This is a genomic window from Pseudomonas sp. AC239, assembly GCF_979258545.1.
On record NZ_OZ409864.1, the window covers coordinates 914,345 to 970,745 of the forward strand.

Sequence of the window (56,401 nt, forward strand, 5' to 3'; positions counted from 1 at the left end):
AAAACCGCTCTGGCGATTTATTGGCAAGCACTGCGACTGCTGCTCAAGCGCGCGCCGATCTTCCCTCACCAGGCTGCCGACGGCAGCTTTAAAACCGCCACTGTGCCTCCGAAGGAGCCGCACCATGAAATCCTCTAGCCTGGCGCTCGGTCGCTTCAGCACCAACGGTTTGACCGGCTCGCTGCTGCGCCGTGGCGTGTTGCGCCAATTGGCCCAGCTTAAACACGGACAATTGATGGTCGTCGAGGATGGCGAACAAATGCTTTTCGGCACCCCGGGCAGTGCTCTGCTCGGCGAAGTCCATGTACTCGACCCGGCCCTGTGGGGCATGGTCGCCAGCAGCGGCTCGATCGGCGCCGGCGAAGCATTCATCCACGGCTATTGGAGTTCGCCGGACCTGACTGCTGTGGTGCGCGTGTTCGTCAGCAATCTCGATGTACTCGATGCCATGGAGGGTGGCTTGGCGCGTCTGGGCCGGCCCTTCGTACAAGGGCTGCACTGGCTCAATCGCAACACGCGCAAGGGTTCGCAGAAAAACATCGCCGCGCACTACGACCTCGGCAATGAACTGTTCGAACAGTTTCTCGACCCGACCATGATGTATTCCGCCGCCCAGTTCCTTTCGCCGAGCGACACTCTGGAACAGGCGCAACTGAACAAACTCGAACGCATCTGCCAGAAACTCGCGCTCAAGCCCAGCGATCACCTGCTGGAAATCGGCACCGGTTGGGGCAGCATGGCGCTGTACGCGGCGCAGCATTACGGTTGCCGCGTGACCACCACGACGCTGTCGAAAGAGCAGTTCGCGTTCACTGCCAAACGCATCGAACAATTGGGCTTGCAGGACCGCATCACCTTGCTGCTCAAGGATTACCGCGACCTCAGCGGCGAGTACGACAAACTGGTGTCGATCGAGATGATCGAAGCGGTCGGCCATCGGTTCCTGCCGACCTACTTCAAGCAATGCGCACAGTTGCTCAAAAGCAACGGCCTGATGCTGCTCCAGGCGATCACCATTCGCGAGCAACGTTATGAACAGGCCAAGCGCAGCGTCGACTTTATCCAGCGCTACATCTTCCCCGGCGGCGCCCTGCCCTCGGTGCACAAGATGCTCGATGTGGTCAGCCGCGAAACCGACATGAACCTGCTGCACATGGAAGATTTCGGTCTGCATTACGCCAAGACATTGCGCCTGTGGCACGAGAACTTTCGCCTCGCCCATGGCCGCCTGAGCGAACTGGGCTACGACGATTATTTCCTGCGTTTGTGGGAGTTCTACCTGTGCTACTGCGAGGGCGGTTTTTTGGAGCGCGCCATCGGTACCGCGCAATTGCTACTGGCCAAACCGGCGGCAATGACCGCCCCGCTGCTCGGGCGCTTCGATGCGTGAGCGTGTCGCCAATGCCCTCTTGTTTCAGCTCGGCTGGCTCGCCTGCGTGCTCGGCGGCAACAGTTTGTGGCTGTTACTTGCACTGGCGACGCTGGTGATTCATCTGCGCTGGATCAGCAGTTGGGCGGAGGAAGGCCGTTTGATCTTGTGCGTGGTGATTGTCGGCACGGCGGTGGACAGCGTTTTGCGTCAGCTCGGCGTGTTCCGCTTTGCAGATGCGTCGCCGCTGATTCCGTTGTGGCTGATGCTGCTCTGGGCGCTGCTCGCCACCACATTGCGTCATTGTCTGGCCTGGAGCGCACGGCCATGGTGGCTGGCCAGCGCACTTGGTGCGGTGGGCGGTGCGTTGTCTTACTACGGCGGCGGACGACTGGCCGGCGTGCAATTTCCCTACGGCGAAGTGTCGACGCTGATCGTCATCGGGCTGCTCTGGGCAGGGCTGTTTCCGTTGTTGCATTTGATGGCGCGGCGTCTGGTGCCGTGAGCGTCCGTCAGCGCTTTCACACCCACAGCGATCACTGCCTTACACTGCCGCCATGAAAACCATCCCCCTCACACAAGTCGAAGAACCGGCCGTCACCTGCTCGACCTGCGCGGCATGCTGCTGCCAGCTCGAAGTGATGCTGATCACCGACACCGGCGTGCCTGATCGCTTTATCGATACCGATGAATGGGGCGGTGAAGTAATGCTGCGTCTGGACGACGGCTGGTGCGCCGCGCTGGATCGCGACAGCATGATGTGCACGATCTACGAACGCCGCCCGCTGATCTGCCGCGAGTTCGAAATGGGCGCGCCGGAGTGCATCGAAGAACGCCGGGGTATTGCCACAGCCTACCGCTGATTTCTTTGACAACGCAGAAACAACTGTGGGAGCGAGCCTGCTCGCGAAGCGGTGTGTCAGCCACCATTTGAATTGACTGACACTCAGCTTTCGCGAGCAGGCTCGCTCCCACGTTGGTTCCGCGTAGCGGCGGATTACAGCGGCATTGTGTAATGCAGCGCGTAGCTTTCTACACCATCGTTGTCGCTGGACAGGCCGGCGTTGGAGTAGTGCGTGGCGCGGATGCCGACTTCGTGGCCGCCATTGAAGCGCAGGCCGAAACCGATGCGGTCTTCGAACTGGAAGGAGCCGCCCAGTTTGTTGCTTTCGTATTCGGTGTTGGAGAAGAACGCCGCGCCGATACCCGCTTCAACGTAGGGTTTGACCGACTGACCGGCAAACTCGTAAACGAATACAGGCGAGAACGACAGGCTGTTGTTGCTGGAAGTCTTGTCACCTTCCCAGTACGTGTAGGCACCGCTCCAGTAGCCGGTCAGGCGACCGACGTCGCTCTGCAGCCAGCTCTTGTCCCAGTCGAAATTCATGCCCAGGCGATACGTCATTGTCGAATCGCTGGTACCGCCGACGGCGAATTCAACGCCAGCGGCTTGTGCAGAAATGCTTTGCCCCATCAGTGCGGCCGCAATCGCGGCCAAGCAGAATAGTCGCTTCACTTTGAAACTTCCTTTTCCGGAACGATCGTTTGGTTTTTAGTTGCTGCTGTCGCTATAGAAATCTGCGCGTGGTCAGAAGTTCAGCGTATTTCGAGTTATTTCACATTTTTTTTACAAGTCGAAGTTTTGCACATTCGACGCAGTTTGGCCCAGCAGAGGTAGGATTTTTCTGAAGGATTGCGCATCAGCACTGGTCCAGAATTTCACTGGCACGCTCGGCCCCTGTGACAGCAGATCACGCTCGGCCAGCAGCCGTTGCAGCTGCCGGGCCACGGCCGCTCCGGTATCGATCAGGCTGATATCGTCGGCGATCATCGACCTTAGCAACGGCTTGAGAAAAGGATAATGGGTGCATCCGAGGATGATCGTATCGCAGCCATGAGCCAGTAAAGGCGTGACGTAACCCTGCAATAACGTGCGCAACTCGGGACTGTGCAGGTCGCCACTTTCAATCAGCTCGACCAGCCCCGGGCAGGGCTGAGTGATGACTTTTACGTCAGCCGCAAAGCGATCGAGCAAAGCGGCAAACTTGGCGCTCTGCAACGTACCTGTCGTTGCCAGCACGCCAACCACGCCGCTACGGGTCGCCGCTGCGGCCGGCTTGACCGCCGGTTCCATGCCGACAATCGGCCAGTCGGGAAAATCGCGACGCAAGTCGGCAACACCGGCCACGGTCGCGGTATTACACGCCAGCACCAGAGCCTTGGCGCCCTGCTCGCGGAAAAAACCGGCCATCACACTGCAACGCTGGCGGATGAATTCCGGAGTCTTTTCGCCGTAGGGAATGTGCCCGCAATCGGCGACGTAAAGCAGCGATTCGTTGGGCAGCAAACGCTGGATCTCGCCGAGGACCGACAAGCCGCCGACCCCGGAGTCGAACACGCCGATCGGCGCTTCACGCATGGCGGGCGCCACAGACGCTGCAGCCCGGATCGCGCTTGACCCGCAGTTCACGGAAGCGCGAGCCCAAGGCGTCGATCAGCAACAGCCGCCCCACCAGCGGCTCGCCAAAACCGACCAGCACCTTCAACGCCTCCAGCGCCTGCAAGCTGCCGACCAGACCGACCAGCGGACCGACCACACCCGCTTCGCTGCACGTGAGCTCGGCTTCGCTGCCGTGTCCGTACAGGCAGTGATAGCAAGGGCTCTCGGCACGCCGTGAGTCGAACACCGACAGCTGCCCTTCCAGACGAATGGCCGCGCCGCTGACCAATGGCTTGCGCTCGGCAACACAGGCGGCGTTAACCGCCTCACGCGTAGAGAAATTGTCCGAGCAATCGAGCACCAGATCCACCGCCGCCACCGCTGCGGCGAGAGAATCCTCGTCCAGCGCCTGGCGATGGGCGATCAATTGAATTTCGGGATTGATCGCACCCAGGCGCTTGAGCGCCGAGTCGACCTTGGACATGCCGACACTGTCGGTGTCGTGAATGATCTGTCGTTGCAGGTTGGTCAGGTCGACCGTGTCGAAATCCGCCAAATGCAACTCGCCGACGCCCGCTGCCGCCAGATACAACGCCACCGGCGCGCCGAGACCGCCAAGGCCGACGATCAGCACGCGGCTGGCCTTGAGCTTCAGCTGCCCGTCGATGTCGATGTGTTGCAGCAGAATCTGCCGGCTGTAGCGCAGCAATTCCTGATCATTCAGCACGGCAGGCGCCCCAGACTGATGCGTTGATGGCCGCCCAGATCTGTGCGGCTGTGGACTTCTTCAAAGCCACGAGTGAGCAGCAGATCACGCACGGCTTCGGCCTGATCATAGCCGTGTTCGAGCATCAGCCAGCCGCCGGTTTCAAGATGATCCGGCGCCTGCGCAACAATCAGGCGCAAATCGTCGAGGCCATCTTCACCGGCGACCAGCGCACTGGCCGGTTCGAAACGCACATCGCCCTCGACCAGATGCGGATCGGCGGCGGCAATGTACGGCGGGTTGCTGATGATCAGCTGAAAGCGCTGGCCTTCAAGGGCGCTGAACCAATGGCTGCTCAGCACCGTGGCGTTGTTCAAGTGCAGACGCTGGCGATTGCGTTCGGCCAGGGCCACGGCTTCGAGCACTCGATCGACGGCGGTGACTTTCCACGCCGGGCGTTCGCTGGCCAAAGCCAACGCAATCGCGCCACTGCCGGTGCCGAGATCGAGGACCTTGGCCGGGGTTGCAGGCAGCAACTCAAGGGCTGCCTCCACCAGCAACTCGGTGTCCGGGCGCGGGATCAGCGTGTGCGGCGCGACTTCCAGATCGAGTTTCCAGAAACCCTGCTGGCCGAGAATGTAGGCCACCGGTTCACCGCTACGCCGCCGTTGCAAATATTCGGCAAAGGTCAGCGCAGCCTCGCTCGGCACGATGCGCTCGGGCCAGGTGTGCAGAAAGCTGCGCGACTTGCCCAGTGCGGCGGCGAGGAGCAGTTCAGCGTCCAGGCGTGCAGTGGGCGAGTCCGGCAACTCGGCAGCGCGCAACAGGCTGGCGATGATGGTCATTTATTCACCTATCGCTGCGAGTTGGTCTGCCTGATACTCGGCCAGCAATGGCTCAATCACCGCTTCGACGCCACCGGCGAGAATTTCATCCAGCGAATACAGGGTCAGGTTGACGCGATGGTCGGTGACCCGGCCTTGGGCGTAGTTGTAGGTGCGGATGCGCTCGGATCGATCGCCGGAACCGACCAGCAACTTGCGCTCGCTGGCAATCGCGTTGGCCGCCGCAGCGTTTTGCTGATCATTGAGCTTGGCCGACAACCACGCCATCGCCCGGGCACGGTTCTTGTGCTGGGAACGTTCTTCCTGGCATTCAACGACGGTGCCGGTCGGGATATGGGTGATGCGGATCGCCGAATCGGTGGTGTTGACGTGCTGACCACCAGCGCCGGAGGAGCGGAACGTGTCGACGCGCAGATCCGCCGGGTTGATCTCGATGGCCTCGCGCTCGTCCGGCTCGGGCAATACCGCGACAGTGCAGGCTGAAGTGTGGATACGGCCCTGGGATTCGGTGGCGGGTACACGCTGTACACGGTGCGCGCCGGACTCGAATTTCAGTTTGCCGTAAACGTTGTCGCCTTCGATGCGCGCAATGACTTCTTTATAGCCACCATGTTCGCCTTCGTTTTCCGAGAGGATTTCGACACGCCAGCCACGCCGCTCGGCATAGCGCGAGTACATGCGGAACAGGTCGCCAGAGAAAATCGCCGCCTCGTCGCCACCGGTGCCGGCGCGAATTTCGAGGAAGACGTTGCGCCCGTCATTCGGATCTTTCGGCAGCAGCATGCGCTGCAGGTCGGATTCCAGCGTGACCAGCAACTCCTTGGCTTCGCGAACTTCTTCCACGGCCATTTCGCGCATGTCCGGGTCGTTGTCCTTGAGCAGCGCCTGCGCGCCTTCGAGATCGCTTTGTACGCCGAGCAGCTTTTTATACGCGGCCACTACCGGCTCGAGTTCGGCGTACTCCTTGGAATAGGCGCGGAATTTGGCCTGATCGGCAATGACTTCGCCGTCGCCGAGCAGCGCGGTCAGTTCCTCGAAACGGTCCTGGAGAATGTCCAGCTTGTTGAGCAGTGACGCTTTCATTGCGGTTTTTTATCCGAAAAACTATCCGGTGAGCCCTCAAGGGCGAAGAGTTCCTGGGCCATGGCCAGCGCATCGAGGCGGCCTTCGGCAGACAGCTTTTTCAACTGCACGCTGGGCGCATGCAAGAGTTTGTTGGTGAGGCCACGGGCCAATTGCCCGAGCACCTCTTCGGCGTTGCCGCCGTTGGCCAGCAGACGCAGGGCCTTCTGCAATTCTTCGTCACGCAGGCGTTCACTCTGTTGACGATAGGCCTTGAGCACATCGACCGCCGCCAGTTCGCGCAGGCGCACCATGAAATCATCGGCGCCGACCGAGACCATTTCCTCCGCCGCTTGTGCAGCGCCCTGACGGCTCTTGAGGTTCTCGGCGACCACTTCGTGGAGATCATCGACGCTGTACAGGTAAACGTCGTCGAGTTCGCCGACTTCCGGCTCGATATCGCGCGGTACCGCAATGTCGACCATGAAGATCGGCTTGTGCTTGCGCAGCTTCAGCGCACTTTCCACCGCGCCCTTGCCAAGAATCGGCAACTGGCTGGCGGTCGAACTGATGACGATATCGCTGCGCACCAGCTCCGCCGGAATATCCGAGAGCAGCACCGCGTGAGCGCCGAATTGCTCGGCCAACTGACTGGCGCGCTCCAGCGTGCGGTTGGCGACGACGATGCGCTTGACTCCCAGCTCATGCAAATGGCGCGCGACCAGCGTAATCGTCTCGCCGGCACCGATCAGCAGCGCCTGGCTGCGTTGCAGATCGCTGAAAATCTGTTTCGCCAGGCTCACTGCGGCAAACGCCACCGACACCGGGTTTTCGCCAATCGCAGTATCGGTACGCACCTGCTTCGCGGCATTGAAGGTGGCCTGAAACAGCCGCCCCAGCAACGGCCCGATAGTGCCGGCCTCACGGGCTACGGCGTAGGCCGATTTCATCTGACCGAGAATCTGCGGTTCGCCCAGCACCAGCGAGTCGAGCCCGGAGGCGACGCGCATCATGTGACGAACAGCCGCATCGTCTTCATGCACATAGGCACTGGCGCGCAGCTCATCGAGGCTCAAATGGTGATAATCGGCCAGCCAGCGCAGCACGACGTCCGCCGAGAGCTGATCCTGTTCTATATAAAGCTCACTGCGATTGCAGGTGGAGAGGATCGCGGCTTCGCGGCTGTCGGTCAGTCGGCAGAGCTGCTGCAAGGCCTCAACCAGCTGCTCAGGGGTAAAGGCCACGCGCTCGCGGACGTCTACTGAAGCAGTCTTGTGGTTAATACCGAGTGCAAGGAAGGCCATTCAAGGTCGCTGGTGGTGACGTGAAGCCGGCAATTGTCCTACTTCGAAAGATTCAGAACAACTACCGCTGACTATTGTCCCAATTGTCGGCCCCTATAATGGCCACAATTGAGTCTCGGTTATGTTTGGCCGAAGGCTTGTGTCATGATGATCCGACCGCAGGTTAGTCGTCCTCTTCCTATATGAATAGATCTTCCGCGTTGCTCCTCGCTTTTGTCTTCCTCAGCGGCTGCCAGACCATGGCGCCCGTTGCGCCGAACGGCACCCCGCCGGCCGAAGACACCACGCCCGCGCCTGAAAAGCCCAAGGTTTACAGCTCGTTCAGCGAGGAAACCGTGTTCAGCCTGCTGAGCGCCGAACTCGCCGGCCAGCGCAATCGTTTCGACATTGCTCTGGACAATTACGTGACCCAGGCGATCAACACCCAGGATCCGGGCGTCTCCGAGCGTGCTTTTCGCATCGCCGAGTATCTGGGCGCCGATCAACCGGCCCTCGACACCGCGCTGATCTGGGCCCGCAATGCTCCGGACGACCTCGAAGCGCAACGCGCCGCCGCCGTGCAACTGGCCCGCGCCGGGCGTTACGACGACTCCATGGTCTACATGGAGAAAGTCCTGCAGGGCAAGGGCGACACCCATTTCGACTTCCTCGCGCTGTCGGCCGCCGACACCGATCAGGAAACCCGCAACGGTCTGATGAAAAGCTTCGACCGTTTGCTGCAGCGTCACCCGAACAACAACCAGCTGATTTTCGGCAAGGCTCTGCTGTTGCAGCAGGACGGCGACAATCAAGGTGCGCTGACTCTGCTTGAAGACAATCCGCCGGAAGATGGCGAGATCGCTCCGATCCTGCTGCGCGCGCGCCTGCTTCAGTTACTCAACCGTGGCGACGAAGCGCTGCCGCTGTTGCAGAAAAACATCAGGAAGTACCCGGAAGACAAACGCCTGCGCCTGACCTACGCGCGCATGCTGGTCGAACAGGACCGCATGGACGACGCCAAGGCCGAGTTCTCCACCCTTGTTCAGCAATACCCGGAAGACGATGAACTGCGTTACTCGCTGGCGCTGGTGTGCCTGGAAGCCAAGGCGTGGGATGAGGCCAAGGGTTATCTGGAAGACCTGATCGCTCGCGAAAGCCATGTCGATTCGGCGCACCTGAACCTCGGTCGGATTGCCGAAGAACGCAACGACCCGCAAGGCGCACTCATCGAGTACGCACAGGTCGGCCCGGGCAATGACTATTTGCCGGCACAGCTGCGTCAGGCCGATATCCTGATGAGCAACGGCAAGACCGCTGAAGCGCAGAGCAAGCTGGCGGCCGAGCGTGACGAGCAACCGGATTACGCGATCCAGCTGTATCTGATCGAATCGGAAAGCCTGTCGGCCAACAAACAGGACGACAAGGCCTGGAAGGTTCTGCAACAAGCGCTGCAGAAATATCCGGACGATCTCAACCTGCTTTACACCCGGGCCATGCTCGCGGAAAAACGCAATGACCTGGCGCAGATGGAAAAAGACCTGCGCCTGATCATCAAGCGCGATCCGGACAATGCCATGGCGCTGAATGCGCTGGGCTACACCCTGTCCGATCGCACTACCCGTTACGCTGAAGCGAAAACGTTGATCGAGCAGGCGCACCAGATCAACCCGGAAGACCCGGCAGTTCTCGACAGCCTTGGCTGGGTGAACTACCGCTTGGGCAATCTGGATGATGCGGAGAAATACTTGCGCCAGGCGCTCGAGCGTTTTCCTGATCACGAAGTCGCCGCGCACCTCGGCGAAGTCCTCTGGGCCAAGGGCAATCAACGCGAAGCCAAACAAGTGTGGGGCAAGTTCCTCAAGGATCAGCCCGACAGCACCATTCTGCGCAGCACCATCAAGCGCCTGACCGGATCCGAGACTCTTTAACCCATGTTTTTGCGCCACGTTATTGTTTTCAGCTTCATCGCCCTGCTCGCCGGCTGCTCGGGGTTCGGCACTCGCGAGTCGGTCGAGGGCCACGGCAGCCCGGCCCAGTGGGCGGCTAACAAACAGCAATTGACCGGCCTCGATGGCTGGCAGATCGACGGCAAGATCGGCATCCGCGCGCCGAAGGATTCCGGCAGCGGCACGTTGTTCTGGCTGCAGCGGCAGGACTATTACGACATTCGCCTGTCCGGCCCGCTGGGTCGTGGCGCGGCACGCCTGACCGGGCGTCCGGGCAAGGTGTCGCTGGAAGTTGCCAACCAGGGCCGCTACGAATCGCAATCACCTGAAGCGCTGCTCGAAGAACAGCTCGGCTGGAAATTGCCGGTGTCGAATCTGGCCTGGTGGGTTCGTGGCCTGCCCGCTCCGGAAAGCAAAAGTCGTCTGAACCTGGACGCCGACAGTCGTCTGGCCAGCCTTGAGCAGGACGGCTGGAAAGTCGAATACACCGCCTACACCGAACAGAATGGTTATTGGCTGCCCGAACGCATCAAGCTGCACGGCACCGACCTCGACGTGACGCTGGTGATCAAGACCTGGCAACCGCGCAAGTTGGGGCAATAACGCATGACCGCTGCACGCCTGACCCTGCCCTCGCCGGCCAAACTCAACTTGATGCTGCACATTCTCGGTCGCCGTGAAGACGGTTATCACGAGTTGCAGACGCTGTTTCAGTTCCTTGATTACGGCGATGAAATCACTTTCGCCGTACGCGATGACGGCGCCATCCAACTGCACACCGAGTTCGCCGGCGTGCCCCACGACAGCAACCTGATCGTGCGCGCAGCGAAGATGTTGCAGCAACAGTCCGGCTGCGCGCTCGGCATCGACATCTGGATCGACAAAGTCTTGCCCATGGGCGGCGGCATTGGCGGCGGCAGCTCGAATGCGGCGACGACCCTGCTCGGTCTCAATCATCTTTGGCAACTGGGCTGGGATGAAGATCGCCTCGCCGCACTGGGCTTGTCACTCGGTGCCGATGTGCCGGTTTTCGTCCGCGGCCACGCGGCGTTTGCCGAGGGCGTCGGTGAGAAACTGACCCCGGTCGATCCCGAAGAACCGTGGTATCTGGTGCTCGTGCCGCAAGTCGCTGTTAGTACGGCAGAAATTTTTTCCGATCCTTTGTTGACACGTAACACACCGCCCATTAAAGTGCGCCCCGTTCCCGAGGGAAACAGTCGAAATGACTGCTTGCCGGTGGTAGCAAGGCGTTATCCAGAGGTACGTAACGCATTGGATTTGTTAGGTAAATTTACCGAAGCAAAGCTCACCGGAACTGGAAGTTGTGTGTTTGGGGGCTTCCCAAGCAAAGCTGAAGCTGATAAAGTCTCGGCCCTTCTGACAGAGACCCTTACAGGGTTTGTAGCGAAAGGAAGCAACGTTTCGATGTTGCATCGCAAGCTGCAAAGTCTGCTCTAAAGGAATCAAGTGCCCGGCACTTGAAAGCAACAGATACAGGGGCGTCGCCAAGCGGTAAGGCAGCAGGTTTTGATCCTGCCATGCGTTGGTTCGAATCCAGCCGCCCCTGCCATTTTCTCTACTCATCCAGGTTACCCTCAGCCTCTAGGTACTGCGCGTGTCCAAGATGATGGTCTTTACGGGGAATGCCAACCCCGATCTGGCTCGGCGTGTCGTACGTCAGCTGCATATCCCTCTCGGTGACATCTCTGTCGGCAAGTTTTCCGACGGCGAAATCACAGCCGAGATCAATGAAAACGTTCGCGGTAAAGACGTCTTCATTATTCAGCCGACCTGCGCTCCGACCAACGATAACCTGATGGAACTGGTAGTGATGGCTGACGCCTTCCGCCGCTCCTCGGCTACTCGTATCACTGCTGTTATTCCTTATTTTGGTTATGCCCGTCAGGATCGCCGTCCGCGTTCCGCACGTGTGGCTATCAGCGCGAAAGTCGTTGCTGACATGCTTACCGTAGTCGGCATCGACCGTGTTCTCACGGTTGATCTGCATGCTGACCAGATTCAGGGCTTCTTCGATATTCCGGTAGATAACATCTACGGCTCCCCGGTTCTGGTGGATGACATCGAAGATCAGCGCTTCGAAAACCTGATGATCGTGTCCCCGGACATTGGTGGCGTCGTGCGTGCACGGGCTGTTGCCAAGTCGCTGGGCGTCGATCTCGGGATCATCGACAAACGCCGTGAGAAAGCCAATCACTCTGAAGTGATGCATATCATCGGTGATGTCGAAGGGCGTACCTGTATTCTCGTCGATGACATGGTCGATACCGCCGGCACCCTGTGCCACGCGGCCAAGGCCCTGAAAGAGCATGGCGCAGCCAAGGTCTTTGCCTACTGCACACACCCTGTGCTGTCGGGCCGGGCCATCGAGAATATCGAAAATTCCGTGCTGGACGAGCTGGTGGTCACTAATACCATCCCGCTGTCCGCTGCAGCACAAGCCTGTGCACGTATCCGTCAACTGGATATCGCACCGGTTGTTGCCGAAGCGGTTCGCCGCATCAGCAATGAAGAATCGATCAGCGCGATGTTCCGTTAAGGGCCCAGCCCTTCACGAAATGTCTCGTTGACGAAAAGCGCCCCGCCCCGGCATTCCTGTCGGGGCGGGGCTTTTTTGCCCATACCGTGTTCGGCGCTGGTCGCAAACGCCACTCGGTCATGGCTATTTTGGAGATACAAAATGAACGATTTTACTCTGAATGCTGAAGTGCGTTCCGACCTGGGGAAAGGTGCGAGCCGCCGCCTGCGTCGTCTCGCAAGCCTGGTTCCAGCTGTAGTTTACGGTGGCGACAAAGCCCCTGAATCCATCAGCATGCTGGCCAAAGAAGTTGCCAAACTGCTCGAAAACGAAGCGGCTTACAGCCACATCATCGAGCTGAACGTTGGTGGCACCAAGCAGAACGTCATCATCAAGGCTCTGCAGCGTCACCCGGCCAAAGGCCACGTGATGCACGCTGACTTCGTACGCGTTGTTGCCGGCCAGAAACTGACCGCCATCGTGCCTGTGCACTTTGTTGGCGAAGAAGCTCCAGTCAAGAAAGGCGGCGAAGTTTCGCACGTTGTTGCCGAGATCGAAGTTTCCTGCCTGCCAAAAGATCTGCCTGAGTTCATCGAAGTCGACCTGTCGAAAGCAGAAATCGGCACCATCATTCACCTGTCGGACCTCAAAGCTCCTAAAGGTGTTGAGTTCGTTGCTCTGGCACACGGCGATGACAAGGCTGTTGCCAACGTCCACGCTCCACGTGTAGCTGCAGAACCTACCGAAGAAGGCGCAGCAGAGTAATTCACTCTGTCATGCCGGAGTGAGCAAGTAACATCGCGGACTGGAACGTAGCGAGAAAGCGGGCGAGAACGCGGAGTTTACATCCATGGTAAATGAGCATTTTTCGTCCACTTTCGCCGCTTTCCCTGATCGCGGCGATGTTATCCACCACTCCAAGGAAGGGCCCCTATCGTGACTGCCATCAAACTGATCGTTGGCCTGGGAAATCCAGGCGCTGAATACGAACAGACCCGGCATAACGCAGGGGCCCTTTTTGTTGAGCGCATCGCCCACGCACAGAATGTGACTCTTGCGGCCGATCGCAAATATTTCGGCCTGACCGGGCGCTACTCGCATCAGGGTCAGGAAGTTCGTCTGCTGATTCCCACCACCTACATGAACCGCAGCGGCCAGGCCGTGGCGGCACTCGCCGGTTTCTTCCGCATCAAGCCTGAAGAAATCCTCGTGGCGCATGACGAACTCGACTTGCCTCCGGGCGTTGCCAAGCTCAAGCAGGGCGGCGGCCATGGCGGTCACAACGGGTTGCGCGACATCATTGCGCAACTGGGCAATCAGAATACGTTCTACCGCCTGCGGCTTGGCATCGGCCACCCGGGCGTTGCCAGTATGGTTTCAAATTTCGTCCTGGGTCGTGCGCCACGCGCCGAACAGGAAAAACTCGATGCCAGCATCGACTTTGCCCTCGGCGTGCTGCCGGATATCCTCGCCGGGGAATGGAACCGCGCGATGAAAAACCTGCACAGCCAGAAGGCCTGACTTTTACCCGAGGGGAAACACCATGGGATTCAATTGCGGCATCGTCGGCCTGCCTAACGTCGGCAAGTCCACCCTGTTCAACGCCCTGACCAAATCCGGTATCGCGGCCGAGAACTTCCCCTTCTGCACCATCGAGCCGAACAGCGGCATCGTGCCGATGCCGGATCCGCGCCTGGAAGCTCTGGCAGCCATCGTCAATCCGAAGCGCATCCTGCCGACCACCATGGAATTCGTCGACATCGCCGGCCTCGTCGCCGGCGCCTCGAAAGGTGAAGGCCTGGGCAACAAGTTCCTGGCCAACATCCGCGAAACCGACGCTATCGCTCACGTCGTGCGCTGCTTCGAAGACGACAACGTGATTCACGTTTCCAACAGCGTCGACCCGAAACGCGACATCGAAATCATCGACCTGGAACTGATCTTCGCCGACCTCGACAGCTGCGAGAAGCAACTGCAGAAAGTCGCGCGCAACGCCAAGGGCGGTGACAAGGACGCCGTGGTTCAGAAGGCGCTGCTCGAGCAACTGATCGCGCACTTCACCGAAGCCAAGCCTGCACGCAGCCTGATGAAGAACATGAGCGCTGACGAAAAGGCAGTGATCAAGGGCTTCCACCTGCTGACCACCAAACCGGTCATGTACATCGCCAACGTTGCCGAAGACGGTTTCGACAACAACCCGCACCTGGACGTGGTCAAGGCCATCGCCGAAGAAGAAGGCGCCATGGTCGTTCCGGTGTGCAACAAGATCGAAGCGGAAATCGCCGAGCTCGATGACGGCGAAGAGAAGGACATGTTCCTTGAGGCTCTGGGCCTGGAAGAGCCTGGCCTGAACCGCGTGATCCGCGCCGGCTACGAAATGCTGCACCTGCAGACCTACTTCACCGCCGGTGTCGAAGAAGTCCGCGCCTGGACCGTCAAGGTCGGTGCCACCGCACCACAGGCCGCTGGCGTGATCCACACCGACTTCGAAAAAGGCTTCATCCGTGCCGAAGTCATCGCCTACAACGACTTCATCCAGTACAAGGGCGAAGCCGGCGCCAAGGAAGCCGGCAAATGGCGCCTGGAAGGCAAGGATTACATCGTCAAGGACGGCGACGTGATGCACTTCCGTTTCAACGTCTAAGCAACAGCCGGGCAAGAAAAAGCCGCGTTTGATACGCGGCTTTTTTGTGCCTGAAATTCAGTGACTGCGTACATTTCCCTGGGGGAGCGAGCCTGCTCGCGAATGCGGCGTGTCAGCTAAGCATTCGTCAACTGACCCACCCATTCGCGAGCAGGCTCGCTCCCACAGTTCGATTCGTCTGATCACGCCTTTTTAGTACGCGGCAGGAAGATCGCCAACACACCAAACAACGGCAGAAACGAGCACAGGAAATACACGTACTCAATCCCGTGCACATCCGCCAGATGCCCGAGCAGCGCTGCGCCAATCCCGCCGAAACCAAACATCAGACCGAAGAAAATCCCGGCAATCATCCCGACATTACCCGGCACCAGTTCCTGCGCGTACACCACGATCGCCGAGAATGCCGACGCCAGAATGAAGCCGATCACCACGCTGAGAATGCTGGTCCAGAACAGATCGACATGCGGCAGGATCAAGGTGAATGGCGCCACCCCCAGGATGGAAAACCAGATGACTGCCTTGCGCCCGATCTTGTCGCCAATCGGCCCGCCGAAGAACGTCCCCGCCGCCACTGCGCCCAGGAAAAGGAACAGATGCAATTGCGAACTGGCCACCGACAGGTCGAACTTCTCGATCAGGTAGAAGGTGAAGTAGCTGGTAAAACTGGCCATGTAGAAATACTTGGAGAACACCAGCAGCCCCAGCACCACCAGCGCACTGGTCACCCTGCCCTTCGACAAGCCGTGCGTCGCCGCCTGGCCGGCCTTGAGCTTGAACAGGTTGAGGTGATTGGCGTACCAGCGGCTGATGCGGTACAGCACAAACAGCGCAAACACTGCGAACAGACCGAACCACGCCACATTGCCCTGGCCGAAGGGAATGATGATCGCCGCCGCCAGCAACGGGCCGAACGCGGAGCCGGCATTGCCGCCCACCTGAAAGGTCGACTGCGCCAGACCAAACCGGCCGCCCGAGGCCAGCCGCGCAACACGCGAGGCTTCCGGGTGAAAGGTCGACGAGCCGATACCAATCAGCGCCGCCGCCAGCAGAATCAATGGGAAGCTGCCGACCACCGACATCATCAGAATGCCGATCAAGGTACACACCGTGCCCGCCGGCAACAGCCACGGTTTGGGGTGGCGATCAGTGTGGTAACCGACCCACGGCTGCAACAGCGACGCGGTCAACTGGAAGGTCAAGGTGATCAGGCCGACCTGGGTGAAGGTCAGGCCATAGTTGGCCTTGAGCATCGGGTAGATCGACGGCAGAACCGACTGGATCAGGTCATTGATCAGATGCGCCAGCGCCACCGCGCCGATGATGCGCATCACCAAGGGGCTGCTTTGCGGAGCAGCGGTCGCCGAGGCAGCGGCGGTCTGAACGTTGCTGATAGCCATGGAAAATTCCGGACAGCAGATGGGGGCCCGCAGGCAGGTGCGTCAATGTGCCATTTTTCGGTGCGCTCGCGCTATCCCCTTAGGCAGCTAACTAACTGACTGGTCGTCGAGCAAACGGTGATAGCGCAACGCCATGGTCTGAATCTTGCCTTGCTTCTGCCCTTGAACACGATCGCCTTACAAAGGCGCTCGACAATGGGAAGTTTCGCTACAGAGCCGGCCTACAGAGCGGGCATGGGTGAACTTTCGAGGCCTTTTAGAGGGCACAGGTCGCAGCCGCAAGGTTCGCGATGCACGCCAATGGTGCGTGGTGTCCAGAGGAGTCATGAGGCATGCAGGCTTTCCTTTCACCGGGGATCAAATTGCTGGGGCGGTTTGGCTTCGCAGGTAAATTCCAATTGTTGTTTCTGCTGTTCATTCTGCCGCTGGCCGGCAGCCTGTTGATGATCGGCCATGACTATCGCGAGAAGCTCAATCTGATCTCCGGCGAACGTGCCGGTGTGCGTCAATTGCTCGCGCTGGATGCGCTGGACAACCTGCTCGCCGCGCAACGCGACCGCGCCGCCCGCTGGCGCGCCACCGAGACCAATCGTCAGCCGACACCGGCCACCCTCGCCGCCATGGCTGCCTTCGATGGCGTGCAACCGGCGGTGCTGCAAGCCACCACCGAGCTGGGCAATGCCCTGAACCAGCAAGGCGCCGACGGCGCAATCCTCGAGCGCTATCAGGCGCTGCAAACCGCACTCAATGGCCTTGATTCGAAAAGCCTTAGCAGTGTCGGCTGGTGGCCGGACGGTTATGACCGCTTCACCAATGCCCTGGGCGCGCTGCAAGCGTTGCGCGAGCAGATCGTCATGGACAATCGCCTGACCCTCGCGCCGTGGCTGGAAACCTACCTGCTGACGCAAATATCCACACAACATGCGCCGGACCTGATCGAGCGGGTCGGGCGTCTCGCCGCAGTCGGCCAGGCTTCGGTCGTTTCCGGGCAGTTCACCCTGCAGAGCCGCCTGCAGTTGCGCGACCTGCGCAGTCGCATCGGGGACGCCCGCGAGCAACTGGTGAAAACCGCCGGCCTGCTGGAGGCGCGTCTGCCAGCCGAGCTGCAAGCCTGGGCTGGCCAGTATCACGACAGCCTGAAACACCTCGACAGCGGCCTGAAAGTCCTCGACGACGGTGTGTTTGGCGGCAGCATCAACCTCAAGCCAGAGGACTTCGAACGCAGCCTCGACGCGCTGCTCACCGACCTCGCTTCCCTGCGCCAGCAATCCCTGGTCGCGCTGGATCAGCGGCTTGATGCGTATTACAGCTCGGCGATCCGCCAGTTCATTGTTGTCGCCGCAATCTTCGGTTGCCTGCTGTTGGCCGCGTTGTACCTGTTCGTCTGCCTGCAAGCCTCGATCCGCCGCAGTGCCAGCGGCATCACCTTGCTCGCTGAGGCCTTGCGCGACGGCAACCTGAGCCTGCAAGTGCCGGTGGTGGGGCGCGATGAGCTGGCAGCGATCAGCACCGCGCTCAACGTCGCCGTGGTGCAGCTGCGCAGCAGCATGCTCGGCGTCGACCACGAGACCTCGCAGTTGAGCAACGCGGTGCGCAGCCTCAACCAACACTCCAGCGGCGCGCTCGGTGAAGTTGAGGCGCAGCAGTTGCAGATCAGCCAGATCGCCGCTGCCGCCACGCAATTGGCCGCGACCTCGCAAGGCGTCGCGCAGAGTTGCGAACAGGCTTCCGGCAGCGCCCAGCAAACCCGGCGCATCGCCGCCGACAGCAGCCGCGACAGCCAGCGCACCACGGCCAGCATTCAGCAGCTCAATCAGCGCCTGAACGACACCGCCGCGGCGCTGGGCCGGGTCAGCGAGCAAGGCCAGCAGATTCAACTGGTCGTGGACACCATTCGCGGCGTCGCCGAGCAGACCAACCTGCTCGCACTCAACGCCGCCATCGAAGCCGCCCGCGCCGGCGAACAGGGTCGCGGCTTTGCCGTGGTCGCCGACGAGGTGCGCAGCCTCTCGCAACGCACGCAATCGTCCACCGCGCAGATCGCCGGCACCGTCGACAGCCTGCGCGCTACGGTCAACGAAGCGGTGAGCCTGATGGAAGCCGCGTGCGGGCAGGCGCAGTCGGATGCCGAAGCGGTCACCGGCCTCGGGGAACGTCTGGGTGAAATCGCCAGCGCCGTGCAGAGCGTAACCGACACCCTCGCGCAGATCGCCACGGCGGTTGAAGAGCAGGCGAGCACCGCCGATGAAGTCAGCGGCAATATCCAACAGGTCGATCAGGCCGCCGTGCGTTTGCTTGAAGGTGCACGGGCGGTGAACCTCGCGGCGGATACCTTGAGCCAGGGCAGCGAAGCCTTGAGCGCCAATACCGCCCGATTCCGCCTGCGATGACGCCCTCCCCGGCCCCGATTTTCGGGGCTGGAGGATAAGCGGTTGAAAACAGGAAGAAATATTTTAGATTTACGCTTGACGCTTTTCCATTTCAGGGGAATAATGCGCGCCACTTGGCTACATAGCTCAGTTGGTTAGAGCATAGCATTCATAATGCTGGGGTCCGGGGTTCAAGTCCCTGTGTAGCCACCAAGTACTAAAAACGGCTTACCGAAAGGTAGGCCGTTTTTTTATGCCTGCAATAATCTTCCCTCCGGTTCCCCACCAACAGAAGGTCTATCTTCAGCCCTTTCGATTGATCAGTGGGCTCGCAGCCGCTCATCCGTCAGACGTTCTTACAGTTTGCAATTCGCCTTTTTTCACATAAGCCAAATATCAAATTCAAAATAATGCCTTCCTCACAACCAGGCTTTTAGCCAGGCATTACAGGCCCCACCCGCCATAATATTCTAAATAATCAAAAGCGCTATTTCAGAAAAAACGCCGCTATCCCTTGAGGGTTAGCGGCGTTTTTCCTACGCAACTGGCGTTGCGGCTGTACTTGGACGATTCATCTATTCCGCTGTAATCACCAGACACCCTTTCATCACACGCACTTTGACGTTCTCGTTCACCTCGAATCCTGCCTGCCGTAACCACAGGCCGCGCAGTCTGATCCAGGGTACGGGTTTGGCGGGGCTGTAGGTTTTTTCCTTGGTGTGGACCGGGTAAAAATCTGCGGCGATTTTCAACCGGCGTTCAGTGATGGGGGTTGATGTCGTATGATTGGTTTTAGCCATGGTTCAGCTCCTTCTAAGCTGCTTCGTGGTTAGCGGGCCAGGGTGTTCGCGCACCTTGGTTCCGCGTTCTTTGGGTTACTTCAAACTTCTGTTTCTTCGTTGCTCGTTTTGGTCCCTGCCTGTGCGATCAGCGCGTCAAGCATCTGCGCAATCACCTTCTGTTGGACCTTCGAAAGCTCATTGATGGACTGCAGCCTTCGATACCACGTCGAGGTCAAGCTGCGCCTGGGCGTCTCCGTGTACGAGGGAACCCCGAGCAGGTCTTCAACGGGAACGCGAAGCGCAAATGCCATCTTCACCAGTGTCGTGACCGGCATGCTGCGCGTGCCCTCCTCGTAACCCTGAAAGGTCTGCCGGGAAAGACCTAAAGCCCTTGCAAACCGCGTCTGTGTTATCTCGTGCACCGTGCGTAAATGTGCAATGCGACTGCCCAACGCCATCAGAAAATCACGATCCTCATTGGAAATGCTCATGACAGCGGCCGACTGAAAATAAAATCGAATGGCAACGGACTCATCCTCTTCATCTGATATCCATCCTGGAAAAACTACAGAAACCATCCTCAGGCAACGCCGCGTAGGCTGTCGACCTGAATAATCTGTAAGAGAAATCCGGCGTAGTCAGCGATTCAAAGGAAAAGACTACAGGCGCGACCGACGATAATTTCGCCTGACCCAGGCGCAAAACCGATTGACTGAGATAGCCCTGTAGGAAGCAGGCTTTGCTCACGTAAGAACTGGATTTTTCATCACTTCAAGCACCCGCCCCTCTCTCCCCGAATTGCCCTTCGACCGACAAGCTCCCCTGGCTCGATTCAGCGCCATGCAGGGAGTTGGCATGCCTCCATACAAATACCTTCTCGACGATGACTGGTTTTTAAATCCGTATAGCGGTGGCAGGGCCTGGTTTACTTTGCTTCCACCGAAAGCGCCGGAGCCGGTGTACATCGAGAAGGATGAGTGGCCTGCGCCCAAGCCAGGCGAAGACAAGGTATTTGCCAAGTCCTGCACGCCGGACAACTGGTGTCGCACGGACGCTGGCACTGCCAAGGAGCCAGCCAGCAACTTCGGCAACATCATGGTCGCCGGCGCCATGCTCATGCCATCCGCCAGCACCGCGATCGCGACGGCAATAGGCGCCGACCTGGCTTTGGGGCGTCTGGCCGGCGGCGGGATTTTGCAACAGCGCCTGAACTGGGCCATCCGTGGCGCCGGCGGGCCGGCCAGCGTGTTTGTGCTGGGAATGCTGCCGAACAAAATGGCCGACGGCACGCTTCACACGACTAAGAACTAAGAAAATAGCACCGCCTGAGCTACCGCTTTCGCGAGCAGGCTCGCTCCAACGAGGGCATCGTTTTCGGCCAATCGATTGGCGCGGCCGCTGAGCGGGAGGGCTGTAATCCTCACGCAGTTTGCACCCCGCCGGCCCGCTCGATAAAGTCCCCCAAGACTTCTACCCCACGGACGGAGAGCCCGCGTGTTTCCAGCCCAGCCTTTGAAGCGCTTTCGCCTGCCAGCCCTGACACTGCTTGTCAGCGCTCTGACCCTCACCGCATGCAACGCCCCGCCCTCTTCCTCGTTGCCGCTGGCACCGGAAGCCGCTTCCGGTTACCGCACTGATCTGCAAACCCGACACGCCAATAAACACATGGCCGCTGCTGCCAATCCACTCGCGGCCGAAGCCGGGCGGGAGATGTTGCGTCAGGGTGGTTCGGCGATTGATGCGGCGATTGCGATGCAGGCGGTGTTGACGCTGGTTGAGCCGCAGTCTTCCGGGATCGGTGGCGGGGCGATGATTGTGTTGTGGGATGGCAAGCAGGTGCGCACCTATGACGGCCGCGAAACGGCGCCGGCCGGGGCCACCGAGAAGCTGTTCCTGAAGGCTGACGGTAAACCGATGGCCTTTACGCAAGCGCAGATTGGCGGACGTTCGGTCGGTACGCCCGGGGTATTGCGTGCGCTGGAACTGGCGCATCGACAACACGGTCGCTTGCCGTGGGCGAAGCTGTTTGAGCCGGCGATCAAATTGGCCGAGCAAGGCTTTGCGATTTCCCCGCGTCTACATTCGCTGCTGACTGCCGATCCACTGATACGCCAGTCGCCAGACATGGCCGCGTACTTCCTGAATGACGATGGCAGCGTCAAAGCTGTCGGCACGCGCCTGCAGAACCCGAAGTTGGCCGCCGTGTTCAAACGTATCGCCAGCGAAGGTGCCGATGCGCTGTACAAAGGTCCGATCGCCGAAGAGATCGTCGCCAAGGTTCAACAGCACGCCAACCCCGGCAGCCTGTCGCTGAACGATTTGCAGCGCTATCAGGCCAAGGAACGCGCGCCGCTGTGTACCGACTACAAGCGTTGGCAGGTCTGCGGCATGCCGCCACCGTCGTCAGGCGGGATCGCCGTGGCGCAGATTCTCGGCACGTTGCAGGCGCTGGAGACTCGCGATCCACGCCTGTCGCTGACTCCACTCAAACCAGTGAACACCAATAAGCCGGCCGGCATCGAACCGGCGCCGCAAGCGGTGCACCTGATCGCCGAGGCTGAACGTCTGGCCTATGCCGATCGCGCGCAATACGTGGCCGACACCGACTTCGTCCCGGTGCCGGTCAAAGGTCTGCTCGATCCTGCCTACCTGGCCAGCCGCGCCAGCCTGATCGGCGAGCGCAGCATGGGCAGCGCCAAACCGGGCACACCGCCGGGCGTACAGGTTGCCTACGCACCGGACCGCTCGCCGTTGCGCATCTCGACTTCGCAAGTGGTCGCGGTTGATGATCTCGGCGGCGCCGTGTCGATGACCACCACCATCGAAGCCGCGTTCGGCTCGCACCTGATGGTTCAAGGTTTTCTGCTGAACAACCAGATGACCGACTTCTCGTTCATCCCCGAAGAGAACGGGCAGAATGTCGCGAACCGCGTCGAACCGGGCAAGCGCCCACGTTCATCGATGGCGCCGACACTGATTTTTGATCGCAACAGCGGCGAATTCGTCGCCACGGTCGGCTCCCCCGGCGGCTCGCAAATCATCGAATACGTGGCGAAAACCACCATCGGCCTGCTCGACTGGAACCTCGATGCACAAAGTGCGATCAACCTGCCCAATTTCGGCAGCCGCAACGGCCCCACCGAATTGGAACAGGGACAGTTCAGCCCGGCGCTGATTCAGGCACTCAAGGACAAGGGCCACACGCTCAGCGAAATCGACATGACCAGCGGCACCCAGGCGATCGTGCGGGTGAAGGATGCGCTGGGGAAAGCATCACTGGAAGGCGGCGCGGATCCACGGCGTGAAGGGGAAGCGTTGGGGGATTGAGATTACGACGTAAAAAAGGCTTACTGCAAGGTAAGCCTTTTTATAGAGCATTCAAACATTTCAAATAAAAATTACAACATATTCACAACCTCTTCCAGCCTCTCATTGTATGCGGCAACTTGTAGCTGGTTATCTTCCGACCGATCAACGCGATAAGGCTCTTCACTATCAGGCTGAGAGTAACGATTCCCCGTCTGAATAGACGACATATCAATTCCGTTAAAATCGCAAATTAGCCCCAATCGTTGTAGCGACCATATATATGTTGATGTAATAGTAGCAGGCTGTCCCAGCCGAGTTAATTGCTTTTGAACCTCCCCATCTACATTACTGATCGCTTGTCGGTGCAACTGCTGAGGCCTGGAGTAACGCGGCTCGCCTATGCCGGATCGGGATGTAGTCATATTACTAATGAGCACACCCAACTCAGGAACATCTACATTAGGAATATTTAAGCCTTGATCTCGAAGATCAAACCAAGGTTTAGGATACAGTGCAAGCTCTCGCTGAAGATCATCCTTCAAGCTAACACCCGGGCTGTGCAAAAACTCCAAGCTACGATAAATTGCGTATTGACTTGCTTGAGAGGAAGGCGAATAAGCCATGATCAGCTTATCTGCGGCAAGTAGTCCCAAGTGAGTGGTCACAACGGAGTAATACGGGTCCGTGTCTATAAATATAACCACTCCTGGCATTGTCGATTCTAGGGACTCAACTGCCACCCTTAGAAAGGATCGAGTTAAAATAAATCGTGAATATTGAGCACCAGAAGGAACCACCCCTCCTCGTTTGGGCGGTTGAGGCATACTCTCAATATCTTGAGTTATCCTCTCCAAGTCGAAATCGCCACAAAACAAACTTAAATTATCAGGCAAAGGCAAACTATCAGTACTGCGAATGGTATTAGGGTGAGTCAGAAAATTGGTCGGATCAGGAAAACCTAAGCCAACAGGAACATCCCGAACACACTCACGCAAGTATTGATAGATAGTACGCCTTGGCACACCACCCATTACATCTAGAATTTTAGACTCACCATCACCGCGCCCGCCACCTAGGACCATCCGAGATACGTCACACTGAGGACTTAAATCGACTATCACTACTGGCCTTTGCGGGTTCAACCTCGCAAACTTCGAAGCAAGTTGAAATGACAGAGTAGATTTACCTATCCCACCTTTGTTCGCCCACAACACATAACTGCTCATAATCGCCCCAAACCCTGGCCTCAATAAGACCAAATTATAATCCTGGTTTATTCTTCCATCACAACAAAAAACAGATAAAGCATAACTTAACCGATAAAAAAATCACGATTAATTTGAGCTAATTTTTCATAAAAAATCACCAAACCCATATTCCTAGTAAGCTCCCAGTGTCTTAGCAAACTTCAGCGATTCGCCACCAAATGCACCCCAAACAGCAAATAGCACCCACCTGCCAATCGATCCAGCCACTGGCGTGACCGCTCGTAGACACCGGCAACCCGGCGGCTGGCGAAGAACAGGGCGACGCTGCAATACCAGCTGAACGACAGCGTGGCCATGGTCAGCACGGCCAGCGCCAGCAGCAGCGGTGGTACATGGGCCGGCATGGCAGTGGCGAAGATGGTGGCGACAAAGAGTGCCGATTTCGGGTTAGTCATATTGCCGAGGAAACCGCGAGCGTAGACGCCGGAATAAGTCTGCCGGGGCGCAGCCGGTGTACCGGGGGCAACCGTCGCCTTGCGCATGAATTGCTTCAGCCCCAGATAAATCAGGTAGCAACCGCCGGCAATCTTGAAGCCCAGATAGAGGGTCGGCGCGGCGCTGAACAACGTCTTGATTCCCAAGCCGCCGGCAAGGCCCCACAGCACCGTGCCGGTGGCCACACCCAGCGCAGCCACCACGCCATGTCGGCGCGAGTGACTGGCCGCGAGTTGCGCGATGTTGAAGAAATTTGGCCCGGGCGTGACCACCGCCACTGACCACAACAGCGCCAGCGACAGCAACGGGGCAAGATAACCGGCAACAGAAACGTCCATGAGCGTTGCGCCTGAGCAGTGGAATGAAGCCTCTACATTGCTACATCCGCTGACGGTTTTCCATCAACGTCATTTAAACCGCCAACGTCTTGCCATCCACCCCATCCCCAATCTTCAGGAAATGCCCGCCCGCAACGTGATGCAGCGTGCGCAATCCATCCTGCCCTTCGAAATGCCAGCGGCCGTCGCTGAACACTCGCTCGTCGGCCTGGGCGGCGATGACTTCGGCGAGGAACAGGTCGTATTGCTCGTGATTGCGCGGCTCCGGCAGCAGGCGGCATTCGAGCCAGGCGACACAGCCCTCGAGCAGCGGCGCTTCAACCTGTTCGCCAGCGAAGGTGTCTAGGCCGTACGCCTGAAACTTGTCCTGACCTTGGTTGCGGGTGATTTCCAGGCCGGAGGTGTTGCCGACGGTTTGCACGATATCGGCCTGATTGACGCAAGGCACATTCAGCACAAAAGTGCCGGAGGCTTCGAGCAACTGGCGGGTCCAGGTGGATTTGTCGAGGACGACGGCGACTTTCGGCGGTTCGAAATCCAGCGGCATGGCCCATGCGGCGGCCATGATGTTGCGTTGGCCGTCGTGAGCGGCGCTGACCAGCACGGTCGGCCCGTGGTTGAGCAGGCGGTAGGCTTTGTTCAGAGGCACCGGACGGCGGTGGGAGGCGCTCATGGGATCTGCTCCGGAGGAAAAGGAGCCGATTGTAGCGCTGCCACTGGAGAAACACAGAACCTGTGGGAGCGAGCCTGCTCGCGAAAGCGGTGTATCAGCCAACATTAACGTTAAATGTTGAATCGCCTTCGCGAGCAGGCTCGCTCCCACACTTGGTCAGTGTCGATCAGTGAGAAAGCTGATTGGCAAACTGCCCCACCGCATCCACCACTTTCTGCGCACCGTCCTGAATCTCGACAATCACCGTGCCTGCCTCCGCCGCCAACGCCAGGCCCTGTTCAGCCTGGAGCTTGCCGTCGGTCATCAGCGCCACGGCATTGCGGGCCATTTCCTGATTCTGCCGTACCACGCCAACGATTTCATCGGTCGCCTGGCTGGTGCGCGAGGCCAGCTGCCGGACCTCGTCCGCGACCACGGCAAAACCACGGCCCTGCTCGCCGGCGCGAGCGGCTTCGATGGCGGCGTTGAGCGCCAGCAGGTTGGTCTGTTCGGCAATGCCGCTGATGGTTTTGACGATGGTGCCGATCACCAGCGACTGCTCATTGAGCGCCTCGATACCTTCGCCGGCGGCTTGCATGTGCCGCGACAAATCACGCATCACGTTCACCGCTTCGGTGACCACCGTGGTGCCCCGTTGCGCGGTGCTGTCGGTTTGTTGCGAGGTGCTGTAAGCGATGCTCGCTGCATCGGCAACCGCCTGCTCGCGGTTGACCTGATCGGTGATCACCGTGGCAAATTTCACCACTTTGTACAGTCTGTCGTTGGCATCGACCACCGGGTTATAGGACGCCTCCAGCCACACCGTACGACCATGGCTGTCGATACGCTTGAAGCGGCCGGCGACGAATTCGCCGCTGTTCAAGCGCCGCCAGAAGTTCTGGTACTCGGCGCTGTTGTATTCTTCCGGTGCGCAGAACGTGCGGTGATGTTTGCCTTTGATCTGCGCCAGGCTGTAACCCATGCCGTTGAGGAAGCGATCATTGGCGCTGAGCACATTGCCGTTGAGGTCGAACTCGATCACGGCGGTGGAGCGCACCAGCGCGCCGATCAGGTTCTCATGCTCGCGGGAGGCTTCGATGGTGCGGGTCAGGTCGCTGGCGTAGAAGGAGATGTGTCTGATCCGGCCATCGGACGAGCGCACCGGTTGCACGATGGAACGCAGCCACGCCTCATCGCCATTGCCGCGCAACAGGCGCACGGCGCCGGCGAAGTGCTCGCCACGGCTCATCGAGTTTTTGAAGCGCTGATGGAATTCGTCGGTTTTGACGTGGGCCGGCACAATGTCTTCAATTGCCCGGCCGACCAGGTCCTGGCTCTTGTAGAGCATTTCATCGAGAAAATTCTGGTTGACCGAACGAATCCGCCCGTCGGGCTCAAGCGTCAGCGCGAGCATTTCGCTTTCCAGGCTTTCCTTCACTTGTACAAGGCTGGAGAGTTCTTCACGGAGAGCGGCCAGCTCTTGCTTCAAGCGTTTATTGAACATGGGAAAGCACCGATGGCAGGTAGTAAGCGGATACAACCTAGCCATCGGCCTTGCGCAGCTTTTCTGAAGCGGGCTCAAGACCCGTCAGTCGAAAATAGTCCGGCGCTGTCGGTTCAAGCCGCGCCGGCAGCCTGACACGGGCCGGTGCGCGGCATGCGCGCACCGAAATACGCCGCTGTCAGAATGCCCACCGCGCCCATCACTGCACAGAACATCACGCAGACCCACGGGCTCCACGGCATCAGACCAATCAGCAACAGCGGTGTGATACTTGCCCAGGCGGCGTAGGCAATGTTGTAGGTGAAGGAAATGCCCGACACGCGAATTCGCGCCGGAAAAAGCCCGACCATCACCGAAGGCACCGCCCCCACTACCCCACAAGCCAGGCCGGCGACCGCATAGGCCATGCCGATCCAATGCCCGCCCATGATCAGACAGCCATACAACACGCCAATGCCCAATGGCAGCAACAGGCTGTAGAGCATGACCGTGCGCCAGGCGCCGATGCGATCGACCAGCAGACCGGCGACCACGCAGCCAATGTTGAGAAAGACGATGCCCAAGGCACTGAGGCCGAAGGTGTGGCTGGCGGTCATGCCGAAGGTTTTCTGCATCATTGTCGGGGTGATGACGACGAACACCACCACTGCCGAGGTGAGTACGCAGGTGAGCAACATGGCCGGCAGCATGGCCAGACGATGTTCACGCAGCACCGTGCGCAACGGCAGCTCGACCCGCGCCTCGCGCTGCGCTTGCATGGCCATGAACACCGGGGTTTCGCTGAGCCAGCGGCGCAGATAAACGCCCACTACGCCGAACACGCCGCCGAGCAGAAACGGATAGCGCCAGGCGTAATCGAGAATTTCGGCGGGCGTGAATACCTGTGCGAGGAAGGTCGCGGTAAGTGCACCGATCAAGTAACCGAATGTCAGGCCGGCCTGCAAGAATCCGAGGGCGTAACCGCGATGGCCGGTCGGGGCATGCTCGGCGACGAACACCCAGGCACTCGGCACTTCACCACCCACCGCAGCGCCTTGCAGGATGCGCAGCGCCAGCAACAGCAAGGGCGCGAAATAGCCGATCTGCGCGTAGGTCGGCATGATCCCGATCAGCAGACACGGCAGCGCCATCATCAGGATGCTCAGGCTGAACACCTTTTTGCGCCCGAGACGGTCGGCGAAATGCGCCATCAGAATCCCGCCCAGCGGCCGTGCCAGATAACCGGTGACGAAGATGCCGAAACTCTGCAGCAAGCGCAGCCATTCAGGCATTTCCGGCGGGAAGAACAGCTGGCTCAGGGTCAGCGCGAAGAACACGAAAATGATGAAATCGTAGATTTCCAGCGCCCCGCCGAGCGCCGCAAGGCCGAGGGTCTTGTAGTCGGCACGGCTGAATGGCGCCGGTCGGGCTGGAGAATTGGCAGTCATGACAAAGAACTCAGGCATCGGCAAAAAAACCAAGGCGCTCATGGTCTACGCAAAAGCGCGGATCGACAACCCGTCAGACCATAGTCTCGGTTTGCGAAAACCTGCTCAACAAAAGGGCGGCGCTTGATTTACTGTTAGTGCCTGTCTGCTGGGCCACAGCTTACAAACCACCATCAATCCCTGTGGGAGCGAGCTTGCTCGCGAAGAGGCCGGTATATTCAACATCACTGTTGACTGACCTGACGCCTTCGCGAGCAAGCTCGCTCCCACAAGGGGCGCTGACCATGTTGAGATTGTGGCCAGAGATCAAAATAACCATAAAAAACCCGAGGTACTCCCCGTGGCCGTTGATATCGAAGATAGCCGCTCCGCGCGCTTTGCCCTGCGCTGTTCCAGTTTTGCCGAACGCTGGTTTCCCGACTCCTGGGTATTCGCCGCGTTGGCCGTGATCATCGTTGCGCTGGCCACGTTGGCCATGGGCGCCAAACCCACCGCTGCAGCGATGGCCTTCGGCGACGGCTTCTGGAGCCTGATCCCGTTCACCATGCAGATGGCCTTCGTGGTGATCGGCGGCTACGTCGTCGCCAGCTCTCCGCCCGCAGTCAAACTGATCGACAAACTGGCACGCATCCCGAAGAACGGCCGCTCCGCCGTGGCCTGGGTGGCGTTGATCTCGATGGTCGCATCGCTGCTCAATTGGGGTCTGTCGCTGGTATTCGGCGGACTGCTGGTACGCGCCCTCGCCCGCCGCACCGACCTGAAAATGGATTATCGCGCCGCAGGCGCTGCGGCGTATCTGGGCCTCGGTGCGGTGTGGGCGCTGGGCTTGTCATCGTCGGCCGCCCAGTTGCAGGCCAACCCCGGCAGCCTGCCGCCGTCGATCCTGTCGATCACCGGCGTGATCCCGTTCACCGAAACCATTTTTCTCTGGCAGTCCGGGGTCATGCTGCTGGCACTGATCGTGATTTCGATCATCATCGCCTACGCCACCGCCCCGGGGCCGAACTCGGCACGCGACGCCAAGGCCTGTGGCATCGACCCGGCGTTCAATCTGCCACCGCTGCAACCGCGCACTCGCCCCGGCGAATGGCTGGAACACAGCCCGTTGCTGATCATCTTGCTGGTGCTGCTGGCGGTGGGATGGCTGTTTCACGAGTTCTCGACCAAACCGGCGATCACTGCGATTTCCGGCCTGAACACCTACAACTTCCTGTTCATCATGCTCGGCGCGCTGTTGCACTGGCGCCCGCGCAGCTTCCTCGATGCGGTGGCCCGTGCGGTGCCAACCACCACTGGCGTGTTGATCCAGTTTCCGCTGTACGGCTCGATCGCCGCGCTGATGACCACGGTCAAAGGCGCCGATGCGCAAACCCTCGCGCATCACATTTCGACTTTCTTCGTCAGCATCGCCTCCCACGACACCTATGCGCTGCTGATGGGCGTGTATTCGGCGATTCTCGGGTTCTTCATACCGTCCGGCGGCGGCAAGTGGATTATCGAAGCGCCCTACGTGATGCAAGTCGCCAATGACCTGCAATACCACCTCGGCTGGGCAGTGCAGATCTACAACGCCGCCGAAGCTCTGCCGAACCTGATCAACCCGTTCTATATGCTGCCGCTGCTGGGCGTGCTCGGGTTGAAGGCGCGGGACCTGATCGGTTTCTCGTTCGTGCAACTGCTGGTGCACACGCCGCTGGTGCTGCTGTTGTTGTGGGCGTTGGGGACGACATTGGCGTATACGCCGCCGGTGATGCCGTAGGTAGACTTTAATTCGCCTGTCTGCGGACAGGCGTATTCAACCTTGAGCGGTCGGAAGGGACTTCAACAGTGCAGGCAACGCAACCTGAACGGTTTCCCAGACAACGTCCAGATTGATATCGAAATAACCGTGAGCAATTCGATTACGCATCCCACGCATGCTGCGCCACGGCACCTGCGCGTTTTCAACAGTGAACTCAGGGTAACGATCCATGATCTTGGTCGCTGCCTCTCCAATGATGATCAGGCTCATGATCACCGCTTGTTGCGTTCTCTTATCTTCAGCGAATTCATCTTTGTTCAGGCCCTCGACGAAGATAAGCGCATCGCTCGCGGCCTGACGAATATGTTCAAGATAATCATCTCGCCGGTTCTCGTTCATACGGGTCGCGCCTGATCAAGCACCTGCTGACGAAATTTCACTGGCAGGTCGCCGGGGGTCAGCACCTCGACCGCAACACCCAACAGGTCTTCAAGCTCAACCTGAAGTCCGCCCAGATCAAAAAGCGTCGTGCCGGGCAGCGGGTCAACCAGCAGATCGAGATCGCTACCGTCCAGATCCGTCCCCAGCAATGCTGAACCAAATACACGCGGGTTGGCCACACGAAAGCGCCTGATGACTTCGCGGACGGCGGACCTTTGCATGTCGAGAGCAGTAGAAGGCTTCATGACTCACCCTTGGAAAATTCGATGTCGCTGCAGTCTAGCAGTGCGGACGCGCACCAGGCAGCGTGCTTGTTGGCACAGCCGTAACAATATATGCGCTGCTTGGGTAATACCGCATTCAGGCAAGAATCCACACTCAACCGCTTTTCTGTCAAACACCACTGATCCACTATGAAGCGCCCCCACATCGAGGGGAACCCACGCTGAAAAGGATCTGAGCATGTTCAAACTCGCAGGACTTACCCTCGCTGCACTGACGCTAAGCGCCGCCGCTCACGCCGATGTCGACGTGAAACTGGGCAGCACCGAGCGCGTCACCCGCCTCTTCGCCTACCCCAACAACTGCAGCGTGATCTGCTTCCGCAACTGGACGCTGGAGCAGACCGTCGCTCATTACCTGAGCCAGAGCGTGCAACGCGACGGTTATGCCAACGCCAAGGTGCTGGTGAAAACCGACAACGATCAGCTCTACGCCGAGATCAGCGGTGTCCCCGACGGCTACGACAAACCGTTGTCAGCGTTGCTCGACGCCGGCGACCTGGCTTATGCCGGCGCCAGCAAGCTCAATGCCGATGGCAAATGGGCCTATAGCTGGTATCTGTTCCTGCCGCTGGGCATGGCGCTGGAAAACCGCAAAACTGTCGAGCTACTGCACTTCCCGCCGGATTATTCGCTGACGCAGGCGCAGGACTATTTGCGCTCGAATACTACCGATCGCTGGGCAACCTTGCTGACCGATAACGGCATCCCCGCCGGGCAGACGCCGGCTTACCAGACCATCATCGACATCGCGCCGATCGCCGCACCATCCAATGCCGGCGGGAATCTGGAGGACGTCTACGACTACTTCAAGGATTACCAGACCACACTGGTCAAGCAGTTCAGCCAGACCGCCAGCGGCACGACGCTGCCGATGGTTGCGTTCGGGGCGCCAGTGCGCAACTGGATCAAGGAACAATATGGACCGACGGTTGGCGTTTTGGGGCTGGCCAGCATCAGTCCGAGCGAAGGGGTGAATGTGCCGGTGCTCGGCTCGAATCATCCGAGCTATATCTGGTACGCCGCCGATCCGAAGAGCTACACCGGCGACGATGCCCAGGCCAAGGCAGACGCGGCGGGCCTGAAAGTCATGGGCCAGGATTTGAGTGCTGCCTGCTGGCAGGCGGCGATGGGCAGCAAACCGGGCAGCGATGCCAAGACCACGCTGAACAGTTGCACGCAAACATGGCAGGTGACGCAAAAGGTCAAAACCTGCGAGTTGTTCTACACCTCGATCCGCGACCTCAGCGTCGAAGAAGCGGCTGCCAAGTGCGCCACGCGACCGGTCAAGACACAACTGCAGCAGCTGAAAGCGCCACTGCCTGCGGCCGCCGTGCCCGCACCCGCTCTGTAGTCGCTGCCGGAGCCCCCGTGTCAGCCAATGCTGACGCGGGATAACGGTGATCGCGCCTGTCAGGTTTGACAGTAGACCGGTAGCTTCAAATACGCGAGGCTTGGATCCAATCATGTCCCGCAGGCGAGGCATGGGCACAACCCGGAGGCAACACTTACCAACAAGGATCGTTATGAACAACCAAGCCATGGGCCGGCATCCGCCCCGCGACACCGAAGGCATCTATCCCTTCGCCGGACTTCCCGTGCGGCTGGGCTATCCATCCTGCGACGACTTCCAGATCATCCACAACGAACGAGGCGTTGCCACGGCAGTGGTCGCGCGTCGCGAATTTCTGCGCATCAGCCGAATGTGTCGGGTGTCAGGGCAATTGCTGCCCTATCGCTGTCGACAGACCCGTCAGTTGCAAACCGGCATCCATGTTTACGATCCGCGCTTTTGTGGAGTGCTGGAACACGCCTGCGACCCGAATGCCTTTCTCGACATGAGCGAACTGTGGCTGTGGGCCTTGAAGGATATCCATAGCGGCGAGCGCCTGAGCATCGATTACGCATCGACCGAAGACAAACTGCTGCACCAGTTCGCCTGCGATTGCGGCTCGCCGCGCTGCCGTGGCTGGATCACCGGTTACGATGAGCACCCCACGCCTGAAGGCCAGCACTTTTTACAGCGCTGGCGTCACGCGGGGCGTGGTTGAGAGCGACGGTTACGGCGCGCCGACCGGGCGCAGACGATATTGCGGCGGCAATTGCTCGAAACCACTGATGGTGGTGTTCAGACTTTTCCAGCGGCCATCCTTGATCCCGTAGATGCAGCCGTGGATCGACAGCGGCTGTCCGCGATGCCAGGCGTTCTGGATGATGCTGGTGTGCGCGACGTTGGCCACTTGCTGGATCACGTTGAGTTCGCACATGCGGTCGACCTGCTCTTCTTCGGTCGCCAGCTTGGCCAGCTCTTCGCGTTTCTCGTAGTACAGATCGCGGATCGACCGCAGCCAGCCGTCGATCAAGCCGAACTGACGATCCTGCATCGAAGCACGCACGCCGCCGCAGCCGTAGTGGCCGGTGACGAGGATGTGTTTGACCTTGAGCACATCAACCGCGTACTGGATCACCGACAGGCAATTGAGGTCTGTGTGCAGCACGACATTGGCGACATTGCGGTGTACGAACAGATCGCCCGGCAGCATGCCGACGATTTCGTTGGCCGGTACGCGTGCGTCGGAGCAGCCGATCCAGAGATATTCCGGGGTCTGCTGGCGCGCCAGTTTGGCGAAGAAGTCCGGGTCTTCCTTGGTGATCGCGTCAGCCCAACGCTCGTTGTTATCAATCAGGTCTTGTAGATCGTGCATGGATAAGGCCTCAAGAAAGATGCGCAGGTTTGATAGACGACCACCCGTCGAAGTCACGCCACCAGCGCAAAGTGTTTCCGTTGGAATTCTCGCGCGCCCGGTGAGTCCACTCAGTAAGGCCCACACTATGAGGAATTGCCATGACTGATTCACGACGCCCTTATGATGCGGTGCAACCGGAACCCATCGATGATAACGAAGACCGCATGGGCTCGGTGCACGAGCTGGATTTTGACGACGAAGAACCCAGTGCGAAAATCGGTGATGAGCTGCCCGAGCGCGAACGCGACCAGTTGATGCCGGCTGAGCGGGTGCGTGAGGCGGGTATGACCGGGGCTTCGGTGGATGATCATCAGCCGACCGACGATGACCTGAGCCCGGAAACGTTGATTCGCGAGGACGGCGCGCGCGATGCCGATGAACTCGGCGAGGGCAATCCGGCGGATTGGGATTTGAGCGAGGTCGGTGAAAACGACATCGGCGGCGGTGACGGGCTGGATGAAGCGGAACTGGCGGATCTGGATCCGCTGGATGGCAAGCGGAGATAAAAGGCGCCTGATCTGACGCGTTCGCGAGCAGGCTCGCTCCCACAGGGTTCAGGGATGGTTACAAAATCCAATGTGGGAGCGAGCCTGCTCGCGAAGCTTTCAAGGTCGATCAGTCAACCAGGGTACAGGCCATCACCACCGCATCCTCACGCCCACCCACCGCCGGATAATAATCGCGACGCCGGCCGATCTCGTTGAAGCCATACCGCTCATACAACCTGAACGCAGCCGTGTTGCTGTCGCGCACTTCGAGAAAGCATTCCCGAGCCTCGGCCGCATACGCCCGCGACATCAAATGCTCAAGCAACGTCAAGCCCAACCCACGCCCCTGGTTTTCCGGTTTGACGGTGATATTGAGCAGGTGCGCCTCATCAAGAATGATCTGCACCACACCGTGGCCCACCTGCTGCTGCCCTTCGAACATCAGCCAGATCTGGTATTTGCCCAGGCCATCGAGAAAGATGCCCCGGGTCCACGGATGGCTGTACGCGGCGTATTCGATCTTCAACACAGCGTCCAGGTCCGCCTCGGTCATCGGGCGAAAGGTTACAGCCTCACTCATCGGATTGTTTCCAGCGCGCCATCAGCCGACGCATGGCTTGCCACACAGCGGCCTTGCGCTGTGGCTCTTCCATTAACAGTTCCAGACCGGGAATCGCCCAGGCCAGGCCCAGACCTTCGATCTGCAATTCACTATTGAACGCTTCGGCGTCCGCTTCCCCGGCAAATTTCACCGCCGGCAGGCCGATCAGCCACAGACAGGCGCAGGGCGCCGCTTCCATCTGCACCGAGAGAAAACCCTGCACGAAGTCGCGCGCCGCTTCCGGGCCTTGATCCAGCGTGCCGCGATTGAGCCACGGCCAGCGCACCGGTTCGCCGACGATTTGCGGCGCATCCGGCAGACCAGCGGCGCGCAGCATGTCCTTGAGCAGCAGGTAGGCCGGATCGCGACTTTGAAACGCTTCGCCTGTGGGTAACTCGACCAGCAGCAGGCAGCGCCCGGCGCGCAGCAGTTGCAGGGCGAAACGCGGCGGCGGCACTGGCGCAGGCTTGACCACCACCGGCGTCTCGTCGATTTCTTCCACCGGTTTGGCGCCGTTGCGGGTGCTGGCCAGCGACGGGCGCGGCACTTCGACTTTCGGCCGTTCGGCCTGACGCACGGCAGGCTGCGCCGGTGCTTCGGCCTGGGGCGCCGGAGCGACCGGCAACTCAAGCTCAGGCTCGGGCATCTCCAGCAGCTCGGGCCGCGACGGTGCGGCGAAAGGCAGTTCGGTGCGCGGCAGCCAGTTGACCACCTGCATGGCGTTCAAATAGGCGCGGCGGCGGGACTCGATAAGCAAAGGTCGGCCACTTGTGGATAACGGAAAGTGCGCTGATTCTACCGCCCTTCGCACAAGATCGCTTGCTGTTGATCGATACCCCGCGCTGCGCTGCGCCGCTGCCCTTTGGGCAAAGAATGCGACAGCCCGTCCCGAGAGTGAATCGCCACGCCTGTGATGCAGTACAATCGCCGCTTTTAACCGCCAACCAGCCGGCCATTCCGATGATCGAACCCAAGCGCGTCTTGCGCGCCCTCGCTGAACACTGGGCACTTCTGGAGCCACTGTGCGAGCACTTCGACCAAGGCACCCTGAGCCTCAACGAACTGCGCACGCAACTGGCCGCCCAACAACTCGACAGCACGCCGCAGGACATCACCAGCCTGCTCGACGTGTGGATTCGCCTCGATATTCTGGTTCCGGTGGCGAAAAGCCCGAACCGCTTCGAGCTCAACGCGCAGATCCACGACTTCCTCGCGTACCTGCGCCGCGAACACCGCCTCGGTCTGTGCCTGGAAATCGAAGCCTACCTGCGTCACCTCGAGCGTCTGGCCGGTTACATCCAGGACGCCTTCGACGTTCGCGACGGCAACGATCTGGCGCGCCAGCTGCGCTTGCTCGACATGCGCGTGCGCGACGTACTGAAGAAACTCGACAACGATGAACAGGCCTTGGTGGCAGTCGCCGAACGGGCGAAGACCAGCGACCGGCAGATTCCATTGCGTCAGCGTTATGCCGAAGTACTGGCGACGTGGGACGAATACGTCGAGCCGATGATCGATCTGGTCAACGCCGACGGCGCCTTCGAACAAGGCGTGCGCAAGGTCGAAACCGTGCTGCTGAAGATGCTCAGCGAACAGCAGCGCCTCGGCCATCTGGTCGATGACGACATGCTCCTGCGCACCCACGCGCGCATTCTCGAAATGCAGACCAGCGCGCAGTTGACTCTGCGTCATGCCCGCGAACTGTTGCTGCCGTTGCGTGAAGAAGCGCGTCGGCACAACGCCGTGACCCGTGGCGCCGCACTGGCACTGGCGGCAATTCGCCGCAAAGGCATCGACGCCGTGCCGCAAGCCGCAATGCCGCTGTTCACCCGCCCACAGAGCACTTTCCTGGGCAGCGCCAGTCAGGTCGAAGCCTACGTCTACGCGCTGGCGCGTTTCGAGCCGAAACCGGCGCGCTTTCCCAAGGCGCACAAAACCCAGAAGGCTGGCGACGCTCCACGGGCACCGCGCACCGTGCGCGAGATGGTCGATCGTTGCGAAGAATCGCTGCCGATGCCGGATCTGATGACCTGGCTGCTGGAGCAGGAACCGGACGGCGCCACCGACGAATTGCTTTATTGGTTCTCGCGCCTGTCGCGGGAAAAACGCTTCAAGCGCGAGCGTCTGGAACGTCGCGAATACCACACTCACGAGCACCAGGTCAGCCTGCGCTCCTTCGCCCTGCTCTCGGCCAGCGACAATGCCGCCGAGGATTCTGCGAGCATCCCAAATGCATCTTGATCTTTCCGAACTGTCGCAACTGGCGCCGATCTTCCGCGAGTTGTTCAAGGGTTACCACGTCAGCCGTCGTGATCCCGAGCTGTACGCGCAATTGTCGAATTTCCAGGACCAGTACCGCACGCTGTTCAAGGCGCTGGGCTTTGAACTGGTCTGCGACACCCGTGGTTTCTACTACTTCGTGCCGGACATGGCCGCCGCAGCGGTGAACAAGACCGCCCAGCGACTGGCGCTATTCACCTTCATCCTCGTCGAGCACCTGGCCGATCAGGGCCGCGACCCGATTGCCGTGCTCGACGGCGGCAGCCTTGGCCGCGAAGAGTTGCCGTCGCTGCTGGACAAGTACCGCGATCTGTTCATTCAGGCCGAAGTGCAGACCGTCGAAGAACTCGAAGAAAAAATCATGCGCCGCATGACTCAGCTCGGTTTTGCCGGCGAAGAAAACGGTGTCTACCGCTTCCTGCCGCCAATGCACCGTTTCCTCGACGTGTGCCTGTCGGTACAGCAGGACCGCGACCTGGCGGCCAGCGTGCACAGCGTTCTGCCGCTGCCGGCGCCGGTGCTGATCGACGAAGAAGCCGAAGCGAAATTCCTCGAAACCGACGATCCGCTCGATCTTTCCGAATTTGAAGAAGAAAGCGAAGAAGACGCACTGGCCCGCGCCATTGCCGAAGAACAGGAGTCCGATGCATGAGCCAGGAACGCTACGGCATCCGCCGCTTTGCCCTTTTGAACACCGCCGGTTACAGCCTCGGCCTGTTCCCGCTGGAGGAACCGCTGTCGGTCTATGGCGCGAACAACCTCGGTAAGTCGGCGTCGATCAACGCCTTGCAGTTCCCGATTCTGGCGCGCATGTCCGACATGAGTTTCGGCAAGTACAGCCTCGAACAATCGCGGCGCTTCTACTTCGCCTCCGATACCAGTTACATCCTCGTCGAAGTCAACCTGCCCCACGGCCCGCACGTGATCGGCGTGGTCGGTCGCGGCCCGGGGGGCGGTTTCGGGCACCAGTTCTTCGCCTACGCCGGCAAGCTCGATCTGGCCCACTACCAGAAAAACGACACCTGCCTGCGCCAGAAAGAACTGTTCAGCAATCTCGAAAAAGAAGGCCTGAAGGCTTACGAGCTCAAGCCGGACGAACTGCGCCGCTTGCTGGTTGGCGGCCATACGTCGATCCCGCTCGACCTGACGCTGATCCCGCTGCGCTCCACCAGCGAGCAGAGCCTGAAGACCTTCCGCGCGCTGTTCATCAACCTGCTGCACATGCGCGAAATCACCGCGGCCAAGCTCAAGCAGCTGTTCCTCGATGCCTTCGAGCACAGCCTGCGTTCGGGCAGCGTCGATTACATCGCTGCGTGCGAAGAAGCCTTCCGCGACGTGCGGCGCATGGAGCAGGACTACAACTCGCTGGTCGCCGCCGGCCCATTGGTTGAAGCGCTGGCCAACGGCGTGAAACAGCGCGACGTGCTGCGCGGCAAACTGCATCGCCTGTCGCCGCTGCTCGACTCCTTGCTCGGCACCTGGTCGGACTACGCCACGGCGCGCAAGGAAGAGCTGACCATCCAGGCCGAGCACTACCGTCGCGAGCAGGACGATCTGCAAAACGATCAGCGCGGCGGCACTCAGGAATTGATGCGTCTGGAGCGGGAAATTTCCGGCATTCAGCGCTGGCTCGGTGAGCTGTCGGTATTGAAGAACCGCTTCGCCCTGGTCGATGACGTCAAAGTGCTCGAGCAACAATTGCTCGCCGCCAAGGACGCTCACGACGAACTGGCCGGTGCCTTGGCGCAGTCGCGTCAGTTCAGCGCCGAAGATCTGGAAGAGCGTCTGCGCGATCTGGAAAAACGCCTGAAGTCGGTGAAGCAGCAACTCGATCACGCTGATAACAACAGCTACGCCCGCCTGCGCGAAGAGTTCTCGCAACAGGACGTCGAACGCCTGATGCGTCTGTTCAATAGCGCGCTGTTCAGCCTGCCGCTGGGCGAGCACGGCATCACCCTCGACGAGAACGGCGAGTGGGTCAAATCGGTCGAGCTGATTCTTGATGGCTTCAAGGGCGAGCGCTTCGAAGTGCCGGGCCTGTCGATCGACATCTCGCACATCGAGCCACCGGCCCTGCAGGCGCTGGCCGACCGCGCCGCGCTGCGCGATCAGAAAGAGCGTCTGGAAAAAGAACTCAAGCAACTGAAAACCCAACAAGCCGTGGCCGCCGACCGCGCCGCGAGCAAGACCCAGACCGAAGCGCTGTACCAGCAGGTGCTGGACGCACAGAAGGCGCTGGAAGATTTCCGTCGCACCCAGACGCTGAGCGCCGAAGAAGGCGACAAGCTCGAGCAACTGGCGCAGATGGAAGCCGCGCAGGACGAACTCAAGCGCTCCAGCGATGCGTTCACCGAGCGCGTCCAGCAACTGTCGGCCAAGCTGCAACTGGTCGGTCGGCAGATTGCCGACATGGAAGCCAAGCAACGCACCCTCGACGATGCCTTGCGTCGTCGTCAGTTGCTGCCGGCGGATCTGCCGTTCGGTACGCCGTTCATGGATCCGGTCGACGATTCGATGGACAACCTGCTGCCGCTGCTCAACGACTATCAGGACAGCTGGCAGGGTCTGCTGCGTGCCGATGGCCAGATCGAGGCACTGTACGCGCAGGTGCGTCTCAAAGGCGTGGCCAAGTTCGACAGCGAAGACGACATGGAGCGGCGTCTGTCGCTGCTGATCAACGCTTACGCGCACCGCACCGATGAGGCCCTGACCCTCGGCAAGGCGCGGCGCGCGGCGGTCACCGACATCGCCCGCACCCTGCGTAACATTCGCAGCGACTACGACAGCCTCGAGCATCAACTGGCGCTGTTCAACCGCGAGATCAACAAGCGTCAGGTTTCCAACCTGCAGAGCTTCCGCATCGTCCTCGCGCCGAACAAGGAAGCGCTCAAGCACATCGACCAGATCATCCACAGCGCCGGGCAGTATGAGGAAGGCGAAACCCTGTCGGTGTTTGACCTCAGCCAGAGCGCCGAGCAGGACAACAAGAACGAAGAGGCCAAGGAATATCTGGCACGGCTGGTGGCGGCCAACCACAACCAGCTCGGTCTCAAGGACTTGTTCGAACTCGCCTTCGAGATCACCAAGGTCAACGGCCAACCGGTCATCCACACCGACATCGACGGCGCGGCGTCCAACGGTACGACCATGACCATCAAGGCGCTGACCAACATGTACTTGTTGCTGCATTTGATGGATCGCGATCTGGCCGGTCGCGTGCGTCTACCGTACTACCTCGACGAGGCGGCGGATATCGACGAGAAGAACCAGGCGGCGCTGCTTGAAACCAGTCTGCAACTGGGCTTCGTGCCGATTCTGGCGAGCGTGAAGCCGCAGGTCTGCGCCAGTGTCGCGATCGACCTGGAAGGCGGCAGCGGCCCGGCCGGGATCTACATCGATGAGGCGGACTGGAAGTACATCCGCCGCCACGATGTGGTCAAGGCCACGCTGAATGTGCAGGCGGATGAGCCGGAGCTGGATGCGGTTTGATCGGCTTTAGCTGAAGGCAAAAAAAGGGCCGCGATCTGATGGGATCGCGGCCCTTTTTTATCGCCTGGGATTTGGGTTGAATCAGAGGGCCTCTTCGCGAGCAAGCTCGCTCCCACATAGAAACGCATACAAAATGTGGGAGCGAGCTTGCTCGCGAAGGCGTCTTGATAGACGCCCCATAAACTTCAGGTTACTTACCGAGCTGAATCTTCGGCGCCCAGGTCAGCCATTCATCCTCGAATTTGTCGAACAACGGGAACGTCTGCTCGGCCCGCGCCGGGTTGCCCATGCGTTCACCGTCCGGGGTGGCGAAGGCAATACCACCTTGAATCAGCGTCTCCAGCGACTCGGTTCGCACCGTCACGCCTTTAAATAAACCGTAATCGAAGCCCACACCGCTGGTGTTCCAGAAGCGGCTGCCGCTGCGCACCAATGGCGCATACTTCGGCTCGATCAGGATGTGCACCAATACACGGTCAGCGGTCTGGCCCAACTCATAACCGGTCACCTTGCCGACGGTGATTTCACGATAGGTGACTGGTACGCCGGGCTTCAGCGAACCACGACGTGCAGCGCTCAACACCAGACTCAAACCGGCTTCCTGTTTGGTGACTTCCGGCGCCTCGGCCAAAGCAACGAAGTTTTTTTGCGGCCCGAGATTTTTCGCCGCTGGCTGGACTTCGATGTATTTGCCGGTGACCAGCGTTTCCAGATTCTGCGTCTTGATCAGACCCAGTTCCGGCTTGACCACCCAGAACTGACTGCCGACCCGCGCAATTTTCTCCGGCACTTCGGTGATGCGTGCGGTGAGGATCACCGACTGCATGTCGTCGGTGAGATCCACGCTCTCGATCTTGCCAACATCCAGCCCCTTGAAACGCACCGGAGTGCCGCTGCTCAAACCGTCAGCGCGATCGACTTTAATGGTCACTACCGCACCTTTCTTGTTCGCCTCGTCATGATCGGCGAACAGACGGAAGCGCGGGATGCGTTTCTTCAACGGCGCATTGGCTTGCGGTGTTTCGAATGCAATACCGCCGGCCATCAGGGTTTGCAGGGATTCACTCTTCACCTGAATGCCGCCGGTCAAGCCACCGGTGAGAGTAATGCCGCTGACGTTCCAGAAGCGCGTCGAGGCGTTGACCAGGTTTTCGTATTCCTTCTCGATGTGCACGCCGATGACCAGTTGCTTCTTGGTTCGGGAGAACTGGTAGCTCTGCACCGAACCGACCTTGACCTGCTTGTACAGAATCGGGCTGCCGACATCGATCGAGCCGAGCGAATCGGTGAACAGCACCAGATGCAGGCCCGGCGATCGCAGGTCCAGCGGCGGAGCTTTTGGTCGTGCTTCGAATTCCCGCTTTGGCGCGGCGCCTTTGTCACCCGGACGCACGGCGATGTAGTTACCTTTTACCAGCGCTTCCAGGCCGGTAATACCGGCAAGGGAAATCGACGGTTTGACCACCCAGAACTGCGTGCCCTCCACCAGATAGTCTTCGGCCAACGGATCAAGGGTCAGCTCGGCGGTGGCGCTGTTCAGGTCAGGATCGACCTTCAACGCTTTCAGGTTGCCGACCTGAATACCTTTGTACATCACCGGCGTGCGACCCGCCTGCAGACCTTCGAAATCGCTGAGCTTGACCTTCACGCGAATCCCGGCAGCGGCAGCGTCAAAGTCTTCATAGAGACGGAACGGGAGGCTCGGATCGGTTGCCGGACTGTCCTTGCGATTCTCCGGCGTCGCGAACGCGATACCACCGGCGACGATGCTGGCCAGGGATTCGCTGCGCACTTTCACGCCGGACAGGTTGGCGTCGATGCTGATGCCGCTGGCGTTCCAGAAACGCGTGTGCTTGCGCACCAGTTTGGCGTAGGTCGGCTCGATGAAAACTTTCAGCTCAACAGTGCTCTGATCCTCGGAAAGCACATAGCTTTTGACCTGGCCAACTTTGATCTGCTTGTAGAACACCGGGCTGCCACGATTCAGAGAACCGAGGCGATCGGCCTTGATGGTCAGGTGCAGACCGGGCTTGGCGTCGGACAGCGGCGGCTCTTCGGCCAATGCCTTGAATTTGCGCACCGGCTCGCCTTCACCGGGACTGATGGCAACGTAGTTACCCGAGACCAATGTCTCCAGACCGGTGATACCGGCCAGGGTCACGCTCGGCTTGACCAGCCAGAACCGTGTGCTGGTCTTCAGGTACTGCTCGACGTCCTTGTTCATTTCGATGGTGGCGATCACGCCTTTGGAGTTGCCTTCATCGTCGAGCTTGAGCGTTTTGACCTTGCCGACCGGCATGCCTTTGTAGACCACTTCAGTCTTGTTGGCCTGGATGCCTTCGCCGCTTTCGAAGCGCACCTGAATCTCTATACCGGTCTCGGAATAAGCACGCCAGCCGAGCCAGCCGCCGATGATCAGCGCGATCAGAGGCAGCACCCAAATGGCCGACCAGTTCGAAGCGGGTCGGGTTTTCGCTACAGGCAAATCAGTCATGGTCGTCGTCCGACTCCGTGTTATCCCAAATCAGTCGGGGATCGAAAGTAACTGCCGCGAGCATCGTCAGAATCACCACAGAGGCGAAGGCGACGGCGCCCAGGTTGGCTTCGACACTGGCTATCCGGCCGAAGTTGACGACCGCCACGAGAATGGCGATCACAAAAATATCGAGCATCGACCAACGGCCAATGAACTCGATGAAACGGTACATCCAGATACGCTGGCGGGCCGATAATGGTTGCCGACGCTGCACAGAAAACAGCAACAGCGCGATGCCGACCAGTTTGAAGGTCGGCACCAGAATACTGGCGATGAACACCACGGCCGCGATCGGAATCATGCCGTGCTGCACCAGTTGAATAACCCCGGACATGATGGTGCTCGGATCACCCTGACCCAGAGAGCTGACCGTCATGATCGGCAAGACATTCGCCGGAATGTAGATAATTGCTGCCGTGATCAACAGCGCCCAGGTACGGGTCAGGCTGTTCGGGCGGCGAGCGTGAACCTGCGCGCCACAACGGGTGCAGTTCTGCTCGTCGACGTCAGCTTCCTGCTTGTTCAGCTCGTGACATTCGGTGCAGACCAGAATGCCCGCATCAATCGCCCGCATGGGCATCCTCTCCTGATAATGCCTGCCAGATCTGATGCGGTGACATCACCACCTCCAGCCAGACTTGTACCAACAACAAGCCAATGAAACATGCCAGCCCGAGGCCGACGGTGATGGCTGCCATGTCCGCAAGCTTCACGATCGCGACGAGGACGCCCATGAGGTAGACCTCGAGCATGCCCCAGTCTCTGAGGTGGTGGTAAATACGATAGAGCAGCAAACCGTAGCTTCGGCCGACTTCGAAACGAATCGTCAGTAACACAAACAGCTGGCACAACAACTTGAGTAACGGTATGGCCATGCTGCAAAGGAAGACGACAATCGACACTCCTTGCATGTCGGTGTTAAACAGGCCGACCACGCCACTCCAGACCGTATCCTGCGACGATTGCCCGAGGATATTGAGTTGCATGATGGGTAAAAAGTTTGCCGGTACGTAAAGTAATAACGCCGCGATCACCAGGGCGAGGCTGCGCTGCACCACGTTATGGCGGTGGGCGTATAACTCATAACCACAACGCGGGCAGAGCGCTTTCTCACCATGGGCAAGTGTCGGCTTGCGCATCAGCAGGTCGCACTCGTGGCAGGCTATCAAGTCTTCCAGCGGTAAATCTGACAGCCCGGGGGCGTCAACCGATTCTGACATACAGGCTCTGGCTCCGATAAAGATGGGGCTATTCTAGTGTTCTGATTCGAAAATAACTGTGCAATTTTGTTCGCCGTAACGCTGAAAACTTTCTCGCAGGCAAAACAAAACCCCAACTGCTTTCGCAATTGGGGTTTCGGAATTTAATCTTGACGATGACCTACTCTCACATGGGGAAACCCCACACTACCATCGGCGATGCATCGTTTCACTGCTGAGTTCGGGATGGGATCAGGTGGTTCCAACGCTCTATGGTCGTCAAGAAATTCGGGTACTGACTCGTGACCAGATGGCCTCGCTTCAGCAAATTGGGTATGTGACATCTGGTGTTTGTGCGTTTCGAACTTTCGGTTCGTTTCGTCTTCACACACCGCAATCTGGCGCCTTCTCAGGTCAGCAAATTGCTTGGGTGTTATATGGTCAAGCCTCACGGGCAATTAGTATTGGTTAGCTCAACGCCTCACAGCGCTTACACACCCAACCTATCAACGTCGTAGTCTTCGACGGCCCTTCAGGGAACTCAAGGTTCCAGTGAGATCTCATCTTGAGGCAAGTTTCCCGCTTAGATGCTTTCAGCGGTTATCTTTCCCGAACATAGCTACCCGGCAATGCCACTGGCGTGACAACCGGAACACCAGAGGTTCGTCCACTCCGGTCCTCTCGTACTAGGAGCAGCCCCTCTCAAATCTCAAACGTCCACGGCAGATAGGGACCGAACTGTCTCACGACGTTCTAAACCCAGCTCGCGTACCACTTTAAATGGCGAACAGCCATACCCTTGGGACCGGCTTCAGCCCCAGGATGTGATGAGCCGACATCGAGGTGCCAAACACCGCCGTCGATATGAACTCTTGGGCGGTATCAGCCTGTTATCCCCGGAGTACCTTTTATCCGTTGAGCGATGGCCCTTCCATACAGAACCACCGGATCACTAAGACCTACTTTCGTACCTGCTCGACGTGTCTGTCTCGCAGTCAAGCGCGCTTTTGCCTTTATACTCTACGACCGATTTCCGACCGGTCTGAGCGCACCTTCGTACTCCTCCGTTACTCTTTAGGAGGAGACCGCCCCAGTCAAACTACCCACCATACACTGTCCTCGATCCGGATAACGGACCTGAGTTAGAACCTCAAAGTTGCCAGGGTGGTATTTCAAGGATGGCTCCACGCGAACTGGCGTCCACGCTTCAAAGCCTCCCACCTATCCTACACAAGCAAATTCAAAGTCCAGTGCAAAGCTATAGTAAAGGTTCACGGGGTCTTTCCGTCTAGCCGCGGATACACTGCATCTTCACAGCGATTTCAATTTCACTGAGTCTCGGGTGGAGACAGCGCCGCCATCGTTACGCCATTCGTGCAGGTCGGAACTTACCCGACAAGGAATTTCGCTACCTTAGGACCGTTATAGTTACGGCCGCCGTTTACCGGGGCTTCGATCAAGAGCTTCGCGTTAGCTAACCCCATCAATTAACCTTCCGGCACCGGGCAGGCGTCACACCCTATACGTCCACTTTCGTGTTTGCAGAGTGCTGTGTTTTTAATAAACAGTCGCAGCGGCCTGGTATCTTCGACCGGCATGAGCTTACGGAGCAAGTCCTTCACCCTCACCGGCGCACCTTCTCCCGAAGTTACGGTGCCATTTTGCCTAGTTCCTTCACCCGAGTTCTCTCAAGCGCCTTGGTATTCTCTACCCAACCACCTGTGTCGGTTTGGGGTACGGTTCCTGGTTACCTGAAGCTTAGAAGCTTTTCTTGGAAGCATGGCATCAACCACTTCGTCACCCAAAGGGTAACTCGTCATCAGCTCTCGGCCTTGAGATCCCGGATTTACCTAAGATCTCAGCCTACCACCTTAAACTTGGACAACCAACGCCAAGCTGGCCTAGCCTTCTCCGTCCCTCCATCGCAATAACCAGAAGTACAGGAATATTAACCTGTTTTCCATCGACTACGCTTTTCAGCCTCGCCTTAGGGACCGACTAACCCTGCGTCGATTAACGTTGCGCAGGAAACCTTGGTCTTTCGGCGTGGGTGTTTTTCACACCCATTGTCGTTACTCATGTCAGCATTCGCACTTCTGATACCTCCAGCAAGCTTCTCAACTCACCTTCACAGGCTTACAGAACGCTCCTCTACCGCATCATCCGAAGATGATACCCGTAGCTTCGGTGTATGGTTTGAGCCCCGTTACATCTTCCGCGCAGGCCGACTCGACTAGTGAGCTATTACGCTTTCTTTAAAGGGTGGCTGCTTCTAAGCCAACCTCCTAGCTGTCTAAGCCTTCCCACATCGTTTCCCACTTAACCATAACTTTGGGACCTTAGCTGACGGTCTGGGTTGTTTCCCTTTTCACGACGGACGTTAGCACCCGCCGTGTGTCTCCCATGCTCGGCACTTGTAGGTATTCGGAGTTTGCATCGGTTTGGTAAGTCGGGATGACCCCCTAGCCGAAACAGTGCTCTACCCCCTACAGTGATACATGAGGCGCTACCTAAATAGCTTTCGAGGAGAACCAGCTATCTCCGAGCTTGATTAGCCTTTCACTCCGATCCACAGGTCATCCGCTAACTTTTCAACGGTAGTCGGTTCGGTCCTCCAGTCAGTGTTACCTAACCTTCAACCTGCCCATGGATAGATCGCCCGGTTTCGGGTCTATTCCCAGCGACTAGACGCCCTATTAAGACTCGCTTTCGCTACGCCTCCCCTATTCGGTTAAGCTCGCCACTGAAAATAAGTCGCTGACCCATTATACAAAAGGTACGCAGTCACAGAACAAAGTCTGCTCCCACTGCTTGTACGCATACGGTTTCAGGATCTATTTCACTCCCCTCTCCGGGGTTCTTTTCGCCTTTCCCTCACGGTACTAGTTCACTATCGGTCAGTCAGTAGTATTTAGCCTTGGAGGATGGTCCCCCCATATTCAGACAAAGTTTCTCGTGCTCCGTCCTACTCGATTTCATGACTAAGAGATTTTCGCGTACAGGGCTATCACCCACTATGGCCGCACTTTCCAGAGCGTTCCGCTAATCTCAAAGCCACTTAAGGGCTAGTCCCCGTTCGCTCGCCACTACTAAGGGAATCTCGGTTGATTTCTTTTCCTCAGGGTACTTAGATGTTTCAGTTCCCCTGGTTCGCCTCTTGCACCTATGTATTCAGTACAAGATAACCATCTTATGATGGCTGGGTTCCCCCATTCAGACATCTCCGGATCAAAGTCTGTTTGCCGACTCCCCGAAGCTTTTCGCAGGCTACCACGTCTTTCATCGCCTCTGACTGCCAAGGCATCCACCGTATGCGCTTCTTCACTTGACCATATAACCCCAAGCAATCTGGTTATACTGTGAAGACGACATTCGCCGAAAATTCGAATTTCTCAACTAAGAGAACTCACAAATTTTACCTTAGCCTGATCCGTTACCAGTGAAAGTAACGTTCAGTCTATCTTTCTATCACATACCCAAATTTTTAAAGAACGATCTAGTCAAAGACTAGAAATCAACATTCATCACCGAACCGGTGGAATGCTCATTTCTAAGCTTTCAAACTTCAGAAGCAGTAGTGGTGGAGCCAAGCGGGATCGAACCGCTGACCTCCTGCGTGCAAGGCAGGCGCTCTCCCAGCTGAGCTATGGCCCCGTATTTCTACAGGCGTTTCCCACACAAAATTGGTGGGTCTGGGCAGATTCGAACTGCCGACCTCACCCTTATCAGGGGTGCGCTCTAACCAACTGAGCTACAGACCCAATTTCGGGCTGCTTCTATCGTCTTCTTCAATGAATCAAGCAATTCGTGTGGGAGCTCATGCAGCAGCTGATGTCGTCGATTAAGGAGGTGATCCAGCCGCAGGTTCCCCTACGGCTACCTTGTTACGACTTCACCCCAGTCATGAATCACACCGTGGTAACCGTCCTCCCGAAGGTTAGACTAGCTACTTCTGGTGCAACCCACTCCCATGGTGTGACGGGCGGTGTGTACAAGGCCCGGGAACGTATTCACCGCGACATTCTGATTCGCGATTACTAGCGATTCCGACTTCACGCAGTCGAGTTGCAGACTGCGATCCGGACTACGATCGGTTTTATGGGATTAGCTCCACCTCGCGGCTTGGCAACCCTTTGTACCGACCATTGTAGCACGTGTGTAGCCCAGGCCGTAAGGGCCATGATGACTTGACGTCATCCCCACCTTCCTCCGGTTTGTCACCGGCAGTCTCCTTAGAGTGCCCACCATTACGTGCTGGTAACTAAGGACAAGGGTTGCGCTCGTTACGGGACTTAACCCAACATCTCACGACACGAGCTGACGACAGCCATGCAGCACCTGTCTCAATGTTCCCGAAGGCACCAATCCATCTCTGGAAAGTTCATTGGATGTCAAGGCCTGGTAAGGTTCTTCGCGTTGCTTCGAATTAAACCACATGCTCCACCGCTTGTGCGGGCCCCCGTCAATTCATTTGAGTTTTAACCTTGCGGCCGTACTCCCCAGGCGGTCAACTTAATGCGTTAGCTGCGCCACTAAGAGCTCAAGGCTCCCAACGGCTAGTTGACATCGTTTACGGCGTGGACTACCAGGGTATCTAATCCTGTTTGCTCCCCACGCTTTCGCACCTCAGTGTCAGTATCAGTCCAGGTGGTCGCCTTCGCCACTGGTGTTCCTTCCTATATCTACGCATTTCACCGCTACACAGGAAATTCCACCACCCTCTACCATACTCTAGCTTGCCAGTTTTGGATGCAGTTCCCAGGTTGAGCCCGGGGATTTCACATCCAACTTAACAAACCACCTACGCGCGCTTTACGCCCAGTAATTCCGATTAACGCTTGCACCCTCTGTATTACCGCGGCTGCTGGCACAGAGTTAGCCGGTGCTTATTCTGTCGGTAACGTCAAAATTGCAGAGTATTAATCTACAACCCTTCCTCCCAACTTAAAGTGCTTTACAATCCGAAGACCTTCTTCACACACGCGGCATGGCTGGATCAGGCTTTCGCCCATTGTCCAATATTCCCCACTGCTGCCTCCCGTAGGAGTCTGGACCGTGTCTCAGTTCCAGTGTGACTGATCATCCTCTCAGACCAGTTACGGATCGTCGCCTTGGTGAGCCATTACCTCACCAACTAGCTAATCCGACCTAGGCTCATCTGATAGCGCAAGGCCCGAAGGTCCCCTGCTTTCTCCCGTAGGACGTATGCGGTATTAGCGTTCCTTTCGAAACGTTGTCCCCCACTACCAGGCAGATTCCTAGGCATTACTCACCCGTCCGCCGCTGAATCCAGGAGCAAGCTCCTTTCATCCGCTCGACTTGCATGTGTTAGGCCTGCCGCCAGCGTTCAATCTGAGCCATGATCAAACTCTTCAGTTCAAACATCTTTGGGTTTTTAAGAAACCCTAAACTTGGCTCAGCAATCGTTGGTTACATCTTTGATTTCTCGCGGAGTAACTTGTGATGCTGATAATCTTGTTGACTATCAGCCTGACTGCACAAGCACCCACACGAATTGCTTGATTCAGTTGTTAAAGAGCGGTTGGTTAAGATCTTTCGTCTCAACCGAGGCGCGCATTCTACAGCAGCCTCATTTGCTGTCAAGTGATTATTTTCAGAAGTTTTCGAAGAATTCCTCAACAACTTCAACCACTTGCGCTTCCGATCTCTCGTTAGCGGGAGGCGAATTCTACAGCGTTAATCGCTGCTGTCAACACCTCTTTTTCTCCGCTTTCGACCGAGAAGATCGAGCCGTTAAAGGAGCTACACATCACTGCTCTTTCAACTCCCTCCAGGCTTCGATGATCTGAAGCAAGCCGCTGTCGAAAACTGCGCAACTCTTTGAATCTCAAGGAGTTTTCTGTTTCGACTGCGCCGGAAGTGGGGCGAATTATAGACCTCTGGAATCTGCCGTCAACCGTTAATTTCGCTTTTCTTGCAGATTCTGCTTTTTACCCAGTAACCGCGGGATTCGCCTCGTCACTGGCGGCAGACGAAGCAGCAAAAGCACAGCGCCTATAAAGGCATAAATCGTCCACTCTTCCAAATCAGCCCGCACGATCCACAGCATATGCAGCAGACCCAGTCCGAGAATCACGTAAACCAGACGATGCAGCTTCTTCCAGCGAACACCCAAACGACGCTGACTGTAACGATTGGACGTCATCGCCAATATCAGCAAGCCGAGAAAGCCCAGCGCACCGACAATGATGTAGGGCCGCTTACGCAGCTCCACGCCCAGCTGAGACCAGTCGAATCCGAGGATAAATGCCATGTAGCTGAACAGATGCAGCGTCACATAGGCAAAACACCAAAGCCCCAACTGCCGACGGACCGCAATCCACCCGGCCCAGCCGCTCAGCTTTTGCAGCGGCGTCATGCTCAGCGTGATCAACAGCAACACCAGCGTCCCCAGCCCGAGACGATCAACCAATACCTTGCCCGGATCAGGCCCAAGCAAATCAGCGAACGCCTGATAGAACCACAGCAATGGCCAGATCGCTGCCGCAATGAACACGCCCACTCGCCAGAACGGATAGCGCATCAGTAGTTCTTCCGCAGATCGAGCCCTGCATATAAAGAAGCGACTTCATCCGAGTAGCCGTTGAACATCTGCGTATCGCGCACATTCGGCTTGAACAGACTGTTCGGCAGACGTCGCTCGCGCGCCTGCGTCCAGCGCGGGTGATCAACCGTCGGGTTCACATTCGCGTAGAAGCCATACTCATCGGCAGCAATGCTTTGCCAGGTGGTCTTCGGCTGCTCGCTCACCAGACTGATGCGCACAATGGATTTCACGCTTTTGAAGCCGTACTTCCACGGCACCACCAGACGCAAAGGCGCGCCGTTCTGGTTCGGCAGTTCGCGGCCGTACATGCCCACCGCCAGGATCGCCAAGGGATTCATCGCCTCATCGAGACGCAGGCCTTCGACATACGGCCAGTCGATCAAGGCAAAACCGGAACGCTGGCCGGGCATGCTCTTGGGATCCTGCAGGGTTTCGAAGCGGATGTACTTGGCTTTGGAGGTCGGCTCGACCTGTTTGAGCAAGGCCGAGATCGGGAAACCGACCCAGGGAATGACCATCGACCACGCCTCGACGCAGCGCAGACGATAGATACGTTCCTCCAGTTGATACGGCTTCATGAAGTCCTCCAGTGCATAACGCCCCGGTTTACCCACCTCCCCGTCTATCACTACGCTCCAGGGTTCGGTTTTGAGGTCGCCAGCATTCGAAGCCGGATCGCCCTTACCGGTACCGAACTCATAAAAGTTGTTGTAGTGCGTGGCGTCTTTATAAGGCGTGATCGCCTCGTCCTTGACGTTGACCGCCCCCCATTGAGTAGAAGGGAGCTTTTCGGCAAACCAGGCCGGCGCCTTGCCGGATTCGACATCAGAGTAGCGCGGGGCATCGGCGGCACTGGCCCAGCGTGGCAAGCTGCTCATGGCAATACCGGCAGCGGTGGCACCGAGCAATTGGCGGCGGGAGAGATAAATGGCTTCAGGCGTGACATCCGACTCATGGCAGTCGGATGCTTTGGGGATCTTGATCAACATGACAACTCCGCAGCTTTGGAGGACAGGTGCACCCATAGACTGCGGAGTATGCGCGAAATTACATCACTCGGCGTTTTTGTGACGACGAAGACGCAACAGATATTGCACCGGACCGGACGCCGCATAGGCGAGAAACACCAGCAGCAGAATGCGCGGCGGATCACTGAACACGACAGCGAATACCAACACCACCGCGAGGATCGCCACGAACGGCACGCGCCCTTTGAGATCCAGCTCCTTGAAGCTGTTGTACTTGATGTTGCTGACCATCAGCATGCCAGCCGCCGCCACCATCAAGGCCACCAGGAAGGACATCTTCGAACCCTGAATGCCGTAATCGCTGAACGCCCAGACAATACCGGCCACCACACCTGCCGCCGCCGGGCTGGCCAGACCAATGAAATAGCGTTTGTCCGCCGTGCCGACCTGGGTGTTGAAGCGCGCCAGACGCAACGCCGCACCTGCGACATAAATGAAGGCGACCATCCAGCCGACCTTGCCCATATCGCCCAGCGCCCAGCCGAAGGCCAGCAATGCCGGCGCGACGCCGAAGGCGACCATGTCCGACAGCGAGTCGTACTCGGCGCCGAAGGCACTTTGCGTATTGGTCATGCGCGCCACGCGGCCATCGAGGCCGTCGAGGACCATCGCGACGAAAATCGCGATCGCAGCGAACGCGAAATACTTGCTCGCATTAACCGAGTCGCCGGCGCTCAAGGCGGCCTGCGCGCTCATCGAGTTGATGATGGAATAGAAGCCTGCGAACAGGTTGGCAGTGGTGAACAGGTTCGGCAGCAGATAGATACCACGATGCCGGACTTTACGACCTTCAGCGTCGTGCCCTTCTTCGATGTGCTCATCGATGGGCAGCAGGCTTTCGGCGTCGGAAGCCTTGTTCGGCTCTTCGGGACGTTCGCTCATGGACATTACCTTGCAACGGTTTGGAAAAAATTCGACAGAGGCTTGAGGACGACAGTTCGGCCACAAACGATGCAGCTTTATACCAGAAGCACCGGCCCAAACGAAAAAACGCGGCCGAGGCCGCGTTTTTCGTACAAGGGACGACGACTCAGTTCTTGGCTTTGTCGACGATCTTGTTGGCACCGATCCACGGCATCATGGAGCGCAGTTGCTCGCCGATGATTTCGATACCGTGAGCGGCGTTGTTACGACGCTTGGCGGTCATCGAAGGGTAGCCGGTTGCGCCTTCGCTGATGAACATTTTGGCGTATTCGCCGTCCTGAATACGTTTCAGGGCGTTGCGCATGGCCTGACGGGACTCGGCGTTGATGACTTCCGGGCCGGTCACGTACTCGCCGTATTCGGCGTTGTTGGAGATCGAGTAGTTCATGTTGGCGATACCGCCTTCGTACATGAGATCAACGATCAGTTTCAGTTCGTGCAGGCACTCGAAGTAGGCCATTTCCGGCGCGTAGCCAGCTTCAACCAGGGTTTCGAAACCGGCTTTCACCAGTTCAACGGTACCGCCGCACAGAACGGCTTGTTCGCCGAACAGGTCGGTTTCGGTCTCGTCCTTGAAGGTAGTTTCGATGATGCCGGTACGACCGCCACCAACGCCGGCGGCGTAGGACAGTGCAACGTTTTTGGCGTTGCCCGAGGCGTCCTGGTAGATCGCGATCAGGTCAGGGATACCGCCACCTTTGACGAATTCGGAACGTACGGTGTGGCCCGGGGCTTTCGGCGCGATCATGATCACGTCGAGGTCGGCACGCGGAACAACCTGGTTGTAGTGAATCGCGAAGCCGTGGGAGAAGGCCAGGGTGGCGCCTTTCTTGATGTTCGGCTCGATTTCGTTCTTGTACAGCGAGGACTGGAACTCGTCCGGGGTCAGGATCATGACCAGGTCGGCAGCAGCAACAGCGGAGGCCACGTCGGTCACTTTCAGGCCGTGAGCTTCGGCTTTGGCAACGGTGGCCGAACCTTTACGCAGACCGACAGTTACGTCGACACCGGAATCTTTCAGGTTGCACGCTTGAGCGTGGCCCTGGGAGCCGTAACCGATGATGGCAACTTTCTTGCCCTGGATGATCGACAGGTCGCAGTCTTTATCGTAGAAAACTTTCATGAATTTCCCCTTATATCCGGCCATTCAGGCCATGCGCTAATTTGGTTTAGATGCTGAGTACTTTGTCGCCGCGAGCAATGCCGGTCACGCCGCTGCGGACGGTTTCCAGAATCGATGCGGTGCCAATGGACTGAATGAAGCTGTCGAGCTTGTCGCTGGTACCGGTCAATTGAACGGTATACACGCTGGCGCTGACGTCGACGATCTGTCCACGGTAGATATCGGTGGTGCGTTTGATCTCCGCGCGCTGGGCGCCAGTGGCCTTGACCTTGACCAGCATCAGTTCACGCTCGATGTGAGCGCTTTCCGACAGGTCCACCAGCTTGACCACTTCGATCAGCTTGTTCAGGTTTTTGGTGATCTGCTCGATGACTTCATCGTGACCCACGGTGGTCAGCGTCAGACGCGACAGGGTCGGGTCTTCGGTCGGGGCCACGGTCAGGCTTTCGATGTTGTAGTTGCGCTGCGAGAACAGGCCGACTACGCGAGACAGAGCGCCGGGTTCGTTTTCCAGAAGCAGGGAAATAATGTGCCGCATGATTAAGTACGCTCCGTCTTGCTCAGCCACATATCGCGCATGGAGCCGTCTTTGATCTGCATCGGGTAGACGTGCTCGCTGGTGTCGACCGCAACGTCGATGATCACCAGGCGATCCTTCATGGCGAACGCTTCTGCCATCTTCGACTTCAAATCTTTCGATTCGGTGATGCGTACGCCAACGTGGCCGTAGGCTTCAGCCAGCTTGATGAAGTCGGGCAGCGATTCCATGTAGGAGTGCGAGTGACGGCTGCCGTAGCTCATGTCCTGCCACTGGCGAACCATGCCCAGCACACCGTTGTTGAGGATGACGATCTTCACCGGCAAGCCGTATTGCAGGCAGGTCGACAGCTCCTGGATGTTCATCTGAATACTGCCTTCGCCGGTGACGCAGGCAACGTCGTCGTCCGGGAAGCTCAATTTGATGCCCATCGCCGCCGGCAGACCGAAGCCCATCGTGCCCAGACCACCGGAGTTGATCCAGCGGTTAGGCTTGTTGAACGTGTAGTACTGCGCGGCGAACATCTGGTGCTGACCGACGTCGGAGGTCACAAAGGCGTCGCCCTTGGTCACTTCGCAGAGGGTTTCGATCACGGTCTGCGGCTTGATCTTGCTGCCGTCGCCCTTTTCGTAAGGGAACAGGCCGCGATCACCGCGCCATTCATCGACCTGCTTCCACCAGCTGGCCACGGACTCCTTGTTCGGGGTCTCGCCGATTTCCTTGAGGATCGCGACCATTTCGGTCAGGACGCTCTCGACCGGACCAACGATTGGTACGTCGGCCTTGATGGTCTTGGAGATCGACGCTGGGTCGATGTCGATATGGATGATCTTGGCGTTCGGGCAGAACTTCGCCGGGCCGTTGATCACCCGATCGTCGAAGCGTGCGCCCACTGCGAGGATCACGTCGGCATGGTGCATCGCCAGGTTCGCGGTGTAGCTGCCGTGCATGCCGAGCATGCCGATGAACTGACGGTCAGTGCCTGGGAAAGCGCCCAGACCCATCAAGGTGTTGGTCACTGGCAGGTTGAGCATTTTCGCCAGTTCGGTCAGCTGTGCAGAACCGTTGCCGAGGATGACGCCGCCGCCGGAGTACAGCACTGGTCGCTTGGCTGCCAACAGCATTTCCGCTGCTTTGCGGATCTGCCCGGAGTGACCGCGAACGGCCGGGCTGTAGGAGCGCAGCTTGGCTTTTTTCGGGAAAACGTATTCGAACTTCTCGGCCGGATTGGTCATGTCTTTCGGGATATCGACCACGACCGGGCCCGGACGACCGGATTGCGCGAGGTAGAAAGCCTTCTTCATGACTTCCGGGATTTCCGAAGCGTGCTTGATCATGAAGCTGTGCTTCACGATCGGCCGGGAGATACCGATCATGTCGGTTTCCTGAAACGCGTCGGTGCCGACCATGGTGCTTGGCACCTGACCGGAAATGATCACCATCGGAATCGAGTCCATGTAGGCGGTGGCGATACCGGTGATGGCGTTTGTGGCGCCTGGACCGGAAGTCACCAATACCACGCCGGCTTTACCGGTGGCACGGGCGTAGCCGTCAGCCATATGGGTCGCCGCTTGTTCGTGACGAACCAGGATGTGGGTCACTTCCGGCTCTTTGAACAGGGCATCGTAAACATGCAGGAGAGCACCACCCGGGTACCCGTAGATATATTTGACGCCTTCGTCACGCAAAAAGCGGACGAGCATCTCACCGCCAGATAAAAGCTCCACGTTGTTCACCTCTAAAACGCCAGAATACCGTCCACAAAAAAGGGGCGGGTCTTAATAGGTTTACTTCTCGGCAGAGCATGAGCGACGGTGGTCGCCGACTACGTCAGCACTGACTGAGCAAGTATTGGGATCGTCCCAAGTGTTGCGGGCCTTTCCCACCCAGCGCGAGGTAACGCGTTGCGGGTGTAACAGGTCGGCGCGGATGTGCGCCTCATGATCTACCGAGTGGGTCTGCTTCTGGCAGTCCCTCTACAGCGGACTTTGGATTCTTCTGTTTCGCCCTCTGCAAGTCAAGTCGTCTGTGAGGTTAATTGTGGGTAAGCACATGAGAACGCAAGAAAAAACCTGAAAAGCGCTACTCTGTTAGCGTCAATT

50 protein-coding genes, 4 tRNA genes, 3 rRNA genes and 1 pseudogene (1 of these 58 only partly in view) are annotated in these 56,401 nt (G+C 58.6%); 24 read left to right on the forward strand and 34 right to left on the reverse strand.

Going from position 1 to position 56,401, the window contains the following annotated elements; translation table 11 throughout:
• The 4 genes in view from ACZ0AZ_RS04165 to ACZ0AZ_RS04180 are tightly spaced (at most 52 nt apart) and all read left to right on the forward strand, a layout consistent with a single transcriptional unit that may run on beyond the window.
• A protein-coding gene (locus tag ACZ0AZ_RS04165; protein WP_122507860.1) for a DUF1365 domain-containing protein crosses the window boundary here: on the forward strand, window positions 1-138 show its end. The gene continues 678 nt to the left of window position 1, outside the view; 138 of the gene's 816 nt are visible here — the last part of the coding sequence; its start codon lies beyond the left edge, outside the window; its stop codon occupies window positions 136-138.
• Window positions 125-1,390, forward strand: a complete 1,266-nt coding sequence (locus ACZ0AZ_RS04170; RefSeq protein ID WP_463570955.1) for a class I SAM-dependent methyltransferase — start codon at window positions 125-127, stop codon at window positions 1,388-1,390. The genes ACZ0AZ_RS04165 and ACZ0AZ_RS04170 overlap by 14 nt, the downstream gene beginning before the upstream one ends.
• Window positions 1,383-1,874, forward strand: a complete 492-nt coding sequence (locus ACZ0AZ_RS04175) for a DUF2878 domain-containing protein (RefSeq protein ID WP_129997682.1) — start codon at window positions 1,383-1,385, stop codon at window positions 1,872-1,874. The genes ACZ0AZ_RS04170 and ACZ0AZ_RS04175 overlap by 8 nt, the downstream gene beginning before the upstream one ends.
• A gap of 52 nt (window positions 1,875-1,926) precedes the next feature.
• Window positions 1,927-2,232: a YkgJ family cysteine cluster protein gene (locus ACZ0AZ_RS04180; RefSeq protein ID WP_039761282.1), complete on the forward strand. Its 306-nt coding sequence runs from the start codon at window positions 1,927-1,929 to the stop codon at window positions 2,230-2,232.
• A gap of 134 nt (window positions 2,233-2,366) precedes the next feature.
• On the opposite strand, the gene ACZ0AZ_RS04185 is transcribed toward ACZ0AZ_RS04180, so the two are convergent.
• The 6 genes from ACZ0AZ_RS04185 to hemA all read right to left on the reverse strand — a co-directional run bounded on the left by ACZ0AZ_RS04185 (window position 2,367) and on the right by hemA (window position 7,726).
• On the reverse strand, window positions 2,367-2,885 hold the full coding sequence (locus ACZ0AZ_RS04185) for an acyloxyacyl hydrolase (RefSeq protein WP_024014291.1): 519 nt from the start codon (window positions 2,883-2,885) through the stop codon (window positions 2,367-2,369).
• A gap of 111 nt (window positions 2,886-2,996) precedes the next feature.
• Window positions 2,997-3,788 carry a glutamate racemase gene (gene murI / locus ACZ0AZ_RS04190; protein WP_039761280.1) on the reverse strand — a complete coding sequence of 264 codons (792 nt, stop codon included), beginning with the start codon at window positions 3,786-3,788 and terminating at the stop codon, window positions 2,997-2,999.
• Entirely contained in the window at window positions 3,781-4,536 is a 756-nt protein-coding gene (locus tag ACZ0AZ_RS04195) for a molybdopterin-synthase adenylyltransferase MoeB (RefSeq protein WP_039761279.1), read from the reverse strand. The genes murI and ACZ0AZ_RS04195 overlap by 8 nt, the downstream gene beginning before the upstream one ends.
• Window positions 4,530-5,360, reverse strand: a complete 831-nt coding sequence (gene prmC, locus ACZ0AZ_RS04200; protein WP_122693167.1) for a peptide chain release factor N(5)-glutamine methyltransferase — start codon at window positions 5,358-5,360, stop codon at window positions 4,530-4,532. Before prmC ends, ACZ0AZ_RS04195 begins: the two co-directional genes overlap by 7 nt.
• Window positions 5,361-6,443 carry a peptide chain release factor 1 gene (gene prfA, locus ACZ0AZ_RS04205; RefSeq protein ID WP_129997684.1) on the reverse strand — a complete coding sequence of 361 codons (1,083 nt, stop codon included), beginning with the start codon at window positions 6,441-6,443 and terminating at the stop codon, window positions 5,361-5,363.
• A complete protein-coding gene (gene hemA / locus ACZ0AZ_RS04210; protein ID WP_039761277.1) occupies window positions 6,440-7,726 on the reverse strand; it encodes a glutamyl-tRNA reductase in 1,287 nt (428 codons plus the stop codon). Before hemA ends, prfA begins: the two co-directional genes overlap by 4 nt.
• Before the next feature lie 182 nt (window positions 7,727-7,908).
• On the opposite strand from hemA, the gene ACZ0AZ_RS04215 reads away from it, so the two are divergent.
• The 8 genes from ACZ0AZ_RS04215 to ychF all read left to right on the forward strand — a co-directional run bounded on the left by ACZ0AZ_RS04215 (window position 7,909) and on the right by ychF (window position 14,831).
• Window positions 7,909-9,633, forward strand: coding sequence for a tetratricopeptide repeat protein (locus ACZ0AZ_RS04215; protein WP_039761275.1), 1,725 nt, complete (start codon window positions 7,909-7,911; stop codon window positions 9,631-9,633).
• Between the two features lie 3 nt (window positions 9,634-9,636).
• Window positions 9,637-10,254, forward strand: a complete 618-nt coding sequence (gene lolB, locus ACZ0AZ_RS04220; protein ID WP_042609700.1) for a lipoprotein insertase outer membrane protein LolB — start codon at window positions 9,637-9,639, stop codon at window positions 10,252-10,254.
• A 3-nt stretch (window positions 10,255-10,257) separates the two neighbouring features.
• The gene (ispE, locus tag ACZ0AZ_RS04225; protein WP_463538751.1) at window positions 10,258-11,109 is read left to right on the forward strand and encodes a 4-(cytidine 5'-diphospho)-2-C-methyl-D-erythritol kinase; all 852 of its coding nucleotides are present in this window, start codon (window positions 10,258-10,260) and stop codon (window positions 11,107-11,109) included.
• A 37-nt stretch (window positions 11,110-11,146) separates the two neighbouring features.
• A tRNA-Gln gene (locus ACZ0AZ_RS04230) sits at window positions 11,147-11,221 on the forward strand.
• 45 nt (window positions 11,222-11,266) lie between these two features.
• The gene (locus ACZ0AZ_RS04235; protein ID WP_003171603.1) at window positions 11,267-12,208 is read left to right on the forward strand and encodes a ribose-phosphate pyrophosphokinase; all 942 of its coding nucleotides are present in this window, start codon (window positions 11,267-11,269) and stop codon (window positions 12,206-12,208) included.
• A 141-nt stretch (window positions 12,209-12,349) separates the two neighbouring features.
• On the forward strand, window positions 12,350-12,952 hold the full coding sequence (locus ACZ0AZ_RS04240; protein WP_039761263.1) for a 50S ribosomal protein L25/general stress protein Ctc: 603 nt from the start codon (window positions 12,350-12,352) through the stop codon (window positions 12,950-12,952).
• Between the two features lie 171 nt (window positions 12,953-13,123).
• Complete coding sequence (gene pth / locus ACZ0AZ_RS04245) at window positions 13,124-13,708, forward strand: aminoacyl-tRNA hydrolase (protein WP_129997687.1); 585 nt, start codon at window positions 13,124-13,126, stop codon at window positions 13,706-13,708.
• Between the two features lie 22 nt (window positions 13,709-13,730).
• On the forward strand, window positions 13,731-14,831 hold the full coding sequence (gene ychF, locus ACZ0AZ_RS04250) for a redox-regulated ATPase YchF (RefSeq protein ID WP_039761260.1): 1,101 nt from the start codon (window positions 13,731-13,733) through the stop codon (window positions 14,829-14,831).
• 182 nt (window positions 14,832-15,013) lie between these two features.
• Here the strand turns inward: ychF and ACZ0AZ_RS04255 are convergent, their stop codons facing one another.
• Window positions 15,014-16,231 (reverse strand): MFS transporter, encoded by a 1,218-nt coding sequence (locus tag ACZ0AZ_RS04255; protein WP_039761258.1) that lies wholly within the window; start codon window positions 16,229-16,231, stop codon window positions 15,014-15,016.
• A gap of 332 nt (window positions 16,232-16,563) precedes the next feature.
• Here ACZ0AZ_RS04255 and ACZ0AZ_RS04260 point away from each other — a divergent pair, with 332 nt between their 5' ends.
• Window positions 16,564-18,621, forward strand: coding sequence for a methyl-accepting chemotaxis protein (locus ACZ0AZ_RS04260; protein ID WP_463538752.1), 2,058 nt, complete (start codon window positions 16,564-16,566; stop codon window positions 18,619-18,621).
• Window positions 18,622-18,736: 115 nt separating this feature from the next.
• A tRNA-Met gene (locus ACZ0AZ_RS04265) sits at window positions 18,737-18,813 on the forward strand.
• 362 nt (window positions 18,814-19,175) lie between these two features.
• Here ACZ0AZ_RS04265 and ACZ0AZ_RS04270 read toward each other — a convergent pair.
• Both ACZ0AZ_RS04270 and ACZ0AZ_RS04275 read right to left on the reverse strand, forming a co-directional pair.
• Entirely contained in the window at window positions 19,176-19,400 is a 225-nt protein-coding gene (locus ACZ0AZ_RS04270) for a SymE family type I addiction module toxin (RefSeq protein ID WP_039761255.1), read from the reverse strand.
• A gap of 80 nt (window positions 19,401-19,480) precedes the next feature.
• Window positions 19,481-19,873, reverse strand: a complete 393-nt coding sequence (locus ACZ0AZ_RS04275) for a helix-turn-helix domain-containing protein (RefSeq protein ID WP_235374486.1) — start codon at window positions 19,871-19,873, stop codon at window positions 19,481-19,483.
• Window positions 19,874-20,237: 364 nt separating this feature from the next.
• On the opposite strand from ACZ0AZ_RS04275, the gene ACZ0AZ_RS04280 reads away from it, so the two are divergent.
• Both ACZ0AZ_RS04280 and ggt read left to right on the forward strand, forming a co-directional pair.
• Window positions 20,238-20,693: a hypothetical protein gene (locus tag ACZ0AZ_RS04280; protein WP_039761252.1), complete on the forward strand. Its 456-nt coding sequence runs from the start codon at window positions 20,238-20,240 to the stop codon at window positions 20,691-20,693.
• Window positions 20,694-20,876: 183 nt separating this feature from the next.
• Window positions 20,877-22,709 carry a gamma-glutamyltransferase gene (gene ggt, locus ACZ0AZ_RS04285; protein WP_463538753.1) on the forward strand — a complete coding sequence of 611 codons (1,833 nt, stop codon included), beginning with the start codon at window positions 20,877-20,879 and terminating at the stop codon, window positions 22,707-22,709.
• 71 nt (window positions 22,710-22,780) lie between these two features.
• Here the strand turns inward: ggt and ACZ0AZ_RS04290 are convergent, their stop codons facing one another.
• The 6 genes and pseudogenes from ACZ0AZ_RS04290 to ACZ0AZ_RS04315 form a co-directional block, all read right to left on the reverse strand.
• Complete coding sequence (locus ACZ0AZ_RS04290) at window positions 22,781-23,917, reverse strand: ParA family protein (protein ID WP_463538754.1); 1,137 nt, start codon at window positions 23,915-23,917, stop codon at window positions 22,781-22,783.
• Between the two features lie 182 nt (window positions 23,918-24,099).
• Window positions 24,100-24,732, reverse strand: coding sequence for a LysE family translocator (locus ACZ0AZ_RS04295; RefSeq protein WP_463538755.1), 633 nt, complete (start codon window positions 24,730-24,732; stop codon window positions 24,100-24,102).
• Between the two features lie 73 nt (window positions 24,733-24,805).
• A complete protein-coding gene (locus tag ACZ0AZ_RS04300; protein ID WP_039761250.1) occupies window positions 24,806-25,405 on the reverse strand; it encodes a flavin reductase family protein in 600 nt (199 codons plus the stop codon).
• Between the two features lie 166 nt (window positions 25,406-25,571).
• Window positions 25,572-26,180, reverse strand: coding sequence for a methyl-accepting chemotaxis protein (locus ACZ0AZ_RS04305; RefSeq protein WP_370695150.1), 609 nt, complete (start codon window positions 26,178-26,180; stop codon window positions 25,572-25,574).
• A pseudogene (locus tag ACZ0AZ_RS04310) lies at window positions 26,160-26,933 on the reverse strand (PAS domain-containing protein); the annotation flags it as partial. The gene ACZ0AZ_RS04305 and the pseudogene ACZ0AZ_RS04310, both read right to left, overlap by 21 nt.
• 68 nt (window positions 26,934-27,001) lie before the next feature.
• A complete protein-coding gene (locus ACZ0AZ_RS04315; RefSeq protein ID WP_129997693.1) occupies window positions 27,002-28,315 on the reverse strand; it encodes an MFS transporter in 1,314 nt (437 codons plus the stop codon).
• Here ACZ0AZ_RS04315 and ACZ0AZ_RS04320 point away from each other — a divergent pair.
• A complete protein-coding gene (locus ACZ0AZ_RS04320; RefSeq protein ID WP_463538756.1) occupies window positions 28,314-28,442 on the forward strand; it encodes a hypothetical protein in 129 nt (42 codons plus the stop codon). The genes ACZ0AZ_RS04315 and ACZ0AZ_RS04320 overlap by 2 nt on opposite strands.
• A 213-nt stretch (window positions 28,443-28,655) precedes the next feature.
• Window positions 28,656-30,074 (forward strand): short-chain fatty acid transporter, encoded by a 1,419-nt coding sequence (locus ACZ0AZ_RS04325; RefSeq protein WP_463538758.1) that lies wholly within the window; start codon window positions 28,656-28,658, stop codon window positions 30,072-30,074.
• A gap of 36 nt (window positions 30,075-30,110) precedes the next feature.
• Here ACZ0AZ_RS04325 and ACZ0AZ_RS04330 read toward each other — a convergent pair whose 3' ends face one another.
• Window positions 30,111-30,455 carry a HepT-like ribonuclease domain-containing protein gene (locus ACZ0AZ_RS04330; RefSeq protein WP_129997694.1) on the reverse strand — a complete coding sequence of 115 codons (345 nt, stop codon included), beginning with the start codon at window positions 30,453-30,455 and terminating at the stop codon, window positions 30,111-30,113.
• Entirely contained in the window at window positions 30,452-30,742 is a 291-nt protein-coding gene (locus ACZ0AZ_RS04335; protein ID WP_076564119.1) for a nucleotidyltransferase family protein, read from the reverse strand. The genes ACZ0AZ_RS04330 and ACZ0AZ_RS04335 overlap by 4 nt, the downstream gene beginning before the upstream one ends.
• Before the next feature lie 217 nt (window positions 30,743-30,959).
• Between ACZ0AZ_RS04335 and ACZ0AZ_RS04340 the strand changes: the two genes are divergently transcribed.
• Entirely contained in the window at window positions 30,960-32,132 is a 1,173-nt protein-coding gene (locus ACZ0AZ_RS04340; protein WP_463538759.1) for a hypothetical protein, read from the forward strand.
• 172 nt (window positions 32,133-32,304) lie between these two features.
• On the forward strand, window positions 32,305-32,829 hold the full coding sequence (locus tag ACZ0AZ_RS04345) for an SET domain-containing protein (RefSeq protein ID WP_039761246.1): 525 nt from the start codon (window positions 32,305-32,307) through the stop codon (window positions 32,827-32,829).
• Between the two features lie 9 nt (window positions 32,830-32,838).
• Here ACZ0AZ_RS04345 and can read toward each other — a convergent pair whose 3' ends face one another.
• Window positions 32,839-33,483 (reverse strand): carbonate dehydratase, encoded by a 645-nt coding sequence (gene can / locus ACZ0AZ_RS04350; protein WP_039761245.1) that lies wholly within the window; start codon window positions 33,481-33,483, stop codon window positions 32,839-32,841.
• 140 nt (window positions 33,484-33,623) lie between these two features.
• Here can and ACZ0AZ_RS04355 point away from each other — a divergent pair, with 140 nt between their 5' ends.
• A complete protein-coding gene (locus ACZ0AZ_RS04355) occupies window positions 33,624-34,031 on the forward strand; it encodes a serine kinase/phosphatase (RefSeq protein ID WP_129997696.1) in 408 nt (135 codons plus the stop codon).
• A 109-nt stretch (window positions 34,032-34,140) separates the two neighbouring features.
• On the opposite strand, the gene rimI is transcribed toward ACZ0AZ_RS04355, so the two are convergent.
• Complete coding sequence (gene rimI, locus ACZ0AZ_RS04360; protein WP_076564123.1) at window positions 34,141-34,593, reverse strand: ribosomal protein S18-alanine N-acetyltransferase; 453 nt, start codon at window positions 34,591-34,593, stop codon at window positions 34,141-34,143.
• Entirely contained in the window at window positions 34,586-35,332 is a 747-nt protein-coding gene (locus ACZ0AZ_RS04365) for an energy transducer TonB (RefSeq protein WP_129997713.1), read from the reverse strand. Before ACZ0AZ_RS04365 ends, rimI begins: the two co-directional genes overlap by 8 nt.
• 242 nt (window positions 35,333-35,574) lie before the next feature.
• Here ACZ0AZ_RS04365 and mksB point away from each other — a divergent pair, with 242 nt between their 5' ends.
• Genes mksB through mksF form a run of 3 tightly spaced genes read left to right on the forward strand, consistent with a single transcriptional unit; the run spans window position 35,575 to window position 40,383 of the window.
• Window positions 35,575-36,855, forward strand: a complete 1,281-nt coding sequence (gene mksB, locus ACZ0AZ_RS04370) for an Mks condensin complex protein MksB (RefSeq protein ID WP_165368380.1) — start codon at window positions 35,575-35,577, stop codon at window positions 36,853-36,855.
• Window positions 36,845-37,546 carry an Mks condensin complex protein MksE gene (gene mksE, locus ACZ0AZ_RS04375; protein ID WP_016773189.1) on the forward strand — a complete coding sequence of 234 codons (702 nt, stop codon included), beginning with the start codon at window positions 36,845-36,847 and terminating at the stop codon, window positions 37,544-37,546. Before mksB ends, mksE begins: the two co-directional genes overlap by 11 nt.
• Window positions 37,543-40,383 carry an Mks condensin complex protein MksF gene (gene mksF, locus ACZ0AZ_RS04380; protein ID WP_039761238.1) on the forward strand — a complete coding sequence of 947 codons (2,841 nt, stop codon included), beginning with the start codon at window positions 37,543-37,545 and terminating at the stop codon, window positions 40,381-40,383. Before mksE ends, mksF begins: the two co-directional genes overlap by 4 nt.
• 190 nt (window positions 40,384-40,573) lie before the next feature.
• Here mksF and ACZ0AZ_RS04385 read toward each other — a convergent pair whose 3' ends face one another.
• The 14 genes from ACZ0AZ_RS04385 to ACZ0AZ_RS04450 form a co-directional block, all read right to left on the reverse strand.
• On the reverse strand, window positions 40,574-42,877 hold the full coding sequence (locus tag ACZ0AZ_RS04385; RefSeq protein WP_016773187.1) for a PqiB family protein: 2,304 nt from the start codon (window positions 42,875-42,877) through the stop codon (window positions 40,574-40,576).
• Window positions 42,870-43,493, reverse strand: a complete 624-nt coding sequence (locus ACZ0AZ_RS04390; RefSeq protein WP_039761236.1) for a paraquat-inducible protein A — start codon at window positions 43,491-43,493, stop codon at window positions 42,870-42,872. Before ACZ0AZ_RS04390 ends, ACZ0AZ_RS04385 begins: the two co-directional genes overlap by 8 nt.
• Window positions 43,480-44,139 (reverse strand): paraquat-inducible protein A, encoded by a 660-nt coding sequence (locus ACZ0AZ_RS04395; RefSeq protein WP_039761234.1) that lies wholly within the window; start codon window positions 44,137-44,139, stop codon window positions 43,480-43,482. The genes ACZ0AZ_RS04390 and ACZ0AZ_RS04395 overlap by 14 nt, the downstream gene beginning before the upstream one ends.
• Before the next feature lie 147 nt (window positions 44,140-44,286).
• Window positions 44,287-44,402: ribosomal RNA gene (gene rrf / locus ACZ0AZ_RS04400) — 5S ribosomal RNA — on the reverse strand.
• 153 nt (window positions 44,403-44,555) lie between these two features.
• A 23S ribosomal RNA gene (locus ACZ0AZ_RS04405) occupies window positions 44,556-47,449 on the reverse strand.
• A 247-nt stretch (window positions 47,450-47,696) separates the two neighbouring features.
• Window positions 47,697-47,772, reverse strand: a tRNA-Ala gene (locus tag ACZ0AZ_RS04410).
• 30 nt (window positions 47,773-47,802) lie between these two features.
• Window positions 47,803-47,879, reverse strand: a tRNA-Ile gene (locus ACZ0AZ_RS04415).
• 81 nt (window positions 47,880-47,960) lie between these two features.
• A 16S ribosomal RNA gene (locus ACZ0AZ_RS04420) occupies window positions 47,961-49,497 on the reverse strand.
• The 16S, 23S and 5S rRNA genes sit together here with 2 tRNA genes alongside, the layout of an rRNA operon.
• A 541-nt stretch (window positions 49,498-50,038) precedes the next feature.
• Window positions 50,039-50,662 carry a protein-methionine-sulfoxide reductase heme-binding subunit MsrQ gene (gene msrQ / locus ACZ0AZ_RS04425; RefSeq protein WP_039761591.1) on the reverse strand — a complete coding sequence of 208 codons (624 nt, stop codon included), beginning with the start codon at window positions 50,660-50,662 and terminating at the stop codon, window positions 50,039-50,041.
• Complete coding sequence (msrP, locus tag ACZ0AZ_RS04430; protein WP_463570952.1) at window positions 50,662-51,675, reverse strand: protein-methionine-sulfoxide reductase catalytic subunit MsrP; 1,014 nt, start codon at window positions 51,673-51,675, stop codon at window positions 50,662-50,664. The genes msrQ and msrP overlap by 1 nt, the downstream gene beginning before the upstream one ends.
• 63 nt (window positions 51,676-51,738) lie before the next feature.
• Window positions 51,739-52,596: a CDP-diacylglycerol--serine O-phosphatidyltransferase gene (gene pssA, locus ACZ0AZ_RS04435; protein ID WP_016773182.1), complete on the reverse strand. Its 858-nt coding sequence runs from the start codon at window positions 52,594-52,596 to the stop codon at window positions 51,739-51,741.
• A gap of 148 nt (window positions 52,597-52,744) precedes the next feature.
• Complete coding sequence (ilvC, locus tag ACZ0AZ_RS04440) at window positions 52,745-53,761, reverse strand: ketol-acid reductoisomerase (protein ID WP_003228216.1); 1,017 nt, start codon at window positions 53,759-53,761, stop codon at window positions 52,745-52,747.
• A gap of 46 nt (window positions 53,762-53,807) precedes the next feature.
• Window positions 53,808-54,299 (reverse strand): acetolactate synthase small subunit, encoded by a 492-nt coding sequence (gene ilvN, locus ACZ0AZ_RS04445; RefSeq protein ID WP_003176102.1) that lies wholly within the window; start codon window positions 54,297-54,299, stop codon window positions 53,808-53,810.
• A gap of 2 nt (window positions 54,300-54,301) precedes the next feature.
• Complete coding sequence (locus ACZ0AZ_RS04450) at window positions 54,302-56,026, reverse strand: acetolactate synthase 3 large subunit (protein ID WP_039761986.1); 1,725 nt, start codon at window positions 56,024-56,026, stop codon at window positions 54,302-54,304.
• Window positions 56,027-56,401 lie beyond the last annotated feature (375 nt).

Excerpts from the sequence above, each read along its gene's own strand:
- ACZ0AZ_RS04170 (WP_463570955.1), top strand. The coding sequence starts at position 125 with ATGAAATCCTCTAGCCTGGCGCTCGGTCGCTTCAGCACCAACGGTTTG.
- ACZ0AZ_RS04175 (WP_129997682.1), top strand. The coding sequence starts at position 1,383 with ATGCGTGAGCGTGTCGCCAATGCCCTCTTGTTTCAGCTCGGCTGGCTC.
- ACZ0AZ_RS04180 (WP_039761282.1), top strand. The coding sequence starts at position 1,927 with ATGAAAACCATCCCCCTCACACAAGTCGAAGAACCGGCCGTCACCTGC.
- murI (WP_039761280.1), bottom strand. The coding sequence starts at position 3,788 with ATGCGTGAAGCGCCGATCGGCGTGTTCGACTCCGGGGTCGGCGGCTTG.
- prmC (WP_122693167.1), bottom strand. The coding sequence starts at position 5,360 with ATGACCATCATCGCCAGCCTGTTGCGCGCTGCCGAGTTGCCGGACTCG.
- prfA (WP_129997684.1), bottom strand. The coding sequence starts at position 6,443 with ATGAAAGCGTCACTGCTCAACAAGCTGGACATTCTCCAGGACCGTTTC.
- hemA (WP_039761277.1), bottom strand. The coding sequence starts at position 7,726 with ATGGCCTTCCTTGCACTCGGTATTAACCACAAGACTGCTTCAGTAGAC.
- ACZ0AZ_RS04215 (WP_039761275.1), top strand. The coding sequence starts at position 7,909 with ATGAATAGATCTTCCGCGTTGCTCCTCGCTTTTGTCTTCCTCAGCGGC.
- lolB (WP_042609700.1), top strand. The coding sequence starts at position 9,637 with ATGTTTTTGCGCCACGTTATTGTTTTCAGCTTCATCGCCCTGCTCGCC.
- ispE (WP_463538751.1), top strand. The coding sequence starts at position 10,258 with ATGACCGCTGCACGCCTGACCCTGCCCTCGCCGGCCAAACTCAACTTG.
- ACZ0AZ_RS04240 (WP_039761263.1), top strand. The coding sequence starts at position 12,350 with ATGAACGATTTTACTCTGAATGCTGAAGTGCGTTCCGACCTGGGGAAA.
- ychF (WP_039761260.1), top strand. The coding sequence starts at position 13,731 with ATGGGATTCAATTGCGGCATCGTCGGCCTGCCTAACGTCGGCAAGTCC.
- ACZ0AZ_RS04255 (WP_039761258.1), bottom strand. The coding sequence starts at position 16,231 with ATGGCTATCAGCAACGTTCAGACCGCCGCTGCCTCGGCGACCGCTGCT.
- ACZ0AZ_RS04260 (WP_463538752.1), top strand. The coding sequence starts at position 16,564 with ATGCAGGCTTTCCTTTCACCGGGGATCAAATTGCTGGGGCGGTTTGGC.
- ACZ0AZ_RS04270 (WP_039761255.1), bottom strand. The coding sequence starts at position 19,400 with ATGGCTAAAACCAATCATACGACATCAACCCCCATCACTGAACGCCGG.
- ACZ0AZ_RS04275 (WP_235374486.1), bottom strand. The coding sequence starts at position 19,873 with ATGAGCATTTCCAATGAGGATCGTGATTTTCTGATGGCGTTGGGCAGT.
- ACZ0AZ_RS04280 (WP_039761252.1), top strand. The coding sequence starts at position 20,238 with ATGCCTCCATACAAATACCTTCTCGACGATGACTGGTTTTTAAATCCG.
- ACZ0AZ_RS04290 (WP_463538754.1), bottom strand. The coding sequence starts at position 23,917 with ATGAGCAGTTATGTGTTGTGGGCGAACAAAGGTGGGATAGGTAAATCT.
- ACZ0AZ_RS04295 (WP_463538755.1), bottom strand. The coding sequence starts at position 24,732 with ATGGACGTTTCTGTTGCCGGTTATCTTGCCCCGTTGCTGTCGCTGGCG.
- ACZ0AZ_RS04300 (WP_039761250.1), bottom strand. The coding sequence starts at position 25,405 with ATGAGCGCCTCCCACCGCCGTCCGGTGCCTCTGAACAAAGCCTACCGC.
- ACZ0AZ_RS04320 (WP_463538756.1), top strand. The coding sequence starts at position 28,314 with ATGACAAAGAACTCAGGCATCGGCAAAAAAACCAAGGCGCTCATGGTC.
- ACZ0AZ_RS04315 (WP_129997693.1), bottom strand. The coding sequence starts at position 28,315 with ATGACTGCCAATTCTCCAGCCCGACCGGCGCCATTCAGCCGTGCCGAC.
- ACZ0AZ_RS04330 (WP_129997694.1), bottom strand. The coding sequence starts at position 30,455 with ATGAACGAGAACCGGCGAGATGATTATCTTGAACATATTCGTCAGGCC.
- ACZ0AZ_RS04335 (WP_076564119.1), bottom strand. The coding sequence starts at position 30,742 with ATGAAGCCTTCTACTGCTCTCGACATGCAAAGGTCCGCCGTCCGCGAA.
- ACZ0AZ_RS04340 (WP_463538759.1), top strand. The coding sequence starts at position 30,960 with ATGTTCAAACTCGCAGGACTTACCCTCGCTGCACTGACGCTAAGCGCC.
- ACZ0AZ_RS04345 (WP_039761246.1), top strand. The coding sequence starts at position 32,305 with ATGAACAACCAAGCCATGGGCCGGCATCCGCCCCGCGACACCGAAGGC.
- can (WP_039761245.1), bottom strand. The coding sequence starts at position 33,483 with ATGCACGATCTACAAGACCTGATTGATAACAACGAGCGTTGGGCTGAC.
- ACZ0AZ_RS04355 (WP_129997696.1), top strand. The coding sequence starts at position 33,624 with ATGACTGATTCACGACGCCCTTATGATGCGGTGCAACCGGAACCCATC.
- rimI (WP_076564123.1), bottom strand. The coding sequence starts at position 34,593 with ATGAGTGAGGCTGTAACCTTTCGCCCGATGACCGAGGCGGACCTGGAC.
- ACZ0AZ_RS04365 (WP_129997713.1), bottom strand. The coding sequence starts at position 35,332 with ATGCAGGTGGTCAACTGGCTGCCGCGCACCGAACTGCCTTTCGCCGCA.
- mksB (WP_165368380.1), top strand. The coding sequence starts at position 35,575 with ATGATCGAACCCAAGCGCGTCTTGCGCGCCCTCGCTGAACACTGGGCA.
- mksE (WP_016773189.1), top strand. The coding sequence starts at position 36,845 with ATGCATCTTGATCTTTCCGAACTGTCGCAACTGGCGCCGATCTTCCGC.
- mksF (WP_039761238.1), top strand. The coding sequence starts at position 37,543 with ATGAGCCAGGAACGCTACGGCATCCGCCGCTTTGCCCTTTTGAACACC.
- ACZ0AZ_RS04385 (WP_016773187.1), bottom strand. The coding sequence starts at position 42,877 with ATGACTGATTTGCCTGTAGCGAAAACCCGACCCGCTTCGAACTGGTCG.
- ACZ0AZ_RS04390 (WP_039761236.1), bottom strand. The coding sequence starts at position 43,493 with ATGCGGGCGATTGATGCGGGCATTCTGGTCTGCACCGAATGTCACGAG.
- ACZ0AZ_RS04395 (WP_039761234.1), bottom strand. The coding sequence starts at position 44,139 with ATGTCAGAATCGGTTGACGCCCCCGGGCTGTCAGATTTACCGCTGGAA.
- msrQ (WP_039761591.1), bottom strand. The coding sequence starts at position 50,662 with ATGCGCTATCCGTTCTGGCGAGTGGGCGTGTTCATTGCGGCAGCGATC.
- msrP (WP_463570952.1), bottom strand. The coding sequence starts at position 51,675 with ATGTTGATCAAGATCCCCAAAGCATCCGACTGCCATGAGTCGGATGTC.
- pssA (WP_016773182.1), bottom strand. The coding sequence starts at position 52,596 with ATGAGCGAACGTCCCGAAGAGCCGAACAAGGCTTCCGACGCCGAAAGC.
- ilvC (WP_003228216.1), bottom strand. The coding sequence starts at position 53,761 with ATGAAAGTTTTCTACGATAAAGACTGCGACCTGTCGATCATCCAGGGC.
- ilvN (WP_003176102.1), bottom strand. The coding sequence starts at position 54,299 with ATGCGGCACATTATTTCCCTGCTTCTGGAAAACGAACCCGGCGCTCTG.